The following is a 56,968-nucleotide window of genomic DNA, read 5'->3' as shown; positions in this document are numbered from 1 at the left end:
CCTGATCGAGTTGCCTACCTTCAAGCCATTCGAAATCTATGCCCTGCCCCGCCACTTGTTCGCGTTCCTTGCGCATCTGCTTGCGCTTGCGCGAACTGAGGACGTCGAGGAAGTCTTGAAAATCCCGATACCCGCGATTCTGCCAGTGGTACTGACAGCCGATTCGCTGCAACCAGCCCGGTTGCTCGGCCAATGCTGCGTCGGTGAAAAGATCGGTGAAGTTGATGTGGGCACTGGAAAGTTGTTCGATCTCAAGGTAGCCGGGCAGGCTTTTCAACAGTTCGAAACCGTCCTCGAGAGTAGCCGCCAGCAAACGCGGGCCACTGACCGGACTGAACGGCACAGCCGTCAACAGCTTGGGGTAGTAATCGATACCGGCACGCTCACACGCATCGGCCCAGGCGTGATCGAACACGTACTCGCCGTAGGAATGCCATTTGCGGTAACTGGGCAGCGCGGCGATCAGGCGATCACCTTCGATATGCAGCAAATGCTCGGGTTGCCAGCCGGAATGGGGGCCGAGGCTGCCGCTGTCTTCCAGCGCGCTCAGAAAAGCGTGACGCAGAAATGGCTGAGTCTCGGGGACCAACGCATCCCACGTGTGCGGGGCGATTTCCGACAGACTTTGCAGACGTTGCAACGGCATCACCATCCTCACTCTTCATGGCGTGAAAGCACCGCGAGTATCGCTTATCGCTCTGCATTGCACACGAGCAAATCGACGACAGCGCTCTAGCTCAATAGTTCGCGACGACTTTGTATCGTCATCGAGATGCCACCACATTGCCACTGCTCTGTCATAAACCATCGCGATACTGGCGCCTGTTTTTAGAGCGTCGGGTTCTAGCCCGGCCACTGTTTTCCGCCCGTAAACGGTCGGTTGTGTCCTGGATGGCTCAGTCATCCTCTCTCATCTTCGGAGATTGATATGCGTCTTGCTTCCACGAAAACTGCGGCAGCCCTGTGTGGCGGGCTGTTGCTGGCCATGAGTGTACCGGCCAGCGCCGCGGTCGACGCCAAACTGCTCGACATGCTTAAGGCAAACGGCTCGATTACCAACGCGCAGTACAGCGAACTGCAAGCCGAGCTGGCCAGGGATCAGAAGGACCAGCAGATTGCTCGTCAGGCTCAACAAGAGACCAACGAGCAGATCGCGGCGACCGCGAAGAAAACCAATGAACTGAGCACCTTCGACCAGAAACTGGCGTGGGCCGCCAAGACCCAGTTCAAGGGTGACGTGCGTTTCCGTCAGGAAACGGTGCACAACGATGGCGTTTCAAACAACAAAGACCAGGATCGTCAGCGCGTTCGTGCCCGCCTGGGTGCCTACAGCGAAATCAACCCGCAAGTCGACACCGGTATCCGTATCGCCACCGGTAACAACGACGACGCGCGTTCCACCAACCAGAGTCTGGACAACTACTTCGACAAAAAGTCGATCTGGCTGGACCAGGGTTACGTCGACTACCACCCCGACTTCGCCAAGAACCTGCACATCGTTGGCGGCAAGATGCCACAGCAGTGGGTGAGCATGGGCGACATCATCTGGGATAGCGACGTCAGCCCGGAAGGTCTGTCCCTGTCTTACAAATACCCGCTGGGCGCCAGCACCGAGCTGTTCGGTAGCGCCGGCCACTACACCCTCAAGGACAACGTCGACGGCGACGGCGTGCAGTTCAAACACGACTTGCGTCTGTACGCTGGCCAGTTGGGCGCGCGCTTCGCCATCACCGACAACCTGAAACTGACTCTGGGTGGCAGCGTCTACGGCTACGACAACGACGACGACATCACCGCAGGGGGCACCAGCATCCCATCCGTACTGGCCACCAACGGCAACACCCCGAACGAACAGTTCAAACTGTACGAAGGCTTCGGTCAGATCGACATCGGCGGTCTGCCAATGCCGCTCTCGCTGTACGGTCAGTACGTCAACAACAAAGATGCCAGCAACGATCAGGACACTGCCTGGTTGGCCGGTGTCAAGACCAAGGTCTTCGGCTTCGGCGTGGACTACAACTATCGCGACGTACAGCGTAACGCAGTGGTCGGCGCCTTCACCGACTCTGACTTCGCCAACGGTTTCACCGGTTCGCGCGGCAGCAAGTTGAAAGTGAGCTACGAGCTGGACAAGAACTTCGCCCTGGGTGCGACGTACTTCATGGCTAACTCCGACTACACCAACGCCAACCTCAAAGATTCGGACATCAACACCCTGCAACTGGACGCAGAAGCCAAGTTCTAAGCAGTGCCGCTCCACGCCTCAGGTCATGGATGCTTGAGGCGCTTTACAGTCTGGCGTGGATGGATCGATCCCCATCATCCGTTCGATGCATCCACGCCGGCCTGTTTCTCTTCACCGCGATCCACCCCGCTAGGGATCGCCCTTGAGGTGTTCAGCGGCGAGACGCTCGGCGAGTGTGTCGATATCCGGCACAGCGTCCTCCGGCATCGCGCGCAACGTCGCCTGCATCAAACGCATCTGCCGAATGAACCGCCGGCAATTAGGGCAGAACATCAGGTGATGACGCACCATCAGCCGCTCACGAAAACTCAACTGGCCATCGAGATAATCACTGGAGCGCGCCACTTGTTCCTTGCAGGTCAGCATTCGCCTGTTTCCTCAAAATGTTCTACGGTCGCAAAGACCTTCAACCGTGCTCGATGCAGCAGCACGCGAACATTGGAGAGCGAGATTTGCAGAAGATTACAGATCTCTTCCAGCTCCAGTCCCTGACGCTCGCGAAGTAACAAAACACTGCGTTGCAGTTCCGACAAGCTTAGCAGCGTGTGTTCCAGGCATTTGCGCAGCTCGTTTTCAGTCAACAGCGCCTCTGGCGTGTCTTGATGCCAGGCGAACGGAGCGATCAGCCAGTGGCCATCGCCAGGCGAAAAACGATCGTCATCGAGGGTGCCGTGAGGCGATGGGAGGTCATCGAGCAAGACTTCCCGACGATTTTGTTTGTAGCGACCTTTGGCCGAGTTTGCGGTGATGGTCAGCAACCAGGTCTTGAGGCTCGACCTGCCCTCAAACCCTTTGAGGCTACGCACCACCGACAGCCAGGCATCCTGCACCACTTCGTCGGCATGCCGGCTGCCAACGATAGCGTAGGCCACTGCACGCATGGCACTTTGATAGGTACTGACCAACTCCTTGAAAGCCTGTTGATCACCTGCCAGCAATCGCGCGAGCAGAAGCGTGTCGTCAGCCGCCATTTACAAATCCCCTTGTCCTGACTTCGAAAATGAATACAGCAGGACCTCGCCGTAGGCTTCGTCCTGCTGTCAGTTCCGAAAACTACAGCGTCATGACATTTTCGAATGTAGGAAAAGCCACCGCGAATCAGAGGAAAGAACGACAGCTGTTCACATCAACGTTTGCGCAGAATCACGCTGCCAATCGAGTAACCGGCGCCGAACGAGCTGAGCACTGCCAGCGAACCGGCGGCCAAATCATCCTGATATTTGTGAAACGCAATCACGGAACCGGCGGAGCTGGTGTTGGCGTAGGTGTCGAGAATCACCGGAGCTTCTTCTTCGGTGGCTTCGCGGCCCAGCAGTTTCTTGACGATCAGGTGGTTCATGCTGAGGTTGGCCTGATGCAGCCAGAAGCGTTTCACGTCGCTGATGTTGAGCGTGTTCTCTTCCAGGTGCGTACCGATCAGCTCGGCGACCATCGGGCAGACATCGCGGAACACCTTGCGGCCTTCCTGCACGAACAGTTTGTCCTTGGCACCGATGCCCTCTTCCGCCGCGCGGTTAAGGAAGCCGAAGTTATTGCGGATGTTGTTGGAGAACTTGGTCAGCAGCTTGGTGCTGACGACATCGAACTGGTGCTTGGACGTTGCCAGGTCGGCGCGTTCGATGATCACTGCAGTCGCGGCGTCGCCGAAGATGAAGTGGCTGTCGCGGTCGCGGAAGTTCAAGTGGCCGGTGCAGACTTCGGGGTTGACCATCAGGATCGCCCGGGCCTGACCCAGTTGCACGCTGTTGGCGGCGGCCTGAATGCCGAAGGTTGCTGAGGAGCAGGCGACGTTCATGTCGAAACCGAAACCCTGGATGCCCAGCGCTTCCTGAACTTCGATGGCGATGGCCGGATAGGCTCGCTGCAGGTTGGAGCAGGCGACGATCACGCCGTCGATGTCCGCGACGGTCTTGCCGGCGCGCTGCAAGGCTTGCTCGGCGGCACCGATGGCCATTTGGCAAAGCACCGACCACTCGTCATTCGAGCGCTCCGGCAGGCGTGGCGCCATGCGTTGCGGGTCGAGAATGCCGTCCTTGTCCATGACAAAGCGGCTTTTGATGCCAGATGCTTTTTCGATAAACGCCGCGCTGGACTCGGTCAACGCTTCGATGTCGCCGCGCGCGATGGCGTCGGCATTGTCGGCGTTGAATAGCGCGACGTAAGCATTGAAAGACTGCACCAGCTCTTCGTTGGAGATGCTGTTGGCCGGTGTGTACAGGCCGGTGCCGCTGATGACGACGTTATGCATGGTCGTTTCTCTAATCCGTTCAGGCAGAAAGTATTGGCACCGACGTACCAATACACAAAGAGTCTATTCCCCTCACGGGAAGTAAACCTGGCATCGCTTTATTCCGATCCGTTGGTGGCGGTGAAGGCTCAAAACTGCGGGCCGGCGTTATAGGCGCGAAGTTTGCCATAAACGCTGGGGTTTGGCCCCTTCTGCGAGAGCAACGCCCTCCCACTGGGTTAGGGCTCAACTTGGGTCCATTGCTTGTTCAAACGCTTATCGGAGATCGGCACCTTGGTCCCCAATTGCTGGGCGAACAGCGAAACCCGGTATTCCTCAAGCCACCAGCGATAGAGTTCCAGCTGCGGATCGCGTTTGCCTTCCTGGGCGTGTTTGTTGGCGCGGGTCTGGTATTGCGTCCACAGACCGGACAATTCGCCGCTCCAGACCCGATCCCGCTGCACCTGCGCGCCGATTTTCTCGAAGCGCTGCTCGACCGCTTTCAGATAGCGCGGCAGCTCCTTGAGCCACTGCATCGGGGTTTCCCGTACAAAGCCCGGATACACCAGATGACTGAGTTGCTGCTTGATGTCGTTCAAGGCCACGGCTTGCGCCAGGTCGATCTTGCCCTTGAAGCGTTTTTGCAGGCCGTGCCAGAGCTTGAGAATCTCCAGCGTCAGCTTCGCCAGACGTTCGGCGTGCTCGGTCCAGCCGCCGCGCTTGCGTTCGGCCAGTGACGCCAACCCGGCGCCATCACGCGGCAGCGGGTCTTCGCCGTCGAGAATGCAGCTGTCGAGGCTGGCCAGCAGGATGTCTTCCACCAAGGCATCGATGCGCCCCAATTCGCGGTACATCAAGCCCAGTTCGGTCAGCCCCGGCAACTTGCCGCGCAGGAACTTCGCCGGCTCGGCCAATTGCTGCATCAGCAAGCGCTGCAACGCGCGGCGATGCTGGAACTCGGCTTCGGCCGGGGTCGAGAAACGCCCTTCCTTGACCGTGCCGCTCTCTTCCACCAGCGCCGGATAGACCGTCATCGACAACCCGGCGATCTTTTGCTGGGTTTTCTCGGCGACAGCGGCGAAGACTTTTGGCTCGACCGGTTGCTGGTTTTTCGCGGTCTGTGGCACGGCCAACGCCGCTTGGCTGGCTTCGGCAAAGCGTGCAGTCAGTTCCGCCAGATCTCGCCCCTCGCCCAGAAACTTGCCCTGGCCGTCGACGATTTCCAGGTTCATCCGCAAATGACTGTCGACCTGTTGCGACGCTTCCGCCCAGGCTTCATCGCTGACCCGCGCACCGGTCATGCGCAACAGTTCACGGCCCAACGCCTGCGGCAACGAGCCCTCGGCGAAGGTCATTCGCTGCAACGCGGCTTTGACGAAGTCCGGCACCGGCACGAAGTTCTTGCGCAAGGCTTTGGGCAGGTTGCGGACCAAGGCAATGCACTTGGCCTCGATCACGCCCGGCACCAGCCATTCCAGACGCTCCGGCGGCAGCATCGGCAACAACGGCGCTGGCACTCGCAGGGTCACGCCGTCACGCGGGTGATTCGGTTCGAAGTGGTAACTCAACGCCAGCTCCAGATCACCGATGTGCAAGGTGTCCGGGTAATGCAGGGCGGTGACTTCACTGGCCTCGCGAGCCAGTACGTCTTCTTCGCGCATGATCAGCAGCTGCGGGTCTTTCTGGCTGTTGACCCGGTACCAGCTGTCGAACGTGGCGGTCTGGTGAATCTCCGCCGGCAGTCGCGCATCGTAGAAAGCAAACAGGGTTTCTTCGTCGGCCAGAATGTCGCGACGACGGGCCTTGGCTTCCAGTTCGTCGAGCTGTTCCAGCAACTGCGCATTGGCCGTCAGGCACTTGGCCTTGGACTGAATCTCGCCACGCACCAGGCCTTCGCGAATGAAAAACTCACGCGACACCACCGGATCGATAGGCCCGTAATGCACCGGTCGGCGACCGACCACGATCAGCCCGAACAGGGTGATTTGCTCGAAGGCCACGACCTGACCGCGCTTCTTCTCCCAATGGGGTTCGAAGTGATTTTTCTTGATCAGGTGCCCGGCCAGCGGCTCGATCCAGTCGGCGTCGATCTTGGCGACCATCCGCGCGTAAAGCTTGGTGGTTTCCACCAGCTCGGCAGCCATCAGCCATTGCGGGCGCTTCTTGCCGAGACCCGATGACGGGTGAATCCAGAAGCGCCGCTGACGGGCGCCGAGGTAGTCGCCCTCTTCGGTTTTCTGACCTATCTGGCTGAGCAGCCCCGAGAGCACGGCTTTGTGCAGTTTCGGGTAATCCGCCGGTTCCTTGTTGAGGCTCAACTGCATGTCGCGGCAGATCAGGCTCAACTGGCGATGAGAGTCGCGCCATTCGCGCAGACGCAGGTAATTCAGGAAATTCTTGCGGCACCAATTGCGCAGCGGACTGGCGGTCAGGGCCTGGCGCTGTTCTTCGAAACCACGCCACAGATTGACCAGCCCGGCGAAGTCCGAGTCCACGTCTTTCCACTGTGCGTGCGCCTGATCCGCCGCTTGCTGACGCTCCGGCGGACGTTCGCGCGGGTCTTGAATCGACATGGCGCTGGCGACGATCAGCACTTCCTGCAAGCTGCCGAGTTTCGCCGCTTCCAGCAGCATGCGGCCCATGCGCGGGTCCACCGGCAACCGCGCCAACTGCCGACCCAGCGGGGTCAGCTGGCTGTTGCGGTCGACCGCCGAGAGTTCTTGCAGCAGGTTGAAACCGTCGCTGATGGCCTTGCCATCCGGCGGCTCGATAAACGGGAAATCGGTGATCTCGCCGAGGCGCAGATGCAGCATCTGCAAAATCACCGCTGCGAGGTTGGTCCGCAGAATTTCCGGGTCGGTAAATTCCGGGCGACCGATGAAATCTTCCTCGCCATAGAGGCGGATGCAAATGCCCGGCTCGACCCGCCCGCAACGACCTTTACGCTGATTGGCGCTGGCCTGGGAAATCGCTTCGATGGGCAGGCGCTGGACCTTGGCGCGGTAGCTGTAACGGCTGATGCGCGCGGTGCCGCTGTCGATCACGTAACGAATGCCCGGCACCGTCAGCGAGGTTTCCGCGACGTTGGTCGCCAGGACCACGCGACGGCCTGGGTGCGACTGGAAAATCCGCTGCTGTTCGGCCGGCGACAATCGTGCGTAGAGCGGCAGAATCTCAGTGTGCTTGAGCTGGGCTTTGCGCAGCATGTCCGCGGCGTCGCGAATTTCGCGCTCGCCGGGCAGGAACACCAGCACATCGCCGGGGCTCTTGCGTTCGCTGCGTTCGAACGCAGCGATTTCGTCGAGGGTGGCGAGAATGGCCTGATCCACCGTCAAGTCATCCTCGACGCGGTTGCCCTCTTCGTCCTGCTCCAGGGTCAGCGGGCGATACCAGGTTTCCACGGGGAAGGTGCGGCCGGAGACTTCGACAATGGGCGCGTCATCGAAGTGCTTGGAAAAGCGCTCCAGGTCGATGGTGGCCGAGGTGATGATGACTTTAAGGTCCGGACGACGCGGCAGCAGGGTTTTCAGGTAACCGAGCAGGAAGTCGATGTTCAGGCTGCGCTCGTGGGCTTCGTCGACGATGATCGTGTCGTAGCGTTCGAGGTAACGGTCGTTCTGGGTTTCCGCCAGCAGGATGCCGTCGGTCATCAGTTTGATCAGGGTGTTGGAATCGCTCTGATCTTCGAACCGCACTTGATAGCCAACCAACGCGCCCAACGGCGTCGCCAGTTCTTCGGCGACCCGGCTCGCCACGCTGCGGGCGGCGATTCGACGGGGCTGGGTATGGCCGATCAGACCCTGCTGACCGCGACCGATTTCCAGGCAAATCTTCGGCAACTGGGTGGTTTTACCCGAACCGGTTTCACCGGCAATGATCAGCACCTGATGCTTGAGCAGCGCTTCTTTGATTTCGTCGCGTTTGGCGGCGATCGGCAGGCTGTCGTCGTAACGAATCACCGGCAGGCTGGCACGCCGCGCCGACACCTGATCACAGGACGCCTGCGTGCGCGTCACCCACTGGGCCAGCTTGGCCTCATCAGGTTTTTTGCGCAGCTCAAGCAACTGCCGTCGCAGCCGGTGGCGGTCAGCGAGCATGGCGTGATCGAGGTTTTTCAGCAGTTTGTCGATTGAAGGCGATTCGTCAGTCATCAGGTACGCAATAAGTTGTCTGGTGGCGCAGGAGGCGGATTGTCGCAGATTTGCGCCTTGCTGTGATCGTTCCCACGCTCTGCGTGGGAATGCCTCCCCGGACGCTCGGCGTCCGCTCTTGGGACGCGGAGCGTCCCTTGCTGCATTCCCACGCGGAGCGTGGGAACGATCAGTGCGGGCTATTCGTTATCCAGGCCTTTGCGCCGATAAGGAAACACATCAATCACTTTGCCGGCGCGAATGGCTTCCTGAAGACTCTTCCAGTAATCAGCGTTGTACAACTCACCATGCAGCTGATCAAACAACTTGCGCTGCCCCGAATCGGCAAACAGGAACGGCGGAAACTCCTCAGGAAACACATCCAGCGGCCCAATCGAATACCACGGCTCGGACGCCATCTCATCTTCCGGTGTACGCGGTTGCGGGATGTGACGGAAGTTGGCTTCAGTCAGGAAGCAGATCTCGTCATAGTCATAAAACACCACCCGCCCATGACGAGTGACGCCAAAGTTCTTCAGCAGCATGTCGCCGGGAAAGATGTTTGCCGCCGCCAGTTGCTTGATCGCCAGACCGTAATCTTCCAGCGCCTCGCGGACCTGAGCGTCGTTGGCGTTCTCCAGATAAAGGTTCAACGGCGTCATCCGCCGTTCGGTCCAGCAGTGGCGAATCAGCACGGTGTCGTCCTCCACCGACACCGTGGACGCGGCCACCTCAAGCAGCTCTTCCAGGCACGCCGGGTCGAACTTGCTCAACGGGAAACGGAAGTCGGCAAATTCCTGGGTGTCGGCCAGGCGCCCGACCCGGTCGACGCTCTTCACCAAACGGTACTTCTCGATCACCGTGGCGCGGTCGACGTTCTTTGACGGCGAGAAGCGGTCCTTGATGATTTTGAATACGGTGTTGAAACCCGGCAGGGTAAACACGCTCATCACCATGCCACGCACGCCCGGGGCCATGATGAACTGGTCGTCGGTGTTGGCCAGGTGGTTGATCAGCGCCCGGTAGAACTCGGACTTGCCGTGCTTGTAGAAACCGATCGAGGTGTACAGCTCGGCAATGTGCTTGCCCGGCAGAATACGTTTGAGGAAACCGATGAACTCCGCCGGTACCGGCACGTCGACCATGAAATACGACCGGGTGAACGAGAAGATGATCGACACGTCCGCTTCATCGGTGATCAGCGCATCGATCTGAATCCCGCGGCCTTCGCGGTGCAGCAGCGGAATCACCAGCGGCCATTGTTCGTCCTGTGTGTAGATGCGCCCCACCAGGTACGCGCCCTTGTTGCGGTAAAGCACCGAGGAAAACAGTTCGACGCTCAACTCCGGATCCTTGCAGACCCAGTCCGGCAGGTTCTCGCGCAATTGCCCTTCGAGTCGAGACAGGTCGCCCGCCAGGTTGGCGTAATCTTCGCTGAAGCGGTAGTCGGCAAAAATGCTCGCGAGCATCCCGGACAACTGCCCCTGAGGTTTGTACGTGCGGGTTTGTGCGGCACGGGCCCGACGCAGGCTCGGCCGGGTGGTGTGGATGAACATGCAGCCGTCGCTGATCAGGTCGTGGCTGAACAGCCCGCAGAAGATCGAGTTGTACCAGGTCTCGGACAGTTCATCGTCGAAGCGCAGGTCGATCAAGGTGATGTAAGCGCTTTTGACCAGCGGCCAGCAACTGACATCCAGCGTGTCGGTGTCGAAAGCGATGTGTAGCCGTGCCACCGTTTCGCCGACTTTTTCTTCGTAGAGATTGATCCGCGCCGCCGACGCCGATTGCGTCTCCTGCCACTTGGCCTGCTCGAACCGAGCTCGGGCGCCGTCGGTGATCTGGCGGAAATGCTCGCGATAATCGTCAAAGCCATCGAGGATCATTCGGGCGATGTCGGCGGCTGGCCATTGCTGCGGCATAGGTAAAACCTCGGCGGCTGAATCTTATCGTTGGGGCCTGAGCTTAGTGGCCCTATGTTACGCAACGCAACCATTGCCTTGGGTCCTGACTGGCGCGACACTTGCGCGCCAATCAAGGAAGGAATGTGCTGTGAACCCCGTCGATACTCTGCGTTTGCTGTCGCTTGCCGCCATTTGGGGCGCGAGTTTTCTGTTCATGCGCATCATCGCCCCGGTGATTGGCACAATCCCCACTGCCTTTTTCCGCGTGTCAATTGCCGCTGTCGGCCTGTTGGTGATCCTCGGGCTGATGCGCATCAGCTGGGATTTCAAAGGCAAGCTCAAAACCGTGATGCTGCTCGGGGTGATCAACTCAGGGATTCCGGCGACCCTGTATTCGGTCGCCGCGCAAGTGCTGCCGGCCGGTTACTCGGCCATCTTCAACGCCACCACGCCGCTGATGGGCGTGCTGATCGGCGGTCTGTTCTTCCATGAAAGGCTCACCACCGCCAAGCTTGGCGGGGTGTTTCTCGGGCTGTTCGGCGTCGGTGTCCTGACGCGTGCGGGCCCGGTGGCGTTCGACATGGAACTGCTGATGGGCGCCCTCGCCTGCCTGCTCGCCACGACCTGCTACGGTTTCGCCGGGTTCCTCGCGCGCCGCTGGCTTGATCAGGCCGGTGGTCTCGACAGCCGACTGTCGGCGTTGGGCAGCATGCTCGGTGCGACGTTGTTTCTGTTGCCACTGTTTGGTTACAGCGTGATCAGCCAGCCACCGGCGAGCTGGGGCGGCTGGAATGTCTGGTTGTCGTTGCTTGGGTTGGGGCTGGTGTGTACCGCGCTTGCGTACATTATTTACTTCCGTCTGCTCAGCTCGGTCGGGCCGGTGAAGTCGATGACCACGACCTTCCTGATCCCGCCGTTCGGGGTGTTGTGGGGGGCGTTGTTGCTGGATGAGCCGTTGTCGATGGCGCACATCTATGGCGGTGTGTTGATTGCGGCGGCGTTGTGGTTGGTGTTGAAGCCGGCGGTGGTGAAGAAGGGTGAAGTGGATGCCCGGTGATATGTGCCGTTATTGAAATTGCCATCGCGAGCAGGCTCGCTCCCACAGGGATCGCATATAACCTGTGGGAGCGAGCCTGCTCGCGAAGGCGTCGGCTCAGTTCAGGCTGATTTACGGAAAACGAACACCAGGCCGACGATGATCAGCAACATGCCGAGCATGCTCAATGCCGCCAGCCGGTTGCCAAAAATCAAGTAGTCCATGACCGCCGTCACCGCTGGCACCAGGTAAAACAGACTGGTGACATTGACCAGGTTGCCCCGGGCGATCAAGCGATACAGCAGCAAGGTCGCCAGCACCGACACGACCAATCCCATCCACAACACCGGCACGATGAAACCGGTGCCGTGTTCGAAATGAAAGGGTTGGAACGGCACGAAGATCCCACAGAGCAACAGTCCCGCCAGGTATTGCACGGGCAGTGTGCCCAGGGGATTGTCGGTGATGCGCTTCTGCATGATCGAGCCGAACGTCATGCTCGCCAGCGCCAGCAATCCGAAGAGCATGCCGGCCAACGACATGCCGGCCAGACCGATGCCCTGATAGACCACCATGATCAACCCCGCCAGCCCCAGTGCCAGGCCGAACATCCGGCTCCAGGAACGCTGCCGCTCCATCAACACCACAGTGAGGATCGGCTGCACGCCCATGATCGTCGCCATGACCCCCGGCGTGACTTTCAGGTCCAGGGCCAGCAGATAGAAAATCTGATAAGCCCCCAGCAACACCACGCCTGTCGCCATCGCATACACCATCGGCTTGCCGCCCTTCGGCAGTTTGAGCTTGAGCAACGGCACCAGCAGCACCAGACCGCACAGCGCGATGGCGAAACGAAACAGCAAAAAGGCAAAAGGTGACGCGTGGGCCAGGCCCCATTTGGAGAAGATCGCCCCGCTGCTCCACAACAGAACGAACAGGCTCGTGGACGCCGCCGCGAGCGCGGATTTTTTCGAAAGGACAAACATGAATACCACCTGTAGTCAGGCAAAAAGCCAACTCAGCCGAAGCTGAAATTCAGTAGTTTTTTCAAGCGGACGCTTTTTCAGACGGGCATGGGAACAGCAGAAAAAAGCTGATCAGCCCGAAAAGCCAACGCCCGGCGGTGATACGACTGCGCACACCGGCGTGCTACTGACAGGTGGGGGGTAATGACTGATCTGCACAGGCTGCTGATTCCCGCACGGCACGACGCCAGCGTTGACCGCTGAATCGACTACCGCGTTGATGAGGGAAGTTGGCATGGGCTGATCTTTTTTGATGGGTTGGAAGGTGGGTTGGAAAACCACCGAGCGCCGACTATAACCAGCGACTGACATGGATTGCAATGGCTTCTCAGGTAAACAAAACAACGGTGGTTTACACCGGTTCCCTCATCACAAGAGCGGGCTAACCTAAAAAAAAACCGCTCCCAAGGAGCGGTTTTTCACTTCGTGATCGACATCAACCAAATAACCAATACCCCAACAACGTCAGCACCACCACCGCCAACACCGGTCGCAGCACACGGTAGGCCTTGGGATGACGACGCTTCCACTGTTTGATCACACCGCTGAACTTGTCACTGGAGTTCTTGCTCCAGGCATAAGCCTGGTTAATTCCGCCAACACGTTCGTCATCCAGGTTCTGCGGCGCAGTGGCGCGGCCCAGGAATCCACTGATCCAGCGATTGATGCGGGTCATGAGGCGGTTGCTCAGTGGTCGTTCAATGTCGCAGAACAGGATGACCCGAGTCTTGTCGGTTTCGTTCTTGACCCAATGCACGTAGGTTTCATCGAACATCACGTCTTCGCCATCACGCCAGGCATAGACCTGACCGTCGACGAAGATCCGGCAATCGTCGGAGTTCGGTGTCGACAACCCCAGGTGATACCGCAGGGAACCGGCAAACGGATCGCGGTGCGGGTTGAGGTGGCTGCCGCCTGGCAGCAACGCGAACATGGCGCCTTTGACGTTGGGAATGCTGCTGACCAGTGCCACGGTTTTCGGGCACAGGGCTTCGGCCGATGGCAGCGGTTTGTCGTACCACTTGAGGTAGAAGCGCTTCCAGCCTTTCTTGAAAAACGAACCAAATCCGGCGTCGTTGTTCCTTTCGGCGGCGCGGATGTAACCCTCGTCGAACAGGTGCATCGCTTCGTCGCGAATGACTTCCCAGTTGTCCTTGAGCACGTCCAGCTCCGGGAACTTGCTACGGTCCAGATAGGGTTTGGATGGCACGCTGGAGAACAGGTACATCAAGGCGTTATAGGGCGCGAACAAAGCCGAATGGTTGACGAACTGACGCAGGACCGGCAAACGCGCCTTGCCGCGTAAATGCACATAGAGAGTGCTGCCGAGGAACAGCAGCAACAGCGACGCCTTCGCGGCAATGGAAAAGGTCATCAACAACTCCTTGATAGTAGACAACTCTGCACAACGCGATTTACCCAACGTGGCAGCCGGCCATGATAAACATTACCGGTCTCGGGAAACACCCGCCTATCTCAACATTCAGTGTTAAGGATCGCGCAATAAAGCACTTATTAACATAAAGTTCCTGAACAGGGGCTGACCTGAATCACCCCCCCTCACACAAGATCAAAAACAAGATCAAAAGATCGTCCGAACGCGGCCCGAACCTGCGGCAGCTCCTACTGCTGGTTCTCCTGCTCGGTAAACAGATCACTGAACAGCATGCTCGACAGGTAGCGTTCGCCGGAATCCGGCAGGATCACCACGATGGTCTTGCCCTGCATTTCCGGGGTTTCCGCCAGACGGACAGCCACAGCCATGGCGGCGCCACAGGAAATGCCGCTCAAAATCCCTTCTTCCTGCATCAAGCGCAGGGCCATGGCCTTGGATTCGTCATCGCTGACCAATTCCACCCGATCGACCATCGACAGATCAAGATTTTTCGGCACAAAACCGGCACCAATACCCTGGATCTTGTGAGGGCTGGGCTTGATCTCTTCACCGGCCATTGCCTGAGTGATGACCGGCGACACCGCTGGCTCCACCGCCACCGAGATGATCGGTTTGCCCTGGGTATTCTTGATATACCGAGAAACCCCGGTGATGGTTCCACCCGTTCCGACGCCTGCCACCAAGACGTCGACTGCACCGTCGGTGTCGTTCCAGATTTCCGGACCGGTCGTTTTTTCGTGGATAGCCGGGTTGGCCGGATTGTCGAACTGAGCGGGCATGAAGTACTTGGACGGATCACTGGCGAGGATTTCAGTCGCTTTCTCAATCGCTCCTTTCATACCCTTGGCCGGTTCGGTCAGTACCAGTTCGGCCCCCAGTGCCTTAAGCACTTTGCGTCGTTCGATACTCATGGAGGCCGGCATGGTCAGCATCAGTTTGTAACCGCGAGCCGCGGCAACGAACGCCAGGCCGATACCGGTATTGCCCGAGGTCGGTTCGACGATGGTCATGCCAGGCTTTAGTTTGCCGGTGCTTTCGGCGTCCCAGATCATGTTCGCACCGATCCGGCACTTGACCGAGTAACCGGGGTTACGCCCTTCGATCTTGGCCAGGATGGTCACGCCCCGCGGGGCGATACGGTTGATCTGCACCAGCGGCGTATTGCCGATGGAATGGGCGTTGTCAGCGAAAATACGGCTCATGGCTGGGTCCTTGTACAGCATTGAATAAGCCCTTCAAGGTATGCCTGTTACCCGTGGTCGTCCAGTCAGTCGAACGTCCTGTAATCGCAGCAGTCAATGGTTGTACATCGCCAGAGATTTGCCATCATGAAACGGAGATACAGTTGGCCGCTGTGGACCCTCGCCGGCCTTGTTGTGCTGCTGATTGCCCTGCATATCGCCCTGCCCTACATGGTGCGCGACTACCTGAACGATAAGCTGGCGGACATGGGCGATTACCGGGGCCAGATCACCGATGTGGACCTGGCCCTGTGGCGCGGCGCCTACAAAATCAACGGACTGAAAATCGTCAAGGTCGACGGTAAAGTCCCGGTGCCTTTCGTCAACGCGCCGCTGATCGACCTTTCCGTCAGTTGGCACTCGCTCTGGTACGACCACGCCGTCGTGGCCGAGGTGCAGTTCTTCAACCCCGAGGTGAACTTCGTCGACGGCGGTGCCAACAAGCAAAACTCCCAAACCGGTCAGGGCACCGACTGGCGTGCGCAGTTGAGCAAACTGGCGCCGATCACCTTGAACGAAGTGCGGATCAACGATGGCAAGATCAGTTTCCGCAACTTCAATTCCAAGCCCCCCGTGAACATGAACGCCACCCAGGTCAACGCCAGCATTTACAACCTGACCAACGTGGTCGACACCAAAGGCAAGCGCGACGCTCGCTTTGAAGGCAAGGCGCTGCTGCTAGGGCACGCGCCACTGGAAACCACCGCAACCTTCGACCCCTTGAGCAATTTCGAAGACTTCGACTTCCGTCTGCGAGCCAGGGGCATCGAACTCAAACGCATGAACGACTTCGCCTCGGCCTACGGCAAGTTCGACTTCAATGCAGGTCACGGTGATGTGGTGATTGAAGCGCAGGCTAAAAAAGCTCAATTAACGGGTTACATCAAACCGCTGCTGAAGGATGTCGACGTGTTCAATTGGCAGCAGGACGTAGAAAACAAGGACAAAGGGCTTTTCCGCTCGATCTGGGAGGCCATCGTGGGTGGCTCCGAAACCGTACTGAAAAATCAGGGCAAGAACCAATTTGCGACTCGCGTCGAACTGAGAGGCAATGTACATCGACAAGATATCGACGCGTTCCAGGCGTTTTTGCAGATTTTACGTAATGGTTTCATTCAGGCGTTCAATGCCCGGTATGAACGGTCGAAGCCGGAGGCCGGTTAAGGCTAGCGACCGAGATTGAGTCAAGATGTGACGCCCCATTCAGAGACTGAATAAGCCGTCTGCGTTCACAGTCGACCGGGCTCCGCGTTATAGTCGGGTACTACAATTATTGCGCCCCGCCCTGCCTCGTTCAGGTCGGCGTTACCGTTCGAGGATTAGCAGATGAAGTTCGAAGGCACCCCGGCCTACGTCGCCACCGATGACCTGAAGCTGGCGGTCAACGCCGCCATCACCCTGGAGCGTCCGCTGCTGGTCAAGGGCGAGCCGGGCACCGGCAAAACCATGCTCGCCGAGCAACTGGCCGAATCCTTCGGCGCCAAGCTGATCACCTGGCACATCAAGTCCACCACCAAGGCGCATCAGGGCCTGTACGAGTACGACGCGGTCAGCCGCCTGCGGGACTCGCAACTGGGTACGGAAAAGGTCCACGACGTTCGCAACTACCTGAAAAAGGGCAAGCTCTGGGAAGCCTTCGAATCCGAAGAGCGGGTGATCCTGCTGATCGACGAAATCGACAAGGCTGACATCGAGTTCCCGAACGACTTGCTGCAAGAACTCGACAAGATGGAGTTCTACGTTTACGAGATCGACGAGACCATCAAGGCCAAGAAACGCCCGATCATCATCATTACTTCCAACAACGAGAAAGAACTGCCGGACGCCTTCCTGCGCCGCTGCTTCTTCCACTACATCGCCTTCCCGGATCGCACCACAATGCAGAGGATCGTCGACGTGCACTACCCGAACATCAAGAAAGACCTGGTCAGCGAAGCGCTGGACGTGTTCTTCGACGTGCGCAAGGTGCCGGGCCTGAAGAAGAAGCCATCGACCTCCGAACTGGTGGACTGGCTGAAGCTGCTGATGGCCGACAACATCGGCGAAGCGGTACTGCGCGAGCGCGATCCGACCAAGGCTATTCCGCCGCTGGCAGGCGCTTTGGTGAAGAACGAACAGGACGTTCAGTTGCTTGAGCGTCTGGCGTTCATGAGCCGTCGCGGCACTCGCTGATCCCTCTTTTAACATGATAGAGGGCGATAGCCATGCTGCTTAACCTGTTCAATGAAATGCGTGCAGCCAAAGTGCCGGTCTCGGTACGGGAGCTGCTGGACTTGATCAACGCGCTGAAACAGCGCGTGACCTTCGCCGACATGGACGAGTTTTATTATTTGTCCCGGGCGATTCTGGTAAAGGACGAAAAGCATTTCGACAAGTTCGACCGGGCATTCGGTGCTTACTTCAATGGCTTGGAAAAACTCGACGATCACCTTCAGGCATTGATCCCGGAAGACTGGCTGCGCAAGGAATTCGAGCGATCCCTGACTGAGGAAGAGCGAGCAGCAATCCAGTCCCTTGGAGGCCTGGACAAGCTGATCGAAGAGTTCAAGAAGCGCCTCGAAGAACAGAAAGAACGCCATGCCGGCGGTAATAAGTGGATCGGCACTGGCGGCACCAGTCCGTTTGGCTCGGGTGGTTTCAACCCGGAAGGTATTCGGGTCGGCGATGCCGGCAAGCGCCAGGGCAAAGCGGTCAAGGTCTGGGATCAGCGCGAGTACAAGAACCTCGATGATTCGGTGGAGCTGGGCACGCGCAACATCAAGGTCGCCCTGCGGCGGTTGCGCAAATTCGCGCGTCAGGGCGCGGCGGAAGAACTGGACATCGATGGCACCATCGACCACACCGCGCGTGATGCCGGTCTGCTGAACATCCAGATGCGGCCGGAGCGGCGCAACACCGTCAAGTTGCTGCTGCTGTTCGACATCGGCGGCTCGATGGACGCCCACGTGAAGATCTGCGAAGAGCTGTTCTCGGCCTGCAAGACCGAGTTCAAGCACCTGGAGTACTTCTACTTCCACAACTTCGTTTATGAATCGGTGTGGAAGAACAACATGCGCCGAACGTCCGAGCGCACCTCGACCCAGGACCTGCTGCACAAGTACGGCGCTGACTACAAAGTGATCTTCATTGGCGACGCCGCCATGGCGCCGTATGAAATCACCCAGGCCGGCGGCAGCGTCGAGCACTGGAATGAAGAAGCGGGTTATGTGTGGATGCAGCGGTTCATGGAGAAGTACAAGAAGGTCATCTGGATCAACCCGTATCCGAAAGATACGTGGGGCTATACGTCTTCGACCAACATCGTGCGGGACTTGATTAACGACCAGATGTATCCGTTGACGTTGCGGGGGTTGGAGGAAGGGATGCGGTTTCTGTCCAAGTAGAGCGCTGACTTTTGATCGTTCCCACGCGCAGCAAAGGAATGCAGCCACGGACGCTCTGCGTCCCAAAAGCGGACGCGGAGCGTCCGGTGAGGCATTTCCACGCAGAGCGTGGGAACGATCAGCGTGAAGCAAACCGGCGTAGGTATTCGACCTGCTCCCGATGCGCCACCTCCTGCACCACCGGCCGCAACCGCACCGTTGCCCCCGGCAGACACTGCGCCAGCCGTGCCAATGCCAACGGCGTCAAGGCGCCCAATCGCGGATAACCACCAATGGTCTGTCGATCATTGAGCAACACAATCGGCTGCCCGTCCGGCGGCACCTGAACCGCACCCAGCGGGATGCCTTCGGAAATCATCGGCTTACCCTGATACTGCAACGCCGTTCCCAGCAAGCGGATGCCCATCCGGTCGGCACGGCTGTCGAGGGTCCAGACGCTGTTGAACGCATCAAACAAACTCTGCCCACTGAACTCGCCGATCTGTGCACCGAGCACCAGGTCCAGCGGCGCGTTGAGTTTGAAATCCGGCACCTGTTCGGACGCCAACTCCCGCAGCAGTAGCAGCGAGCTCCCCGAATAACTCAACTGCGCATCGTTGGCCAACGCCCGGCCCATGCCATCCAGCCCGCCGAGTTCCTCACGGACCACCGTTGCGCTACTGCCCAACACTTTTGGCGCATCAAATCCGCCCGGCGCCGCCAAATAAGCCCGAGCGCCAAGCAGCGGCTGAGTGAATTGCAATTGCTGACCTTTGTTCAGCCTGAAACTGCGCCACGGGGCCAACGACTCGCCATCCACCAGCGCCCCCAGATCCGCCCCGGCCAGGGCCAGCACGCAATCCTCTTCGGCAACGACGGTGAACCCGCCGAGGGTGATTTCAATCACCGGTGCATCCAGCTCATTACCCAGCAGCCAGTTCGCCCAAGACATCGATCGCCAATCCGCCGCCCCGCCCTGGGTCACGCCCAGATGCCGCACGCCGAATCGCCCGGCGTCCTGTAACAGGCACAGCGGCGTACTCGCTTCTATTGATAAACGACTCATGCCTGCGCCTCCAACGGCGTGTCGTCACCGCCCAGATTGATGAATTCGGTATGGCTGACGGCTTCGAAGCGCACCGTGTCGCCTGGTTGCATCAGGCTGTAGCCGTCGCGTTCGCGGTCGAACAATTTGGCCGGGGTGCGGCCGATCAGATTCCAGCCACCGGGAGACACTACCGGGTAAGCGGCAGTTTGGCGTTCGGCGATGCCGACACTGCCGGCGGCTACCTTTTTACGCGGAGTGTTCAGACGCGGTGCCGCCAGCGCTTCCTCCACCAATCCCATGAAGGCGAAACCCGGCGCGAAACCCAAGGCGAACACCTGATATTCGCGCTCGCTGTGGCGACGGATCACTTCATCCACCGCCAGCCCGCTGCGCTGGGACAACAGGCTCAATTCGGGGCCAACGCTCACGTCATACCAGACCGGCAGCACATGACATTTGCCGCGCGTGCAGGCGTTGGGCGACAGATCGATCAAGGCCTCAGCGATCAGCTCCCGCGCCTGAGCCGGACTCAACGCGGTCAGATCGTAATGCACCATCAACGTCGTATAGGACGGCACCAGATCGATCAGATGCCCGGCGAACGCAGCACGCAATCCTTCGCTGGCAGCGAGCATCCACGGCATGTTGGCCTCGCTGATCTCATCAAAAAGACGCACCATCAGGCAATCCAGCGCCACCACTTCCACCCGAAGTTTCATGGTGCGCTCTGCTGAACAAGTGCTTCTCGAATGCGTCGCACGGCGGCCACTGAACTGGCGTTGTCGCCGTGTACGCAGAGGGTGTTTGCCTGCAAGTGCAAGGCACTGCCATCGCTGGCCGTGAGGTTGCCACCACGGGCAATGATCAGCGCCTGTTCGATGATTGTCTCGGGATCGTGATGCACCGCGTCCGGCAATTGCCGCGAAACCAGCATGCCGGCGCTGTCGTAAGCGCGATCGGCAAAGGCTTCGAACCACAGGGTCACGCCGTATTCATCGCCCAATTGCTGTGCTGCGCGGTTGTCGCGAGTGGCCATCAACATTAGCGGTAACTGGCGATCATAGGACGCCACCGCCTGAAGAACGGCGCGCAATTGCGCCGGGTTGGCCATCATGTCGTTGTACATCGCGCCGTGGGGTTTGACGTAACTCACCCGCCCGCCTTGAGCCCGGCAGATACCGTCGAGGGCGCCGATCTGGTAATGCACAATGTCCTGAAGTTCCTGGGCGGTGTAAGCCATGGAACGGCGGCCGAAGCCGACCAGATCCTGATACGCCGGATGGGCGCCGATCTGCACGCCGTTGCTCAGGGCCAGGCTGACCGTCTTGCGCATGATGCTCGGGTCGCCGGCATGGAAGCCGCAGGCGATGTTGGCGCAATCGATGAAGGGCATGACCTCGGCGTCCAGACCCATGGTCCAGTTGCCGAAACTCTCGCCGATGTCGCAGTTCAATAGCAGGCGGCTCACGATGAACACTCCTGTAGGTTTTATTCTTTTAGCTGTAGGCATTTGCCCGCAGATTATCAGTTGCTGGGCATTAAGCTATTGGGCTTCGAGTTGCTTGCCACGGGTTTCCGGCAGGCTCAGGGCCGCAAGGATCACCACGCCGTAGGACACCGCCGCAAAGGCACCGATTCCCACGCTCAATGGCACCGTCTGGCTCAGCAATCCGATCAGCAGCGGGAACAATGCCGCCAGCGCCCGGCCAATGTTGTAGCAAAAGCCCTGGCCCGAACCACGAATCCGTGTCGGAAACAGCTCGGTCAGAAACGCGCCCATGCCACTGAAAATCCCCGAGGCGAAGAAGCCCAACGGAAAGCCCAGCCAGAGCATCACGCCATTGCTGACCGGCAATTGGGTGTAGAGCAAAACAATGGTGAACGAGCCAACCGCGAACAGAATGAAGTTCTTTTTACGCCCGAGGATGTCAGTCAAATACGCGCTGATGACGTAGCCGACGTAGGAACCGACGATCACCATCGCCAGGTATCCACCGGTGCCGAGTACGCTCAAACCGCGCTCATTCTTCAGGAAAGTCGGCAACCAGGAGGTGATCGCGTAGTAACCGCCCAGCGCGCCAGTGGTCAGCACCGAAGCGCGAATCGTAGTGAAGAGGATGCCAGGGGCGAAGATCTCGTAAAACTTCGCCGGGTTGCTCGGTTCCTGCAGGGCTTTGGCTTCGCGATAGATTTCCGGGTCCTTGACCAACCGACGGACGAAGATCACAAAAATCGCCGGCACGATGCCGAGGATGAACAGTGCGCGCCAGGCGTCTTCAGGCGGCAGCACCGAGAACAGCAGCGCATACAAAATCGCCGTCAGCCCCCAACCCAGCGCCCAGCCGGATTGCACCATGCCCACGGCCTTGCCGCGGTCCTTGGCACGAATCACTTCACCCATCAGCACGGCGCCGGCAGTCCATTCGCCACCGAAACCGAAGCCCATCAGGGTGCGGCTGATCAGCAGTTGCTCATAGTTCTGGGCGAAACCGCAGAGGAAGGTGAAGAAGGCAAACCACAGAACAGTCAGTTGCAGGGTACGTACGCGACCGATGCGGTCGGAGAGAATCCCCGCCACCCAACCGCCGATGGCCGAGGCGATCAGGGTGCTGGTGTGAATCAGCCCGGCCTCGCCGGTGGTGATGCCCCACATCGCAATCAGGGTCGGCACCACGAAGCTGAGCATCTGGGTGTCCATGCCGTCCAGGCCATAGCCAATCTTGCAGCTCCAGAAGGTGCGGCGTTCCTGCTTATTGATGTTGCGGTACCAGTCGAAAGGTCCCGGGCGAACCGTGGCTTTGGGGATGTCGAGCGTGTCGGGCGCACTCATGGCAAATCTCCGCGCTAATTTTATTGGTATTGTTCTGAGCCCCGACGACGCCTATCGTGGGAACCGGATGGCCTGATTTTTGGGCGCCCGGCCCTGCTACGTCCAACTAATAAAAACCCGCCCTAGGCATAAGAAAAACTTAATCCCATGAACCTGAAGTTTCTCGAGACCTTTGTCTGGGTCGCCCGACTCAAGAGTTTTCGCCTGACGGCAGACAAGCTCTTCACCACCCAGGCGTCGATTTCCAGCCGCATTGCCGTGCTCGAAGGCGAGCTCGGGGTGAAGCTGTTCCTGCGCGATTCACGTGGCGTGAGCCTGACGCCCGAAGGCTTGAAAGTGCTCGAGTACGCCGAGCAAATGATGGACACCATGCAAGCCCTCAAGCAGTCGATCGAAACCCGCTCGAGCAAGGTCGGACGAGTTCGCATCGGCGTGATGGACACGGTCATCCATACCTGGTTGAGCCCGTTGGTGGCACAAATGATGGATCACTATCCGCTAGTGGAAATCGAGCTGGTGGCCGATACCGCACTCAACCTCTGCGATCAGCTGCAAAAAGGCTTTCTCGATCTGATCCTGCAAACCGACCTGCTGCGCCAGGAAAGCGTGCGCAGTCTGGAGCTGGCCAGCCACCCGATGGGCTGGATTGTTGCCAGCAATTCGATCTACAACCGCGAGTACTCAGGCATTGCCGATCTGGCGCGGGAACGCATCATTACCTACTCGAAAAACTCACATCCGCATCAGGACATCTTGAGTTTGATGCAGGCCAACGGCGTCATGGCGCCACGGCTCAACTGCGTGAATTCGGTATCGGCGATTACCCGTTTGCTGCGCGATGGCTTCGGCATTGGCGCGTTGCCGCCGGTGCTGGTGGCCGAAGAACTGGCGCGGGGTGAACTGACCTTGCTGGCCATTGAGCAACGGCCGCCGAATTTGCAGGTGGTGGTGTCGTGGCGGGTTGGCGTGGAGTGGGTCGAGGAGATTGTTGCGTTGTGTCAGCAGGTGCTGGACGGGTATGCGAAGAAGGTGGGTGAGAACTACATCGTCCTCGCGCGCTGATGATCGTTCCCACGCTCTGCGTGGGAATGCCTCAACGGACGCTCCGCGTTCGGCTTTGGATGGGACGCAGAGCGTCCCGGGCTGCATTCCCACGCAGAGCGTGGGAACGATCATCAAATCAAAGACCGCGCACATCCCGATCTTCGATCGGCCGGCTCTGGCGCAGGCGTTTGCCGCCCAACACCACCCAGTCGATCAGCCGGAACAGGCATTCAATGCCGAACGACAACAGCAACGCCCCGCTCATGCCCCAGATCATCGCTTCCGGCGTCAGCAGAATCTGGTAGCTGTAGCCGTTCCAGGTTTCCTTGCGAATATCCGGGTCGGCCGCCAGCGCCACTTGCAGGAAGCGGATGTACCACGGGCCCTGCATGGCCTGGAACTGTTTATCGAGGGCCAGTTGACGGGTCAGCAAAGTGCTCAGGCTGTCGGCGTCGCTGCGAAAAATCGGGTCTTCGCTCGCGCGGTAATGGGCCACCAGCGCCTGCATGTCACCCTTGAAGAACTGATTGGCAGTGCCCTGAAAACCGCTCAGACCGGTCTGCGCCTCAATCAGATGCGCTTCGACCCGCTTGGCATAATCGCTGATGAATCCCGGCACCTGGACACCGATCAACAGGCCCGCCGCAAACAACACCAGCCGTAGATAACTGAGCAACATGAGGGGCAATCCTTATTCGGTCTTGCCCTGGCTGACGCATTCACCGCGTCGCCAGAGGCTCCATTGGCCCGGTTCGTAGCGGGTCCAGGTTTCGTTTTCGGTCAAGGGTTCGGTGGCGATCACCGTGACCACGTCGTTGGGCGTGGTTTCGGCCTGGAAGTCGACGATCACATCGACGTCCTTCAAGCGCGCCGGGCCGAATGGCGCGCGGCGGGTGATTTGCGCCAGCTTGGTCGAGCAATAGCAGAACAACCAATCGCCGTCGCTGAGCAGGCAGTTGAACACGCCTTTGCTGCGGTATTCGGCGCAGGCTGCTACCAGGTCTGGCAGCAGTTCTTCGACCTCTACCGGTTCCGGGAACGCTGCGCGCACACGGTTGAGCAAATCGCAGAACGCCGCTTCGCTGTCGGTATCGCCGACCGGGCGGTAAAAACTCTTGATCGGTTGAAACTCGGCGAGCTGGCCGTTATGGGCGAAACACCAGTTGCGCCCCCACAGTTCACGCACGAACGGATGGGTGTTGGACAGGCAGACCTTGCCGACATTGGCCTGACGGATGTGCCCGATCACTACTTCGCTCTTGATCGGATAGCGCTGCACCAGGTTGGCGACTTCGGACTCACAGCTCGCCGCCGGATCCTGAAACAGTCGCAGGCCACGGCCCTCGTAAAAGGCGATGCCCCAACCGTCACGGTGTGGACCGGTGCGGCCGCCGCGCTGCATCAGCCCGGTGAAGCTGAACACGATATCGGTCGGCACATTGGCGCTCATGCCCAATAACTCACACATGCTCGGATTCTCGCTGAAAGGCAGGGGCAAGGTTACAGACGGGGTTCAACCCGCAAACGCTGAGGATTGCTCGGCACCGGTGGACGACCGTAACGATCATCGCCCGCACCGCCGAAGGGATGATCTTCTTCCGGTTCGTCGGCTAGCGCCGCAGCCTTGGCGGCGGCAGCCTGTTCCTTGCGAGCGTTGGACGCACGTTCGATAGGGAACCGAATCGCCACGAACACCAGGTAAATGCCGAAGACGATCATGCCGTACATGAACAGGTCGGAAACCGCCCGCCAGGCGTTGTTGCCGACCTTGAACAATAGATCAAGGGCAGTGATGGCGATGGCCGGAGCGACCTTTTCCTTCACCTGGTCGATGATGGTGGGGCTGAACAGCAACACGGCAACCAGCAGCCGCAGCGGTTCACGCAGCCAGCGCCACATCCAGCGGGTCAAGCGCATCCACACCAACAGGCAGCCCAAAGCGGCAAAGGCGTAGAGGCCCCAAGCGATCAGATAGTCGTTCTCGGTCATGGTGTCCATGGCAAGGCAGGCAAAGAGGCGCTTATAGTAACGACTTTTCGCACGTCAGGCTTGCCCGCCGTCTGCGAACCCCATTTCGTAAAACGCTCGAGAGTCCTTCATGCCCCTATCCGTCAACGTTTCCGACGCTCCCATTGCCCACAAGGCCGAAGGCGACGACCCGTATGCCTGGCTGCAGGAGCGCGACACCGACGCGGTGCTCGACTACCTGAAAGCGGAAAACATCTATCAAGAGGCGCAAACCGCCGATCAGGCCGGGCTGCGCGAAACCCTGTTCGAAGAGATCAAGGCCCGGATTCTCGAAACCGACCTGTCCTTGCCCTCCCCTTGGGGTCCGTACCTGTATTACACGCGCACCACGGCGGGTGATGAATACGCCCGTCACTACCGCTGCCCGCGCCCGGCCGATGACAGCCTGCAGCTCGACGAAAGCCAGGAACAGCTGCTGCTGGACCCGAATGCACTGGCCAAAGGCGGCTTCTTTTCCCTGGGCGCATTCAGTATCAGCCCGGACCACCAGCGTCTGGCCTACAGCATCGACGCCACGGGCGATGAGATTTACACGCTGTTCGTGAAGGAATTGTCCAACGGCCGTGTCAGCGAACTGGAATTCCAGGACTGCGACGGCAGCATGACCTGGGCCAACGACAGCCTGACCTTGTTCTTCGGCGAGCTGGACGAGACGCATCGCCCGCACAAACTGTTCCGCTATCGGCTGGACGGTACAGCGGCTGAAGAAGTGTTCCATGAGCAGGACGGTCGATTCTTCATGCATTGCTACCGCTCGAGCTCCGAGCAGCAATTGCTGCTGTCCCTGGGCAGCAAGACCACCAGTGAAGTCTGGGTGCTCGACGCGTTCCAGCCGCAACAAGCTTTTACCTGTATCGCACCAAGAGTTGAAGACCATGAGTACGACGTCGACCACGGCGCACTCGATGGCGAGTGGGCCTGGTTCATTCGCACCAACCGCGACGGCATCAACTTTGCCCTGTACCACGCCGTAGACACCGGCGTGGCGCCGACCGAGGCCGACTGGCAGAACCTGATCCCGCACAGCGACACGGTGATGATCGACGGCATGAGCCTCAACGCCGGGGCCATGACCCTGAGCCTGCGGGTCGGCGGCTTGCCGGTGATTGAAGTTCATCCGCAAGACCTGCCGAGCTACCGTGTGCAATTACCGGATGCGGCCTACAGCCTTCACGTGCAAAACAGTCTTGAATTCGTCAGCGACAGGATCCGTCTGCGCTATGAAGCGTTGAACCGTCCGGCGCAAATCCGCCAGCTTGTGCTGGGCAGCGGCGAGCAGAAAGTCCTCAAGGAAACCCCGGTGCTCGGCCCGTTCGACGCCGATGCCTACGTCAGTCAGCGTCTATGGGCGACGGCACCGGACGGTACGCAAGTGCCGATCAGCCTCGTCGTCAAACGCGAAGCACTCGGCAAGCCGACGCCGCTTTATCTGTACGGCTATGGCGCCTACGGTGAAAGCCTCGACCCGTGGTTCTCCCACGCCCGTTTGAGTCTGCTGGATCGTGGCGTGGCGTTCGCCATCGCTCACGTGCGTGGCGGCGGTGAACTGGGCGAAGCCTGGTATCGCGCTGGCAAGCAGGAACACAAGCACAACACCTTCAGCGACTTCATCGCCTGCGCCGAACACCTGATCGCCAATGGCTTCACTGCTTCACAGCAACTGGCGATCAGCGGCGGCAGCGCCGGTGGGCTGCTGATCGGCGCGGTGCTCAATCAGCGGCCGGAGCTGTTCGGCGCAGCGATTGCCGAAGTACCGTTCGTCGACGTACTGAACACCATGCTCGACCCGGACCTGCCGTTGACCGTCACCGAATACGACGAGTGGGGCAATCCTGAAGAACCGGACGTCTATGAGCGGATCAAGGCCTACGCCCCGTACGAAAACGTCACCGCGCAAGCCTATCCGGCGACTCTGGTGATCGCCGGCTACAACGACAGTCGCGTGCAGTACTGGGAAGCGGCCAAGTGGGTGGCGAAATTACGCGCGACCAAAACCGACACCAATCCTCTGCTGCTCAAGACCGAATTGGGTGCCGGGCATGGCGGAATGAGCGGTCGTTATCAGGGATTGCGTGACGTAGCACTCGAATACGCATTTGTTTTCAAGGTTTTGGGCATCGTCTGAGGAACTTGGCCCGGCGTGCTGGTCTTAACACCAGACACCGGGGCCAATCCAACACACCCCCTGTGGGAGCGAGCTTGCTCGCGATAGCGGTGGCACATTCAACATCAGTTTCGAATGTGCTGGCCTCATCGCGAGCAAGCTCGCTCCCACATGGGTTTGCGTGAATCCAAATCCGGATAGTACAGACACAAAAAAAGACCGTGACGACATGTCAGAACCGACCTTACTGAACAACGAAATTCGCGACTGGCTGATGGACTGTGGCCTGTTCGATCAACTGCTGCCGGCAGACTTTGCCGCGGCATCGGGTTACTTCAGCATCAGCACCATTGCTTCGGGCGAAGAGATTTTCCATGAGGGCGATGCAGGCAGCTTCATGTGCATCATCCACACCGGCCAGGTGGCGGTGCAGAAAACCAACAGCGACGGGCAACGGGTGACCATGGCAACGTTGCGCAGCGGTCGGGCGTTCGGCGAAATGGCCGTACTTGACGGCGAACGACGATCGGCCAGTTGCGTGACCGCAAGCAATTGCCAGTTGCTCAATCTGGGCAAGGATTCGCTGGAAAAGATGCTCAACGATGCGCCGAAAATCGCCGCCAAAGTCATCCGTGCCCTTGCCGTTTCCCTCTCCAAACGCCTGCGCATGGCCGACGGACAACTGCTTTCGCAGCAGGTTTAACCGCCGGGTGATTTGGCTTTCGACGGGTTTTGCTCCAGCCCCGGCAGTGGCTGGTCCTTGCTGGGCGGGCTAGGCATTTCAATGGGCACCAACGGCGGACCGCCACTGCCAGGGCCAACCTTGGGCACGCTGGTCGGGGTGATTTGCGGGTACGGTGTCGGGGTCGCAGTGCCGGGCGAACCGGGCAGCGGCGCGGGGCTGGTGGGGATGGTTTGCAGCTCCAGGGCCTGCACTGCAGTTATCGAGAGCGCGGCCAAGGCAATGACCGTTAGAATGGTGCGCTTCATCAATGGCTCCGTTGGCCTTGTTGTCTTTTTGCAGGCTACTCCCTACTGCGCGTGTTTGCCTTCCTCCTCTTATGCCAATTTCTCCTCAAGTGAGTCCCATGAAACGTTTCGTTCTGCTCGACACCACTCCGATTCCTGAAAATGGCGGTGCCTTGTGCCTGTTCGAATACGGCGAGGATTTTGTCATCAAGATCCAGGGCGGCGACGGCGGGCAACTGATGAACACCCGCATGCACGGCTCCGAAGATGCGCTGGCCGAGATCCCGTGCCGTAAAGTTGCCGGCCGGCCGAATTCGCGCGTGCTGATCGGCGGCCTGGGCATGGGCTTCACCCTCGCCTCGGCCCTCAAGAACCTGGGCAAGACTGCTGAAGTGGTCGTCGCCGAACTGGTGCCGGGGGTGGTTGAGTGGAACCGTGGACCGCTGGGCGAGAAAGCCGGGAACCCGCTGCTCGACCCGCGTACGGTCATTCGCATGGAAGACGTGGCCAAAGTGCTGCAAGCCGAGCCGCAAGGTTTCGACGCGATCATGCTCGACGTCGACAACGGCCCCGAAGGCCTGACCCAGAAGGCCAACAGCTGGCTCTACTCCGCTGGCGGCCTGAGCGCCTGCGCCAAGGCCTTGCGGCCCAAAGGTGTGCTGGCCGTATGGTCCGCGAGCGCTGACCGACAGTTTTCCGACAAACTGAAGAAGGCCGGCTTCAAGGCCGAGGAAGTCCAGGTCTTCGCCCACGGCAACAAAGGCACCCGTCACACCATCTGGATTGCCGAGAAGTTCAAGGGCTGAGCTAAACTCACGTCATAACCGTCATTAGTCTTTTTACAAAGGTGAACCCATGAGTTCGTCAACACCTCCGTCCAACACGTCGAAGCTGGACCGCATCCTTGCTGACAACCAGCGCGACAAGGAAATGGGTTACCGCGACAAGGCCCTGAAAATGTACCCGCACGTGTGCGGCCGCTGCGCCCGTGAGTTTTCTGGCAAGCGCCTGAGCGAACTCACCGTGCACCACCGCGACCACAACCACGACAACAACCCTCAGGACGGCTCGAACTGGGAGCTGTTGTGCCTGTATTGCCACGACAACGAACACTCGCGGTACACCGACCAGCAGTATTTTGGTGAAGGCTCGCTGAGCTCGCCGAAAATCGCCAAGGCGACGCATAACCCGTTTGCGGCGTTGGCGGGCCTGATGAAGAAAGACGACTGAGCCCCGCATGATCGTTCCCACGTCGAGGCGTCGAACCGTCTGCGTGGGAATGCATTCCGTGACGCTCTGCGTCACATCTAGAGGCGGAACGCGGAGCGTCCCTAGCGGCATTCCCACGCAGAGCGTGGGAACGATCACCGAACACCCCTCCCCCAATCCCCGTATAATCGCCGTTTTTTCCCCGAAGGCACCCGCTCGTGGCAGACAAACGGTACAGCTGCATTGGTTTGTATAACCCCAAATCACCGGAGAACGTCGGTTCGGTGATGCGCGCCGCTGGCTGTTATGGCGTGGCGTCCGTGTTCTACACCGGCAAGCGCTATGAACGCGCCGCCGACTTCGTCACCGACACCAAGCGAGTCCACTACGACATCCCGCTGATCGGCATCGACGACCTGAAAAAAATCCTGCCGCTGGGCTGCGTTCCGGTCGCTGTGGAATTGGTAGACGGCGCCCGTTCGCTGCCGGAATACACCCACCCGGACCGTGCGCTGTACATTTTTGGCCCGGAAGACGGCTCGCTGGATAAAGAGATTCGCGACTGGTGCGAAGACGTGGTCTACATCCCGACCACCGGCTGCATGAACCTGGCGGCCACCGTCAACGTCGTGCTCTATGACCGCCTGTCCAAGGGACTCAATACCCGCTCCGGGGCGAAATTTCGCTGATTCACCGCACATCCGATGGAACAAGCCGCCCGCCTCGGCAGTCAGCTTAGTTATCTATTCTTGAAGCCAGGAGACAGATCATGAGCGAGCTCAAACGCGTAGAACGCATCGAATCCACCCCGTTCCAGACTCACACTGAGCAGAACGTGCAGGGTTGGGAACGTATCGGTTCACTGGCCGGCGGCGTGGTGATGCTCAGCAAGGGCCTGCGTCGCGGAGGCGTGTTCGGGTTGATTCAAGTGGCGATCGGCGGTGTGGCCCTGGCGCGTGGGATTACCGGGCACAGTTCGGCGAAAAGCCTGCTGGAGAAAAGCCGTCAGGACATGAACAACGTGCGGGCGAAGATTCAGCGAGCGGGGGAAGAGTTAAATCGATTGAAGGCGAATGCCGAGGCGGCGACCAATACCGCCACGGTAACGGGCAATGATTCGTTGAAATCGCCTAAAGCCGGGGTTTGATCCCGGATTTTCGCTGAGGCTGATGGCCCCATCGCGGGCAAGCCACGCTCCCACAGGTATTGTGTCGTCCACCAATGTTGCGATCGACACAATACCTGTGGGAGCGTGGCTTGCCCGCGAAGGCGGTTTCACTGAAGCAACTCGGTATCCAGTACCTTGGAAGACTCGCCAAGAACGCTTTCCGCAAGCTGAACAAATTCCTTGGTATCCACGCTTTCGAGATGCATCGCCCCTTGCAATACATCATCCAGCGAACGCTTGTTGCGGGTCTTCAGGCGAATTTCGCGGTCCAGTTCCTGCAATAACACGACCGCTTTCGAGACCTGCGCCGGACTGACCTGTTCACCGCGCAATGTGCTGACCTTCTGGCTGTCCTTGGCCAACTTCTTCTGCAAGCTCTCATACCGTTCGTCACTCATGCCACCGGCGCGGCGCACCAGTTCGATGGCGTAATACTCGGCAAATCCTTCGCTGATCCAGTCACTGCGCTGCTTGTCGTTGATCCGCCCGAACACCTGAGCCAATTCCCGCACCAACGCACTGGTGCCGCTTTCGCTGACCAGCGGCAGACGAGTGTTCAGGTAGATCGATTCGCGCGCCCCCAGACTGCCACGCCACATCGGGTCGTTGGCACCGACGATCAACAGTTTGGTGGGATGACGGGGATACACCGCCTGCACTTGCGGCCAGACAAAGGTCAGCAGCGTCAGCACATCCATGCGGCGCATGCCCTGGCCTTGAGGCGAGGCGACGGTGACTTCGGTTTCCCCCAACCGTGTGCGACGGCTGCCGAGGTGGCCCGCGAGCATCCAGCCCGTGGGCCGGTCAAACAAGCGAGAAACGTTATCGACCCGGAACTTGTTCTTGCCGATACGCGGCCAGGCGGTTTCAACGCTTTTCCAGCCGGTGGGCAATTCGAACTCAAGCCGCGAAACCAACTCGATGCCATCCTGCTGATCGAGTTTGGCTGCCGGCACCAGGTCATCGCCGCGCATCAGCGCCCAGGTCGGGGTCATACGGGTGTCGAAGCTGCCGCTCTTGCGCCCGTGGCTGATGCGTACGCGGTAAGTCAGGCTGGCCTTGTCGGCGGCCGGACGCCAGACACCACGGGCCGGTTTGCCTGGCGTGAGCTGCCATTGGCCATCGGCCTTGAAGTCGCTGTAGTGGCTGCCGTCGCCCAAGTCGAAATCCAGACTGCGCACTGCCGAACCCTGGGCCAGGGTCAGTCGCACTTCAGCCTGATCACTTTGCGGCAACAGGCGAACGTGGTAATCCAGATCGACCTTTTTCGCCGCCCACACAGGCGAACTCAGGGCCAATAGCCCAAAAGCCCACGCCAGCCGCAATCCCACAGCCATACACACTCCTTCGTGAAACGTTAATACGCCTGGCGCTTAACCCGCCCGAAAAATCAGATGGTCTTCCCAATCGTCTTCGGCCACGCTGCCTTCGGCGAGCATGCGCCCGGACTGGGAAATACGTTCGTGGTGCACCGCATCGCGATCACCGCACACCAGATGATGCCAAAGCGGCAGATCCTTGCCTTCGCTGACCAGTCGATAGCCGCAGGTCGGTGGCAACCATTTGAACTCATCGGCCTTGCCCGGTGTGAGCTGGATGCAGTCCGGGACAAAATCGCGACGGTTGGGGTAATCAGTGCACTGACAGGTTTTCAGGTCCAGCAGTTTGCAGGCGATGCGCGTGTAGTAGACGCTGTTGTCGTCTTCATCTTCGAGCTTTTGCAGGCAGCACAGGCCACAGCCGTCGCACAGCGATTCCCATTCCTCTTGATCGAGTTGATCGAGGGTTTTGCGTATCCAGAACGGTTCGACTTTGGCGGCCATGGCTCAAGCATCAACATCAGGTGGTGAAAAGGCCGCCAGTCTAGTGCCAAGCCCCTTGAGGGCCAAGCATTGGCGACTGCCGGTATAACGGGACTTGTCAGTTGTTGCGCCGCCCAGTAGGGTTTTGCGTCGCCCCTCACTTTCAAACGTAGCCAGGAATCTCTTGATGAGTGCTAATCCACGCGTTGCCGATTATGCCATCCACCCTCAGTTCACCGATCGCTGGTCGCCCCGCGCCTTCACCGGTGAAGCGATCCCCATCGAGACCCTGTTGAGCTTCTTTGAAGCCGCACGCTGGGCACCATCGGCTTACAACTCGCAGCCTTGGCGGTTTCTGTACGCGCGTCGCGACACGCCAAACTGGGAGCGCTATCTGGGGCTGCTGAACGAATTCAACCGCAGCTGGGCGCAACACGCCTCGGCGCTGGTGATCGTGATCTCGAAAACCACGTTCGCTGTGCCTGGCGCTACCGAAGAAACCCCGGCGCTGTGGCACACCTTTGACACCGGTTCTGCCTGGGGCCATCTGGCGCTGCAAGCGAGCATCAGCGGCTGGCACACCCACGGCATGGCCGGTTTCGACCAGGAACTGACCCGCAAAGAGCTGAACATTCCTGAGGGTTATGCGCTGCACGCGGCGGTGGCCGTGGGCAAACTGGGCGATAAGGCGACGCTGGCGGATTACCTGCAAGCGCGTGAAGAACCGAGCCCACGTCGTCCGCTGAGCGAGCTGGCCGCCGAAGGCGACTTTACCCTCTAACCGGCCTCCATCCGATCGTTCCCACGCTCCGCGTGGGAATGCATCCCGTGACGCTCTGCGTCACACACGAAGCGGAACGCGGAGCGTCCCCGGCGGCATTCCCACGCAGAGCGTGGGAACGATCATTGCGACGTACTCAGTACCCGCGATTGAAATCCACTTCCCCGCGCAACGCCTCACCCGCCTGATACGCCCGCAGGTTCTCGACAAACAGATTCACCATCATCGATGGCGAGGTCGGTGCCGAGCTGTGGCCAGTCAGCAGCAAGCCCCACGCCGTCCAGAACGGATGACGCTGCGGCAACGGTTCCTGACGGCAGACGTCGATCACGGCACCGGCCAGATGCCCTTCTTTCAAGGCTTCCACCAGGTCCGCATCGACCACTGCCACGCCGCGTCCGACGTTGATGAACAACCCGCTCGGCTTGAATTGCTTGAACAGCGCCGCGTCGTACAGGTCATGGGTGTTTGGCGTATTGGGCAGCAGATTGATCACGTAATCCACTTCACCGACCAGACGCGGCAAATCAGCCAGCGCCCCGACTTCGACAAACGGCGTCTGCTCACGGACTTCGCTGGCGATGCCGTACAACTCGACCCCAAACGGCACGAGGAACTGCGCCACGGCCTGCCCGATGTCACCGGTGCCGACGATCAACACTTTGCGGCCGGCCAGGCTTTGGCCCTGGCGACTGTCCCACTTGCGCTCGACCTGGCTGACCAGCCGCGGCAGCACTTCGCGCTCGTGGCCAAGCATGTAGGTCAGCACGTATTCGGCCATGACCTGACCGAAAATCCCCACCGCCCGGGTCAGGCGATAGTGCCGAGGCAAACCGTCGGCCAGCAGCGGCGTGATACCCGCCCAGGTCGATTGCAGCCATTGCGGCTCGTGGCCCTGACGCAGCAGGGTCGCCAGCAGGTCCGGCTGACCGAGCCAGATCGGACAATCAGCGGCCTGGCTGGCCAGTTCGGCGGAGTCGCCGCTGGTCAGCACTTCCAGGTCAGGCGCTGCTTGACGCAACAGCTGGGCGTACACAGGGTGGTCGTGTTCAGCAATCAGAACGCGCATGGTTCAAACCTTTCGAAAACAGTGCAGACGGCCGCCGACGGAGTATCGCTCCATCGCCCTGGCCATCGCCAAAATCATTCCAGTGTTTCATAAAGGCTCTGAACAGAGCCTGTCTGCCGATTACATCGGGTCGTTGCGGCGCAGCAATTCTTCCGGCAAGTGTTCGATGTACTCGTCTTCGGCCGGCGGCATTTGCAGGTGGTAACCCTGTTTCTCAAGGTTTTCCAACACCACGGTGATGTCCTCGCGCGACAGTTTGCGCTCGGGGGTCAGCACCAGGTCGAAGGCGTGATGCGGTTTGCCGAAGGCGGCCATCAGGCTTTCCGGGACGCGCTCCAGTGCATCACTTTTGAGCACATAGAGGTACATCTCGTTTTTCTTCAGGCTTCGATAGATGGAGCAAATACGTTTCAAGGCTGTTCTCCGGCGGTGGCCAGGCTGTCGAGCAGCGCCTGGCCCATCAATTCGCGGCGCCAGCCACGCAGCGAATCAGGCAATTGGTAAGGACCGTTGGGGTAGCCGCTTTTGAGCAGCGCTTCCAGGGTTTTCTTGCGCAGCATCAGCTCTGGCGCAATGTTCAGTCGCTCGGCTTCGGTCTGGCCGATCGCACGCAGCTGTTTGATCAGGGCGGCGGCATCCACCGGTAATGGTTCCGGCACCGCTGGCGGCCATTGATCTGGCGACACACTGCCAGAGCGCTTGATCAGATCAAGCAGAAATTCGCCATCCTGACGCACGGTACGCGGGTGCATGTCTTCGATTTTCGCCAACGCGCCGAGGTTGTCCGGCTGAGTCCGCGCCAGCGGCCACAGGGAATGCTCACGCACGATGCGGTTGCGCGGCAGATCACGAGCACGGGCTTCGCGCTCGCGCCAGGCGCACAGTTCACGCAACACCACGAGTTGGGCGCGGGAGAGTTTCCAGGCAAGCTTGGCTTCGCGATAGACCTCATACGGATCAACTTCGCGACGCAGGTTGGCCACCAGTTCGGCGCCATCTTCCAGGACCCAGGCGTACTTGTCGTCAGACAGCTTCGGACGAAGCTGTACGAAAACTTCCGCCAGGTGCAAGGCATCTTCGGCGGCGTAGCTGATTTGGGTGTCCGAAAGTGGGCGTTGCAGCCAGTCGGAACGGGTCTCGCCCTTGGGCAGGTCGATGCCGAGCACTTCCTGCACCAGCCGCGAATAGCCCATGGAGAAACCCAGGTTCAGGTAAGCGGCGGCCAATTGGGTGTCGAACAGTGGCGCCGGCAGGCTGCCGGTCAGGCGCAGCAGGACTTCGAGGTCTTCGCTGCACGCATGGACGACTTTGACCACGGCCGGGTTTTCCAGCAACGCGGCCAGAGGTCGCCAGTTGTCGATGGTCAGGGGGTCAATCAGGTAAGCGCGTACGCCATCGCCGATCTGCAGCAGGCCTGCGATCGGATAAAAGGTGTCGACCCGCATGAATTCGGTGTCGAGGGCAACGAATGGCAGCTGCTGCCACTCGGCGCAAAACTGACCGAGGCTATCGTTGTCGCGAATCCAGTGAATATCGATGGCCACACGGCTCTCCCTTGAAGAATGGCGCGCAGTATATATCGCCCCCGGCGATTTCCGCGCATCCACTGAACAAGAGCTTTAGCGAAAATGCCTGCCAGACAGCAAGAAATGTCTGACAAACGGAGCCTAGCTCGCCTTACGCAGTACGTAGACGCGCATCCGCGCACAACCCGGCAGGAAGTCTTGATGACTGAGCAAGCGCAAACCTGCGCGCTTGAACTCGGCTTCCACGTCGGCCTTGCTGGCCAACTGTCTGACCGGAGCGCCCTGTGCATCCGTGCGCCGGCCTTTGAAATGAGCATCGACCCGTACCGCCACAATCACCGTATCGCGACTGACCCGATGGAACTCCTTAAGCATGGCCAAGCGATGCTCGGGGCTGGCGAGGTGTTGAAACAGCTGCATGCAAAAAATGCAGTCAACCGCATTCGCCGACAAGCCGATGGTGAACGCTGAACTCTGAAAGGTCTTGACCCGCTTCAGCAGGTGCTGCGGATGGTGGGTGCGGGCATGGTCGAGTATGTCCTGCGACGGGTCGGCCGCGAGGATCACCCGGTTGGCATGCTCGGCCAGTACCGGCCAGAAGCGCCCGACACCACAGGTCAAATCGAGAACCAGGCCCGGCTCGCCAGCAGCTTTGAGCGCGTTACGCACCAGTTGCTCGTCACGCCAGAACGTCAATCGCCCGGCCAGGCCACGCGGACTCGGCTGAAGACAGACGCGGGCGTGCTCCTGATCGTAGCGCCGGGCGATCTCAAGCTCGATGGCTGATGGGGGTTGAGCGGACATGTGCAATGGCTCTTGGGGGAAACTCTACCGGCCGCAGGTTAGCGGCCGGGGCGTGAAAAAAAGGTTGAAGCACTCACTTTTTGGCCAACACGCCGTCAATTACCGCACCGCGACATCCGGCAAACATATCCAGATCCTGGTTGTACACCTTGCTGTTGACCTCCAGCAAACCGAGCATCGAATGGAACAGATTGTCCTGGTTCAAGGGCTTTTCACGACTCAATTGCAGGCAATGGGCGTCCACCGAGAACGACTTTTGATAGCTGTCGGAAAACCATGCCAACATCGCGACATGCTTTTGTTGTTCCGGCGCCAGCATGTAAGGCGTGCCGTGGAGGAACAAGTTGTACTCGCCCAGGGATTCGCCGTGGTCCGACAAATAGAGCATCGCGGTATCGACTTTGTCCTGATTGTTACGCAACAGGTCGATCAGGGTGGACAGCACGTGATCGGTATACACCAGGGTGTTGTCGTAACCATTGACGATACTTTCGCGACTGCAATTGTTCAGGGCATTACTTTCACAAACCGGGGTGAAGCGTTCGTATTCTTTCGGGTAGCGCTTGAAGTATTCCGGGCCGTGACTGCCCATCTGGTGCAACACCAGTACCGTGTCTTTATCCAGGGTATCAATGAAGTGCTGCAAACCCTGCAGCAGGATTTCATCGCGGCATTCGCTATTGGCGCACAGCACCGGGTCTTTCAGGTTACTGACGTCGTCGAGGGTGACCCGATCGCACGTGCCTTTGCAGCCCGATTGGTTATCGCGCCAGATTACGTCGAGACCCGCGCGTTTGAGCACGTCCAGCAGGCCCTCCTGGTTCTTTGCCTTGCTGGCGTTGTAATCTTTTCGGCCCATGTTGGAGAACATGCACGGCACCGACACCGCTGTTTCCGTCCCGCAGGAATGCACGTCGGTATAAGCGATCAAGCCAGCTTCTTTACTCAGTTTGGGTGTGGTGTCGCGGTCATACCCTAGAATGCCGAAGTTCTCGGCCCGGGCACTTTCGCCCACCACCAGTACAGTCAGGGATTTGCGGCCATGGGTTTGCCAGGCTGGATTTCGCTGGGCATCTTCACCGAGAGTGACAAAGGGTTGTTGCGCCGACGCGACCTGCTCCCGCAAAAAGCCAACCGAGGCACCGATGTAGTTGCTGGGCACCACCATCAGGCGCAACTCATGGTGATTGCGAAACAACGAAGACAGGCCCTGATAGTTAACCAGTGCAACGCCTCCGATCACGGCAACCGACGCGACACTTACCAGAGCCTTACTTAATAGCTCTCGGTGCCAGCGGCGGTAATTAACCGGGGTCCTCCACAACAACAACGACGGCAAAACACCCAGCAAAAGTAAATAAACAAGCAACTTCAATGACAGCAAATCACGCACTTCCGTCGCATTTGTTTGCACAAAGTTACGCAACATGCCGGTGTCAATCAAAACACCATACTGGCTCATGAAGTACGCCACGCCAGCACTGACCATGAAGATCAGCGTCAGGACCGGTTTCATCACGGGCCGGAAAGCCAGCAGGGTCAGCACAATGTTGAAGGCGGCCAGGATCATCAACCCGAAAGCCACGCGCATGACGATACCCTTACCGTCAGAGGCCGTGATTTCAAACAGGTGTTGCCAGAGAACAAAATTAAAGCCCGTTAATAAAAAGGCGCTGGCAATCAGTGTCACCCACTCGGGGCGCACGGCTTTAAACTTCAACATGGTGATCGGCTGTTCCTGAAAAGAAGTGCCTTCGGCAAATGTGAAAATTTCATTTACCGCGACGGCAATAATTTTAGGCAGCCAACCATCAATTTTTTGTGAAAAAGAAGCCAACGATCAGTTGGCTTGTGGCACTAGGCCAAAACTTTCAACTTATTTGAGAATGGTTCAGGTTCTGTTCAGGCTTGATTCAAATACCAGCGCCAGTCCTGCTCGCCCACCTCGCCCATGAACTGTCGGTATTCGGCTCGTTTTACCGCCAGGTAAACGCCGAGAAACTCTTCACCGAACGCCTCCCGTGCCCAGCTCGAACCTTCCAGCGCCCGCAACGTGGTCAGCCAGTCAGTCGGCAACAATTCCGTGGCCTGGGCGTATCCATTGCCCTCCACCGGCGCGCCAGGATCGAGTTGCTCGCGAATACCGCGATGGATCCCGGCCAGAATCGCCGCAGCCGCCAGATACGGGTTGGCATCGGCACCACAGATGCGGTGTTCGATATGCCGGGAAAACGCCGGCCCGCCGGGCACGCGCAAACTCACGGTGCGGTTGTCCACGCCCCAGGTGGCCGCCAGCGGCGCATAGCTGTTGGTCTGGAAGCGACGGTAAGAGTTGGCGTTCGGACAGAACAGCAGCAACGAATCGAGCAAGGTGCTGAGCATCCCGCCGACCGCCTGTTTGAGCAGCGGCGTGCCGTCCGGGGCTTCGCTGGCGAACAGGTTATTGCCCTCCTTGTCCGCCAGGCTGACGTGCATGTGCATGCCAGTGCCCGCCAAGTCATCGAACGGTTTGGCCATGAAGCACGCCGTCATCCCGTGCTTGTGGGCCACGCCCTTGACCAGCCGTTTGTAGCGCACCGCTTCGTCCATCGCCTGCAAGGCGTCGGTGCGGTGTTCGAGGGTGATTTCCACTTGCCCCGGCGCGTATTCGGAAATCGCCGTGCGCGCCGGAATGCCCTGGAGTTTGCAGGCACTGTAGAGATCGGCCAGAAACGGTTCAATCTGTTCCAGTTCACGCAAACCGTAGACCTGAGTCCCTCGCGGCCGCCCGCCATCGACATCCCGCGCCGGTTGCGGCCGACCGTTGCTGTCGCGCTGCTGATCCAGCAGGTAGAACTCCAGCTCTGCCGCCATCACCGGGTAATAACCGTCGGCCTGCAAACCTTCGATGACTTTCGCCAGCAGATGCCGTGGATCGGCAATCGTCGCGGGCATGCCCTCCTTCGGGTGCATGCTGACCTGCACCGCCGCCGTAGGCATCAGCCGCCAGGGCATGCGCGTCAAACTGCCACTGATCGGGTAAGCCCGGCAGTCGATATCGCCAACGTCCCAGACCAGGCCGGAGTTCTCCACGTCATCACCGTTGATGGTCAGGCCGAGAATGGTGCTCGGCAATGGCCGTCCGCTTTCGTACACCGCCAGCAATTCATCGCGATGCAGCAACTTACCCCGAGGCACACCGTTGTTGTCGAGGATGAACAACTCGAACATCTCGATATCCGGGTTCTGTTCAAGAAAGGTCAGGGCTTCTTGCTTGGAGGCGAAGGATGTCGTGGCAAAACTCATGGGAATTCTCTTATTTCCGCGTCAGGCAAACGCACAGGCGCCGCCACTTTGATCCCGGCGCGCAGCGCGGGACCTGTAAGAACAATCAACGGGAAAGGCAGGAATCCGGTGGGCGCGCGTGACGGCAGTGCCACAGCGCCCAGAAGGCTAATTCGGAGGGAAGTGCGACGGGGCAACCATCCATAGAGAAAACCGCAGAGAACAGATGAGCAGCAGCGTTACACGGGAGGTTAAGTCGTTAAATCGGGATTTGAAGAACCTTGGTTATGGGCTGGCTAAACAATTGAGTTGCACCACGGTACTTGTAGCAGCTGCCGAAGGCTGCTACAGGGAGTGTTATTTAATTTCTAAATACTGCTCCGGACTTTCTGATTTGCGGCCTGCAGACCTCGCCGCGCCTAATCGGCGCCTTGTCATTCCAGGTCCGATAGATGGAAAACGTTCGCGCAACCTCCCGCCCTGCCCTCTGGCTGATGGTCAGCATCATCCTGGTCGCCCTGAACCTGCGACCTTCCATGGCCGCCGTCGGTCCTTTGCTGTCGGCGATTCGTGGCGACATTGCGCTGAGTTTCAGCCTGGCCTCGCTGCTGACCATGCTGCCAGTGATGGCGATGGGGCTGGCGATGTTCGTTGGGCTGAGCGTCAGCCAACGAATCGGCGAACAACGCACCGTGGTGCTCTCCCTGCTGATCATCGGCGTGGCGACGGTGTCGCGATTGTTCCTCGATTCGGCGGCCGAACTGATCCTCAGCGCCGTGCTGGCGGGCATCGGTATCGCGCTGATCCAGGCGTTGATGCCGGCGCTGATCAAATCCCGCTTCAGCGATAACGTTTCCGTGTGCATGGGGCTCTACGTCACATCGATCATGGGCGGCGCAGCGATTGCGGCGTCGTTTGCACCGCTGGTGATGATCCGCACCGGCAGCTGGCGCATGGGCCTGGCGATCTGGGCGGCGCTGGCGCTGGTAGCGTTGCTGTTTTGGTGCATGCAACGCGAAAGGATGCCGGCGCAGCCTGCTCAGGCGCAACGCAATGGGTCCTTCTTCGGCAATTCCCGCGCCTGGTTACTCGCCATCTTCTTCGGGCTGGGCACGGCGTCCTACACCTGTGTGCTGGCCTGGCTGGCGCCGTACTACGTCGAAAAGGGTTGGAGCGAACAAAACGCCGGGTTGCTGCTGGGTTTCTTGACCGCCATGGAAGTGTTGTCCGGCCTGCTGACACCGGCTATCGCCAACCGCAGCCGAGACCGACGCGTGGTGCTGGTGGCGTTGCTGGCGCTGATCATGGCCGGTTTCTGCGGGCTTATTCTCAGCCCGCAACACCTGAGCCTGTTGTGGCCATGTCTGTTGGGGCTCGGCATCGGCGGACTGTTCCCGATGAGCCTCATCGTGTCCCTGGATCATCTGGACAATCCCCAGCGCGCCGGCGGCCTGACCGCGTTCGTGCAGGGCATCGGCTACCTGATTGCCGGTCTCTCGCCGCTGATTGCCGGGTTGATCCGCGATCAGCTCGGCAGCTTCGAATGGGCCTGGTGGTCACTGACCGGCGTCATGGCACTGATGATCCTGATGGTCTTGCGCTTCGACCCGCGACATTACGCCCAACACATTCACTGACCCGGAACCCCCATCATGAAACACACCGGTTTCGCCGCCGCTCACGGGGCTGAAGGCCTATAGAACTGCCCCACAACTTTCCATGAAAGTTCCTACAGGGCATTCTCCTGGCACCATCGTTCCGTTAGGATCACTCGCACAAGTTTGCGCACAGTCAGCGCAAGGAGCACAGCGAGACCGAACGGATGCTGAACAGTAACTTGCTTAGAAAGCTCGATATGCAGGACCTCATGGTGTTTATCGCTGTGTATGAGCAAAGCTGCGTCACCGGTGTATCCGAGGCGCTCTGCGTCAGCCAGTCCACTGTGAGCTACTGCCTGAAAAAACTGCGCACCAGCTTCGAAGACGAACTGTTCATCAATACCCGCGCGGGGATGCGCCCCACCTACAAAGCCAGCACCATGTACACCCACGTGCTGAAGATCCTCGAAAGCATCAACCTGTGTCACGCCGGTGCGCAGGCGTTCGACCCAACCCTGCAACCGGTCACTTTCAATATCTGCGCACCTGAATACTTCGAGCAGTTGATCCTGCCGCGGCTGTTGAAAAGCTTCGATTTCGCCGACCTTCCGGTGATGGTCAACATGCACAAGTTCGAAACCGACATCCCGGCCGAAGAACTGCGCGACGGCAGCCTCGACCTGGTGATTTGCTTCGGCCCGAACTTTCATCGCAGTCACGGCGATTTCAAATCCCGGAGGCTGCTGGAGGATGACCTGGTCTGTGTCTTCGACAAACGTGCCACACCGCCGGAGCCGCGTTTAAGCCTGCAAGCCTTTGTCGAACGCCGGCACGTGTTCCCGACACCCTGGACATCCACCACCAACATGGTCGACGGCTGGCTGGCGCAGCAGGCGCAAAAACGGCAGATCGTCGCGCGCTCCAACAGCTACAGCGCAGCACTGAAGATGATCACCGGCACCGACTTCATCGTGACCCTGCCTCGGCGCATCCAGCAATTGCTGGCCAACGAGGCAATCTTCAATCATTGCGAAGTGCCGAACGGCTTGCCGGGTTTCAGCCTCGACATGCAGTGGAACCAGAATGTCGATCAGGACAGCGCCAACACCTGGCTGCGCGAACAAGTGGTCAAGGCCTGCACCGAGCAGGAAATGGCCTGAAACTCAGTGGCTGATGGCTATTTTGGTGTAAGACTCTCGATCGATGTCGAGGATTTCCACGGCCAACTGGACTTCAACGCCGGTCGGCCATTCACACAGGTCCTGCACCACCGCCAGCAGACTTTCGGACAACTGCTTCTTGATCTGCGCCGAGCGACCGCTCAACAGTGCCAGTTTCACATGCACGAAGGCCCGTTCACCTAACGCCGTGCCGACCTTGAACGTCTCGACTTTCACTGCTCGGCTCTTGATGTCGTATTCGGCAGCAAACTGACCGGACGCCACCAACGTATTGTTGAGCCGGATCAACGCCACGTCGGCATTGAGCACGGGCAGGTTGGCGGTGTATTCCATGTGCAGGTGAGGCATGACTGAGCTCCTTAAGGTTGGCAGAAAGGTCGTACATATAACACAGCGTTGCCCTACTCACTCGGGCAGCGGCAACACCGCACGTTCACTCATGAACGCCTCCAGTCTCGACCTCAACCAGCGCTCGGCGGGGTCGGTATCGACATGGCTGAGCCAGACCATCGACAGATCCAGGGTCGGTGTCTTGAACGGGAACGGCTCTTGGAACAGCTGGCCGGACGCCGCCATGGCCTCAGCCGTATAGTCCGGCAGGCTGGCGATCAGATCGGTGCCGGCGAGCAAAGCCGGCAGCGAGCTGTATTGCGGCACGGAAAGGACGACCTGACGCGTACGACCAATCTCCGCCAGCCACTCATCGGCGTAGCCGCTGACATTGGCGGTGTGGGAAACCAGCACGTGCGGTCGCGCGCAATATTCATCGAGCGTCAGCGGTGTGTCCGATGCATCCGCGCGCAAAATGCTGGGCTGGATGTGCCGCAACAACTTGCGCTTGGCGTTGGCCGGCAGGCCGCGGGTCTGGCTGATACCAACCGTGATATCGCCCGACGCCAGCAAGTCCGGGATCCGCCAGTAATCGACATGCTGCACCACGAACACCACCTTCGGTGCTTCTTGACGCAAGGCACGCAGCAACGGTGGCAACAGGCCAAACTCGACATCGTCCGACAGCCCGATACGAAAGGTCATGGTGCTGCTGGCGGGGTCGAAATCATGGGTCAGGCTCAACGCCACCGACAACGAATCCAGGGCCGGCGACAGGTGCAGAATGATCTCCTCGGCCCGCGCCGTCGGCTCCATGCGATGGCCGACTCGAATGAACAGCGGATCGTTGAACATCGTGCGCAAGCGATTGAGCGCCGAACTGATGGTCGGCTGACCGAGAAACAACTTCTCCGCCACCCGGGTGACGTTGCGCTCGAGCATCAGCGTTTCAAACACCACCATCAGGTTGATGTCGGCCTTGCGTAGTTCATTACGATTCATGCGTTCCCCCATGCCCAAGACTCGCGTCAGTTTAGGAAGGCAGGGAGAAGACGTCTACTGCGCTATCGGGCCAGTGTTCAAACTATTTGAAACAAATGCCCGATGGCCAAATAACCCGGCTCCGCTAGGCTTCTCCGACGCGCCACACAGGCCGCGCATAGATCAATCGCATGGAGCGAGCAGTATGTATTTTGAGATTTACAGGCAATCCAAAGGCACCCCGAGCACTGGAAAAGGGCAATGGCGTTGGCGCTTGAGAGCGGGAAATCACGAGACGATCGCCAGTGGTGAGTCGTACGTGAACAAGGGGGATTGCCTGCACGCCATCGGGCTGATCAAAGGTGTGGAAACTGAAACGCCCGTGAAGGAAATCTAGGCCTCAAGAGATCCGGCTTTTTGGATTGAACCCACTGGCCTCTTCGTCGGAACGCCGCCCGGAGCCGGCTCGCTCCCACATAGGATCTTCAGTGAACTTACTTTTTGCGAACAACCGAGATCAACTGTGGGAGCGAGCCGGCTCCGGGCGGCGTTCCGACGATAGGGCCGGAAAAAACGCCATCAACTTTCAGGGCAAAGAAACGCTTCAGACAGGCAATGGATACAGCGCATCGTCGAACTGCGACAAACGCGGGAACACTATCGGCAGGTCATCGCTCAAGTGTTCCAGGCGTTGCTGGTAACCACGCAGGAACTCCTTGCGGGCTTCGTCGCTGATGTACGGCACATGCCAGGCCACGAAGGGTTCCAGAACGTCGAAACCGACATAGCCCAGTGTGCCGCGCAGGATCGGTCGCAGCATGTCTTCCAGCGGGCCGTGAATCGCGCCGTCACCGAACATGTGCTCGCGCCCGCCCAACGTCACGCAAACCAGCGCCTTCTTGCCGCTCAATCCACCCTGGTCGTAGAAGCGCTTGCCGCCGTAGCAGACACCAGACACCAGCACCCGATCAATCCAGCCTTTGAGGATCGCCGGCGTCGAGAACCAGAAAATCGGGAAATTCAGAATCAACAGGTCGGCCCACAGCAATTTGTCGAGCTCCTGCTGGATGTCCGGCGCGAGCGACTGGCTCTTCACACCCAAGCGTTGCTCCAGGGCATACACGAGGTACTCCGGGTTTTCCCGCGACGAAAAGTCATCGGCGCTGGCCACCGGATTCCAGTTCATCGCGTAAAGGTCGCTGACCTGGACCTCATGCCCTTGGGCTTCGAGGGTCGTAACAGCCTGGTCACGCAACGCCGCGGTGAAGGATCTCGGTTCTGGATGGGCGTGGACGATCAGTACTTTCATGGCAATTCCTTAGACGTTTACAAGCTTTGTGTTTGAAGACGGTAACGTGCGCGCGGCCAACAACCGGTCGAGCCAGTCGGGGTCCATTTGCGGTTCGGATGAAAACAGCAGTCCGGTGTAATCCTGATGCGGCGGCGTGAAAATGGCGCTGCGCGAGCCGTGGTCGACCACCCTGCCCCGCTGCATCACCAATACTTCATCAGCAATCGCCCGCACTGTGGCGACATCGTGGGTGATGAACAGGTAAGCGACGCCCAGTTGTTGCTGAATCCGATTGAGCAATTTCAGCACGCCTTCGGCGACCAACTGATCCAGCGCCGAGGTCACTTCATCGCAAATAATCAGCTGCGGATCGGCCGCCAGTGCCCGAGCAATGCACACGCGTTGCTTCTGCCCACCGGACAGCTCGCGGGGCTGACGCTCCATGAAGGTCGCCGGATCGAGCTCGATCATTTCCAGCAACTCGGCCACCCGCGCCCGCATCGCTTTGCCTTTGAGCCCCAGGTAAAAGGTCAGTGGCCGACCGATGATATCGACGATGCGCTGACGCGGGTTCAACGCGGTGTCGGGGATCTGGTAGATCATCTGGATGCGCCGCAACTGCTCCTTGCTGCGCTGCCGAAAGTTCGCCGGCAGCGCCTCACCGTCATACAGCACCTGACCCGACGTCGGCGACAGCAATCCGGTGATCAATCGCGCGGTCGAGCTCTTGCCACTGCCGGACTCGCCGATGACGGCCAGGGTCTGGCCTCGATACAGGCTCAACGAGACGTCGTGCAGCACAGGCTGATGGCCGTAACTGGCGCAGCTCTTGCGCAATTCCAGCAACGGTTTTTCCTGTTGCGGGCACGGCTTGGGTTCGGTGCGGAAACTGCGCACCGCCCACAGCGACTTGGTGTAGTCCTCTTGCGGGTCGTCAAGCATTTTTCGGGTCTCGGCCTCCTCCACGAGTTTGCCGTGACGCAGCACCATGATCCGGTCGGCCATTTGCGCCACCACCGCCAGGTCGTGGCTGATGTAGATCGCCGCACTGCCGTAAGTCGCCACCGCATCACGAATCGCCGCCAGCACTTCAATCTGCGTGGTGACGTCGAGGGCGGTGGTCGGTTCGTCGAAGATGATCAGGTCCGGGTGGCAGGCCATGGCCATGGCGGTCATGACCCGCTGCAATTGCCCGCCAGACACCTGATGCGGGTAGCGCTGACCAATCTGTTCCGGATTCGGCAGGCGCAGCACCCGATACAACTCCACCGCTTCTGCCATGGCCTGGGCACGGCTCATCCCACCGTTCTTGACCGCCGTTTCCACGTGCTGATCAATCAGCCGATGGGCCGGGTTAAACGACGCCGCGGCGCTTTGTGCGACGTAGGCTATCCGCAGACCACGCAGTGTGCGCAGCGCTTCAGGTTTGGCGCGCAGCAGGTCGATGCCGTCGAACTGCATCGAGCCGCCGGTGATCCGGCAACCGTCACGGGTATACCCCATGGCAGCCAGGCCGAGGGTCGATTTGCCGGCACCCGACTCACCGATCAGCCCCAATACTTCGCCGCGTTGCAGGGTCAGGTCGATGCCCTTGATCAGCGGGTGCCAAGCGTCCTCGTAATGGCCTTCGATGTGCAGATCGCGGATTTCCAGCAGCGGCTTTTCGTTGTCGATCGCGTTCATGTTCAGCACTCCTTGAGGCCGCTGGATTTATGCAGCATCCAATCGACAACGAAGTTGACGCTGACCGTAATCAACGCCACGGCCAGCGCTGGCAACAGTGGACTGACGTCGCCGAAAGTAATCAGCACCGCGTTGTCGCGGACCATGCTGCCCCAATCGGCGGTGGGCGGCTGAATGCCCAGACCGAGGAACGACAGCGCGCTGATGAACAAAAACACGAAGCAGAAACGCAGGCCGAACTCGGCAATCAATGGCGCGGCGGCGTTGGGCAACACTTCGCGGGTCACCAGCCACCATAAGCCTTCACCGCGCAGACGTGCGGCTTCGACGAAGTCCTGCACCACCACGTTCATCGCCACCGCCCGCGACAGGCGAAACACTCGAGTCGCGTCCAGCAGCGCGATCACCAACACCAGCGACGTCGCTGTGGTGCCGACCACGCTGAGAATCAGCAAGGCAAAGATCAGTTGCGGGATCGCCATCAGAATATCCACCACCCGCGACAGGCCCTGATCGACCCAACCGCCCTTGATCGCTGCGATTAATCCGCTCAAGCCGCCGAGCAAGAACGCCAGAACCGTGGTCAGGAAGGCAATGCCCAGGGTGTTGCGCGCGCCGTAGACCAGGCGGCTGAACATGTCCCGGCCGAGGTTATCGGTGCCCAGCAGAAACTCGCCGCTCCACGGCGCGAAGCCTTCGCCCACCACTTGCGTTTCGCCGTACGGCGCCAACACCGGAGCGAACAGCGCCACCAGGACGTACAGGATGATGACCAGTATTGCGAACTTGGCACTCAGCGGTGCCCGGAGCAATTGTTTGAGCAGGCTCATGTTCTACCCCTTCGGATGCATCAGGCGTGGGTTGCTGGCGATGGACAGCACATCGGCCGTGGTGTTGAGCAGAATGTAGGTCGCCGCGAAAATCAGGCTGCAGGCCTGAACCACCGGGATGTCGCGTTTGGCCACCGAGTCCACCAGCAATTGGCCAAGGCCCGGATAGACAAACACCACCTCGACCACCACAACGCCGACCACCAGGTAAGCGAGGTTCAGCGCCACCACATTGACGATGGGTGCCAGTGCGTTGGGCAAGGCGTGACGGAAGATGATGCGCGACTGGCTGATACCCTTGAGCCGGGCCATTTCGATGTAGGGGCTGGCCAGCAGATTAATCAAGGAAGCGCGGGTCATGCGCATCATCTGCGCAATGACCACCAGGCTCAATGTCGCGACCGGCAGCACCGAGCGTTCCAGCACGGTGCCGAAGGATGCGTCTGGTGTGAGGTTGGAAATGCTCGGGAACCAATTGAGTTTCACCGCGAACACCAGGATCAGAATGTAGGCGACAAAGAACTCCGGAAACGACACCGCGCTCAGCGCCGTCGTGTTGAGCAAACGGTCGAACCAGCTGTTGCGATACAGCGCCGCAAGCATGCCCAGCAACAAGGCGAGCGGAACGGAAACCAGCGCCGCCAACGCCGCCAGGCTGAAGGTGTTACCCAGACGCGAGGCGACCAGTTCGGCGATGGGCCGCAGATTGGCCAGCGAGACACCGAGATCACCTTGTAGCAAGTGCCATATCCAGTGGCCGAAGCGGGTTAGCGGTGACAGGTCCAGGCCCAGTTGAGCACGGAATGCCGCGACAGTTTCCGGGGTGGCGGACTGACCGAGCATGGCCTGGGCAATGTCACCCGGGAGCATGCCGACCGCGAGAAAAATAATCACTGACACCGCAAACAGCGACAATAGGCCCAACGCCAAACGCTGCGCCAACAGCTTGAAAATACTATTCATCGTGCGGTTCCTTGAATCGGGCACGCTTGCAAAGACTGCAAATTTCTACTGTGGGAGCGGGCTTGCTCGCGAAGGCGGTGTGCCAGTCAATGAATGTGTTGAATGTGAAACCGCTTTCGCGAGCAAGCCCGCTCCCACAGTTGATCTTCATTGTTTTAAAGTCCCTTACGCCTGCCACCAGCGCTCGATGACGCGCAACCCATCCAGTTCGCCATAAGGCGCAGTCTGGCCGCCGTGCGCGACCCGGTTCGACCGCGCCGCCACCGAACTGGCAAACAACGGCACAATCGCCCCACCATCGTCCCGGCACAGCGACTGCATTTCGTTGTACATCTCACGGCGCAGCGGGTCGTTCATCTCGCCTCGGGCGGCGTTGAGCAACTGGTTGAAACGCGGATTGTCCCAATGGGTTTCGTTCCACGCCGCGCCTTTGGCGTAACCGATACTGAACATCCGGTCGGCTGTCAGGCTGCTGTACCAGAAGGAAGTGGTGAACGGTTGCTTCATCCAGACATTGGAGAAAAAGCCGTCGGCCGGCTCGCGGACCACGTCGATATCGATCCCGGCCTGACGGGCCTGCTCCTTGAACAACACCGACGCATCCACCGCGCCGGCGTAGGCCGCGTCGGAGGCTTGCAGACGGACCTTGAGCGAATCGACACCGGCCTGGCGCAGGTAAAAACGCGCTTTGTCCGGATCGTAAGTGCGCTGTTCCAGCGCCGTGTTGATGAAGCGGCTGCCCGGCTGGATCGGATGGTCGTTGCCCACCAAGCCATAGCCATGCAGCACCGAGGCCAGCAGCGTTTCGCGATTGATCGCGTACTTCATCGCCAGGCGGATATTGCTGTTCTGGAACTGCTGGCTGTCGCACAACATCGGGAAGGTGTAGTGCTGGGCGCCTTTGGTTTCTTCGATCACCAGGTGCGGGTTGCGCTTGAGTAAGGCCACGGTTTTCAGGTCGACCTTGTTGATGACATCGACTTGCCCGGTGACCAGCGCATTGATCCGCGCAGCGCCATCGGAAATGGCAATCAGCTCGGCACTGGCGAAATGCGCCCGGTCCGATTTCCAGTAATCGGGACTGCGCTCCAGGGCCATGCGCACACCTGGATCGAACGCCTGGAGGCGATAGCCGCCGGTGCCGACACCGGCTTGCCAGTCCGGGACGCCGTCCTTGCCGGGCATGATCACCAAATGGTAATCGGCGACCACATAAGAGAAGTCGGCGTTGCCCGAATGCAGTTCGAACACCACGCTGTCAGTGCCCTGGGTGCTGACCTTGGCGACATCGCCCAAAACGGTCTTGGCCGCTGAAGTGGATTTTTCACCGAGGTGATGCTGGATTGACGCAACCACGTCGTCGGCGGTCAGGGTTTTGCCATTGTGAAAGGTCACGCCCTGACGCAGTTTGAAGGTCCAGATGCGCGCGTCGGGGGTCGACGTCCAGCTCTCGGCCAGTTCTGGAATCGCGGTGCCGTCCACGGCAATTTCGGTCAGGGTGTTATAGATCGCCGAGAAGCCGACGAAGGTGAAAGTGTCGCTCCAGGAGCCGGGGTCTTTTGAATCGGTGGTGCTGCCGCCCGCCAGGCCCAGGCGTAACACGCCGCCAGGTTTCGGTGTGGCTTCCTCGGCGAAAGCCCCCATCGGTAATCCCATGGAAAACGTGCCCGCTACGGCAGCCGCCGCTGCGCTGTATTTGAGGAAGTCCCGACGAGGAAAACTGAATTCATGGTTCGCTTGAGTAATCTTGTTTTTGTTATCGCTCATTGCATTGCCCCTGATCAAAAGCAGCGTAAGTAATGAATTACCGGATTAAAACCACGCAAGGCACCGGGCCAAGGCCCGGTGCGCAGATCAATTGAATCGTCAACGGTCACACCTGAATCGCCTTCACTTCAACGAACTCGTTGAGCCCTTCTTCACCCCATTCACGGCCATTGCCCGATTGTTTGTAGCCACCGAACGGCGCTTGATAGTTGAATGCAGCGCCATTGAGGAAACATTGCCCCGCCCGCAGCTGACGGCCCAGTAGCAAGGCGCGTTCAGTGCTGCCGGCCCAGACACCGCTGGACAGCCCGAACGGCGAATCGTTGGCGATCTGAATGGCCTGCGCTTCGTCGGCGTAAGGAATCAGGCACAGCACCGGACCAAAGATTTCTTCCTGAGCGATGCGCATCCGGTTGTCGACATCCGCGAACAAGGTTGGACGGACGTAGAAACCATGCTCGAACTCCCGCGTTGTCTCACCGCCACACACCCATCGCGCACCTTCCTGCTGGCCGACCTGAATGTAGTCAAGCACGGTGCGACGTTGCGCCGCCGAACACATGGGCCCGAGGAAGCTTTGCGGGTCCAGCGGGTCGCCCATGCGCAGACTTTGGGTTTCGGCGATGGCCAGTTCCACGGCTTCGGCGTAACGGCTGGCGGGTAGCAACATGCGGGTCAACGCGGTGCAGGTCTGCCCGGAGTTGATCATCACGTCCTGCACGCCGTAACGCACGGCAGCTGCCAGATCCGCATCTTCGGCAATCAGCAGCGGCGACTTGCCGCCCAGTTCCAGGCACACCCGTTTCACCGAAGGCGCCGCCGCGTGCGCCACGCGCACACCGGCGCCGGTGGAACCGGTGAACGACACCATGTCCACGTCCGGGTGTTTGGCCAACGCTTCGCCAACCTTCGAACCTGGCCCGCTGACCAGGTTGAACACCCCGGCCGGCAAGCCGATGGCCTCGATCATCCGCGCCAGCCAAAAGGCGTGCAACGGGGTTTCCTGACTCGGCTTGACCACCACGGTGCAACCGGCGGCCAGCGCCGGAGCGAGCTTGCCGATTAATTGATGCAGCGGGTAATTCCACGGATTGATAAAGGCGCAAACGCCCACCGCCTCACGAATCACTAACGAATTTCCAACCTCGCGCACTTCGTCCATCAGGCCGGCCAGTTCGACGTATTGTTCAAGCCCCACAATTGGCCCGTCCACCTGAACCGAACGGCACCATTGCACCGGCATTCCCAGCTCAGCGGTGATCACCGCGGCCATCTCATCGGCTCCCTTGCGCAACTGCTCGGCGAGGGCACGGATGTAGCCGGCGCGCACGCTCGAGGGCGTGCGCGCCCAGGGACCAAACGCCCGGCGTGCGGCTGCCACCGCCCTGTCTACATCGCGTTCATCACCCAGCGGCACCGAGCCGGCGACGCCTTCAGTGGCCGGGTTAATCACCTGCGCGATGCCCTGTCCGGACGGGGTTTGCCAGTGACCATCAATAAACAGCGTTTTGTAGTTATGCATACTGGCGAGCCTCCATCAGCTCACGGGCACACCGGGCGATGCGCTGGCAGGCGTCACGCAGCGGTTCTGCCCCCACCACCAACCCCAGACGAATATGCCCGGCGGCGCTCGGACCGAACGCTTCGCCGGCCAGCACCGACACGCCATGGCGGTCGAGCAAGCGGTCGGCGAACGCGTGGGCGCTGAGTCCGGTTTCGCGGATATCGACCATCACGAACATCCCGCCGTCGGGTTTCAAGGCACGTACGCCGGGGCAGTCGGCCAGGCTTTCACAGACCAGATCGCGGCGCTGACGGTAGGCGTCACGCATGGCTTGCAGTTCCGGCAAATAGCTTTCAAGCGCGACGACAGCGGCGTCTTGAATGAAATCCGGCGAGCCGTACAGCATGCACAGCGCGAGGTTTTCCAAGTGCGTCGACAGGGACGTCGGCGCCACCACCCAGCCGACTCGCCAGCCGGTCATGGCGTGGGATTTCGACAGGCTGTTGAGCGTGGCGGTGCGCTCAGCCATGCCCGGCAAACTGGCCGGGCTGACGTGTTCTCCTTCGAACAACAACTCGCTGTAGACCTCATCGGAAATCAGCCACAGGTCGTGGGCGATGCACAGTTCGGCCAGCGCCTCCCAGGTGCTTCGCGGCAGACTGGCGCCCGACGGGTTGTGTGGACTGTTCAGCGCCAGCGCACGCGTGCGTGGCGTGATGCGGGCCGCGACGTCTTCGGGCAGGACCCGAAAACCGTTTTCAGAGCGCACCGGCACCGCAATCACCACCGCGCCACACGCACCGAACACCGCTTCGTAAGTGACGTACATCGGCTCGGCGACCAGCACTTCATCGCCGGGGTTAAGCACACACTGGGCGACGCTGAACAACGCGCACTGCGCACCGGCGAGCACGGTGACCTGATCGGCCGAGACCTGCTGGCCGCTGCGTTGCTGGTGACGCTTGGCGATACTTTCACGCAAGGCGCGCTTGCCGCGCACTTCGGCGTAGTGAGTGTTGCCGGTCAACAGACTGTCGATGGCGGCCTGCACGATGGGCACCGGGGTGTCGAAGTCCGGGTCGCCCACCGACAACAGTAGAATGTCTTCGCCCTGTTCTTGCAGCGCCAGCGCACGGTAATGAATACCCCAGGCGGCGGCGCCGTCACCGGCGATACGTTGAGTCAGATCGGAAAAGCGCATGGCGATACCCCTGTAAAAAAATGTAAGTCAGTGCGCACACGCGTGCTTGAGTTCGATCAGGGTCACGCCGTTGCGTTTGAAGCCGTGGCGCAAATCGGTTTGCAGTTGCGCCAGACTCTGCGGCTGGCTCACGGTGCAACCGAACGCTCGGCCAAGCGCGGCGAAGTCCGGGTTGCGCGGCAACACGCCGATCGGCTCGATATCCAGCCCGAGCATGTCGTCGCGAATCTGCCCCAACGCATCGTTGTTCCAGAGCAACACCACCAGCGGGCTGTCCAGCTCTTCAACGGCTGTCGCCAGTTCCTGCGCGGTGTAGAGAAAACCCCCGTCGCCCACCAACACCAACCCTGGCCGTTGCGGCGCACCAAACTTGGCACCGATACCGGCTGGCAAGCCATAACCCAAGGTGCCGTAGCCAGTCGGGTGCAACCAACTGCGCGGTGCCAGGCTGTTGAAGGCGTAGTTGCCGGTGTAGGCCAGTTGGGTCATGTCGGTGCTGATGAACGCGTTGTCCGGCAGCTCGGCGCCAATGCATTCAAGAATCGCTTGATGGATCGACTGCAACGGACCGTGGCCGGCCTTCACCGCTTCACGCAAAGTGGCGACGGCAGCGATGGCCGCGCTGGCATCGCGTGGGGTGGGCGACAAACGCTCCAGCAGCGCGGCGAGGGTTTGCTGCGCATCGCCGTGCAACGCCACCGCGCACGGGTAAAAGTCATTGAACTTGCGCGGATCAATGTCGACGCGCAGCAACTTGGCATTCAGCGGCAGGCGCTCCCGCCAGAAATCGGTGTCGGCCATTTCGGTGCCGACTGCCAGCACTACGTCGGCCTCGGTGATCAGGTTCCAGCCCGGTTCCACGCACAAAGTCGAGCCGGCATTTAGCGGTGCATCCGGCGCCAACAAGCCTTTTCCGGCGACGCTGGTGAACAGCGGCGCGGCCAGTCGGGTGCTGAGTTCGTGCAATGCCTGCTGTGCATTCAATGCACCGCCGCCGGCAATAATCATCGGCCGCTTGGCGCTTTTCAGCTTGGCCACGGCCTCCTCAAGTGCCTGGCTCGATGCCGGACCGCGCCCTGGACGACGCACCACCTCGTTGCTCCAGTCACGGGTGACTTGCGCTGCCAGCACATCCAACGGCACTGAAATATGCACTGGGCGCGGACGTTCGCTGTCGAACACCGCGTAAGCGCGGGCGATCAGTCCGGGCAGATCCTCGGCGCTCAACGCCACCGCCGAAAACGCGGTGATCGGTGCGGTCATGGCGCGCTGATCCTGGGTTTCGTGCAGGCAGCCCCAGCCTTTGCCAAGGCTGGCGGTGTGGTTGACGCTGGAAATCACCAGCATCGGAATCGAGTCGGCATAGGCCTGACCGATGCCGGTCGCGGCGTTGGTCACGCCAGGCCCGGTGATGATGAAGCACACGCCTGGTTTGCCACTGACGCGCGCATAGCCATCGGCCATGAAACTGGCGCCTTGCTCGTGGCGCGTCAGGACATGGCGAATGCCGCTGCCGGGCAGGCCGCGATACAACTCCAGCGTGTGCACGCCGGGAATCCCGAACACGGTGTCGACGCCGTAGTTGGCCAGTAGACGCACCAGGGCCTGGCCGCCGGTCAATGTCGTGGTTTGCATGTTCACATCCTCACTCGTGGCCGAGACGAATCAACGCATCGACCGCAGTCGTGCCATGGGCACCGACCAACAATGGGTTCACATCGAGTTCCAACAATTGCCCGGCGTTCTCGCAGGCGTAATCGGCCACAGCACGAATCGCCGCCACGAGCGCGTCGAGGTCCGCCGCTTCGCGACCGCGAAAGCCTTGCAGCAAGGTCGCACTGCGCAGGCTCAGCAACGCCGCGCGAATGGCGCCGTCGGTGCTGGGCAGCAACAGGCTGCGGCTGTCCTTGAGCAGCTCCACCAGAATCCCGCCGGCACCGATGACCAAGGCCAGGCCGAAGTCGTTTTCTCGCTTGATGCCGACGATCAATTCAGCCAACGGCGCAGTGGCCATGGGCTCCAGCAGCACCTGATCGAACGGTACTTGCGGCGCATAACCGGCAATGCTCGCGCGCATTTTTTCCAGTGCAGCGCTCAGGGCGGCGGCATCCTTGAGGTTCAGCGCCACGGCGCCGGCTTCGGTTTTGTGCGGCAGTTGCGTGCTGACCGCTTTCAGCACGAGCGGGTAACCCAGCTTGTTTGCGTCACTCAATGCGTTGTCCGGAGTGCTCAGCACGCCATTGGGTGTCGGCAGGCCAAAGGCACGCAAGGCCAGTTTGGATGCCCACTCATTGAGCAAGCGACCGTCACCTTCCAGTGCCTGCGGACACAACGGCACCAGCGCCGACTCGCCCAGCGCCAGCAACGCCTGACGATTGCGCTGATAGCCGGCGATTCGGCCCCACGCGGCCAGTCCATCCTCAACACCTTGCAGCGCCGCCACGCCTTGCGCGTGCAGACGTTCACGAGCGTGAGCCGGCAACAATTCAGGGAAGGCCGAGGTGACGAAACCGGTCTTGCCGTGCCGCACCAGCGCGGCGCAGAACAACTCCAGCAGCAGGTCGCATTCCTTGCGTTCGCCGGTGAACTCCGACGGGTAATCGAGCACCAGCATCGCCGCATCGGCTTCGGTGCGCAGGGCGCTGTCGAGCATGCGGGTCAAGGCTTCGCTATCGCCCCAGATCGCTGTGGTGAAATCCAGTGGATTGACCAGGTTGGCGTAGCTCGGCAGCACTTGGGCAAGCTCGCTGCGTTGACTTTCATCGAGTTTCGGCAAGCCCAGGTCGTTGCATTCGGCATAGTCGGCAATCAATCCGGCATCACCGCCGGAACAGGCCAGCGCGATCAGGCTGTTGCCCGACGGCAGCTTGCCGCACGCCGCAGCCTTGAGGGTTTCGACAAAGCTCACCGGACCACTGACGCGGATCACCCCAAGGCGCGCAAAAAGACTGTCGTACAGCGCATCGGAACCGGACAGCGAACTGGTGTGACTGATGGCCAGTTCGGCGCCGATCTGCGACACGCCGGTTTTCAAGGCGATGATCGGAATGCCCTTCTCCAGCGCCTTGTGCGCGGCCCGGGCAAAGCCCGGCACGTTTTTCAGGCCTTCGAGGTGCAATCCGATGGCGGTGACGCGCGGCTCGTCGAGCAGCACGTCCATCAATTCGGCGATGCCCAATTGCGCCTGATTGCCGACCGATGCCATGTAAGCCACGGGCAATGAGCGGTCGCTCATGGACACGTTGTAGGCGAAGTTACCGCTCTGGGTCAGGATGGCGACGCCCTTCTCCACCGATTTGCCGCCGTGAGCCACCGGCCACAGCGCCGAGCTGTGCAGATAGTCCAGAACGCCGTAGCAATTCGGGCCGAGCAACGCCATGTGGCCGGCCGCCTTGAGCAACTGTTGCTGCAAGGCCTGACCTTCGTCGCC

52 protein-coding genes (2 of these 52 running past the window's edge) are annotated in these 56,968 nt (G+C 59.9%); 16 read left to right on the top strand and 36 right to left on the bottom strand.

Features of this window, described 5'->3' with window-relative positions; genetic code table 11:
- Positions 1-646, bottom strand: partial view of a GNAT family N-acetyltransferase gene (locus ACYZT5_RS32315; protein ID WP_462048908.1) — the 5' portion only. Its footprint begins 479 nt before the window's first position; 646 of the gene's 1,125 nt are visible here — the first part of the coding sequence; its start codon is at positions 644-646; its stop codon lies off the left edge, out of view.
- Between the two features lie 282 nt (positions 647-928).
- On the opposite strand from ACYZT5_RS32315, the gene ACYZT5_RS32310 reads away from it, so the two are divergent.
- Positions 929-2,245, top strand: coding sequence for a putative porin (locus ACYZT5_RS32310; RefSeq protein ID WP_462048907.1), 1,317 nt, complete (start codon positions 929-931; stop codon positions 2,243-2,245).
- Positions 2,246-2,374: 129 nt separating this feature from the next.
- On the opposite strand, the gene ACYZT5_RS32305 is transcribed toward ACYZT5_RS32310, so the two are convergent.
- From ACYZT5_RS32305 to aceK, 5 genes are all read right to left on the bottom strand, one after another.
- The gene (locus ACYZT5_RS32305) at positions 2,375-2,611 is read right to left on the bottom strand and encodes an anti-sigma factor family protein (protein WP_462048906.1); all 237 of its coding nucleotides are present in this window, start codon (positions 2,609-2,611) and stop codon (positions 2,375-2,377) included.
- On the bottom strand, positions 2,605-3,216 hold the full coding sequence (locus tag ACYZT5_RS32300; RefSeq protein ID WP_462048905.1) for an RNA polymerase sigma factor: 612 nt from the start codon (positions 3,214-3,216) through the stop codon (positions 2,605-2,607). Before ACYZT5_RS32300 ends, ACYZT5_RS32305 begins: the two co-directional genes overlap by 7 nt.
- 155 nt (positions 3,217-3,371) lie before the next feature.
- Positions 3,372-4,493: a beta-ketoacyl-ACP synthase III gene (locus tag ACYZT5_RS32295; protein WP_462048904.1), complete on the bottom strand. Its 1,122-nt coding sequence runs from the start codon at positions 4,491-4,493 to the stop codon at positions 3,372-3,374.
- Positions 4,494-4,711: 218 nt separating this feature from the next.
- Complete coding sequence (gene hrpA / locus ACYZT5_RS32290) at positions 4,712-8,623, bottom strand: ATP-dependent RNA helicase HrpA (protein ID WP_462048903.1); 3,912 nt, start codon at positions 8,621-8,623, stop codon at positions 4,712-4,714.
- Between the two features lie 179 nt (positions 8,624-8,802).
- Positions 8,803-10,521 (bottom strand): bifunctional isocitrate dehydrogenase kinase/phosphatase, encoded by a 1,719-nt coding sequence (aceK, locus tag ACYZT5_RS32285; protein ID WP_462048902.1) that lies wholly within the window; start codon positions 10,519-10,521, stop codon positions 8,803-8,805.
- A gap of 130 nt (positions 10,522-10,651) precedes the next feature.
- Here aceK and ACYZT5_RS32280 point away from each other — a divergent pair, with 130 nt between their 5' ends.
- Positions 10,652-11,560, top strand: a complete 909-nt coding sequence (locus ACYZT5_RS32280; RefSeq protein ID WP_462048901.1) for a DMT family transporter — start codon at positions 10,652-10,654, stop codon at positions 11,558-11,560.
- A 101-nt stretch (positions 11,561-11,661) separates the two neighbouring features.
- On the opposite strand, the gene ACYZT5_RS32275 is transcribed toward ACYZT5_RS32280, so the two are convergent.
- The 3 genes from ACYZT5_RS32275 to cysK form a co-directional block, all read right to left on the bottom strand.
- The gene (locus ACYZT5_RS32275) at positions 11,662-12,525 is read right to left on the bottom strand and encodes a DMT family transporter (protein WP_462048900.1); all 864 of its coding nucleotides are present in this window, start codon (positions 12,523-12,525) and stop codon (positions 11,662-11,664) included.
- Between the two features lie 475 nt (positions 12,526-13,000).
- Positions 13,001-13,939 carry an aspartyl/asparaginyl beta-hydroxylase domain-containing protein gene (locus ACYZT5_RS32270; RefSeq protein ID WP_462048899.1) on the bottom strand — a complete coding sequence of 313 codons (939 nt, stop codon included), beginning with the start codon at positions 13,937-13,939 and terminating at the stop codon, positions 13,001-13,003.
- Between the two features lie 248 nt (positions 13,940-14,187).
- Positions 14,188-15,162 carry a cysteine synthase A gene (gene cysK / locus ACYZT5_RS32265; RefSeq protein WP_462048898.1) on the bottom strand — a complete coding sequence of 325 codons (975 nt, stop codon included), beginning with the start codon at positions 15,160-15,162 and terminating at the stop codon, positions 14,188-14,190.
- 126 nt (positions 15,163-15,288) lie between these two features.
- On the opposite strand from cysK, the gene ACYZT5_RS32260 reads away from it, so the two are divergent.
- The 3 genes from ACYZT5_RS32260 to ACYZT5_RS32250 all read left to right on the top strand — a co-directional run bounded on the left by ACYZT5_RS32260 (position 15,289) and on the right by ACYZT5_RS32250 (position 18,584).
- Positions 15,289-16,365: a DUF748 domain-containing protein gene (locus ACYZT5_RS32260; RefSeq protein WP_462048897.1), complete on the top strand. Its 1,077-nt coding sequence runs from the start codon at positions 15,289-15,291 to the stop codon at positions 16,363-16,365.
- A 162-nt stretch (positions 16,366-16,527) separates the two neighbouring features.
- Entirely contained in the window at positions 16,528-17,373 is an 846-nt protein-coding gene (locus ACYZT5_RS32255; protein WP_123366756.1) for an AAA family ATPase, read from the top strand.
- A 32-nt stretch (positions 17,374-17,405) separates the two neighbouring features.
- A complete protein-coding gene (locus ACYZT5_RS32250) occupies positions 17,406-18,584 on the top strand; it encodes a vWA domain-containing protein (RefSeq protein ID WP_462033862.1) in 1,179 nt (392 codons plus the stop codon).
- A gap of 118 nt (positions 18,585-18,702) precedes the next feature.
- Here ACYZT5_RS32250 and ACYZT5_RS32245 read toward each other — a convergent pair whose 3' ends face one another.
- The 4 genes from ACYZT5_RS32245 to ACYZT5_RS32230 all read right to left on the bottom strand — a co-directional run bounded on the left by ACYZT5_RS32245 (position 18,703) and on the right by ACYZT5_RS32230 (position 22,441).
- Positions 18,703-19,629: a 5-oxoprolinase subunit C family protein gene (locus tag ACYZT5_RS32245; protein ID WP_462048896.1), complete on the bottom strand. Its 927-nt coding sequence runs from the start codon at positions 19,627-19,629 to the stop codon at positions 18,703-18,705.
- Positions 19,626-20,330, bottom strand: coding sequence for a 5-oxoprolinase subunit B family protein (locus ACYZT5_RS32240; RefSeq protein ID WP_462048895.1), 705 nt, complete (start codon positions 20,328-20,330; stop codon positions 19,626-19,628). Before ACYZT5_RS32240 ends, ACYZT5_RS32245 begins: the two co-directional genes overlap by 4 nt.
- Positions 20,327-21,079, bottom strand: coding sequence for a 5-oxoprolinase subunit PxpA (locus ACYZT5_RS32235; protein ID WP_462048894.1), 753 nt, complete (start codon positions 21,077-21,079; stop codon positions 20,327-20,329). Before ACYZT5_RS32235 ends, ACYZT5_RS32240 begins: the two co-directional genes overlap by 4 nt.
- Before the next feature lie 75 nt (positions 21,080-21,154).
- Positions 21,155-22,441, bottom strand: a complete 1,287-nt coding sequence (locus tag ACYZT5_RS32230) for an MFS transporter (protein WP_462048893.1) — start codon at positions 22,439-22,441, stop codon at positions 21,155-21,157.
- Positions 22,442-22,588: 147 nt separating this feature from the next.
- Between ACYZT5_RS32230 and ACYZT5_RS32225 the strand changes: the two genes are divergently transcribed.
- Positions 22,589-23,503 carry a LysR family transcriptional regulator gene (locus ACYZT5_RS32225; protein ID WP_462048892.1) on the top strand — a complete coding sequence of 305 codons (915 nt, stop codon included), beginning with the start codon at positions 22,589-22,591 and terminating at the stop codon, positions 23,501-23,503.
- 118 nt (positions 23,504-23,621) lie between these two features.
- On the opposite strand, the gene ACYZT5_RS32220 is transcribed toward ACYZT5_RS32225, so the two are convergent.
- The 3 genes from ACYZT5_RS32220 to ACYZT5_RS32210 are packed head-to-tail and all read right to left on the bottom strand — an operon-like array spanning position 23,622 to position 25,483.
- Positions 23,622-24,164, bottom strand: coding sequence for a DUF2937 family protein (locus ACYZT5_RS32220; RefSeq protein ID WP_123366761.1), 543 nt, complete (start codon positions 24,162-24,164; stop codon positions 23,622-23,624).
- A gap of 12 nt (positions 24,165-24,176) precedes the next feature.
- The gene (locus tag ACYZT5_RS32215) at positions 24,177-24,953 is read right to left on the bottom strand and encodes a class II glutamine amidotransferase (RefSeq protein WP_046046095.1); all 777 of its coding nucleotides are present in this window, start codon (positions 24,951-24,953) and stop codon (positions 24,177-24,179) included.
- A gap of 32 nt (positions 24,954-24,985) precedes the next feature.
- Positions 24,986-25,483 carry an MFS transporter gene (locus tag ACYZT5_RS32210; RefSeq protein ID WP_462048891.1) on the bottom strand — a complete coding sequence of 166 codons (498 nt, stop codon included), beginning with the start codon at positions 25,481-25,483 and terminating at the stop codon, positions 24,986-24,988.
- A 100-nt stretch (positions 25,484-25,583) separates the two neighbouring features.
- On the opposite strand from ACYZT5_RS32210, the gene ACYZT5_RS32205 reads away from it, so the two are divergent.
- The gene (locus ACYZT5_RS32205; protein WP_462048890.1) at positions 25,584-27,638 is read left to right on the top strand and encodes a S9 family peptidase; all 2,055 of its coding nucleotides are present in this window, start codon (positions 25,584-25,586) and stop codon (positions 27,636-27,638) included.
- Positions 27,639-27,846: 208 nt separating this feature from the next.
- Entirely contained in the window at positions 27,847-28,320 is a 474-nt protein-coding gene (locus ACYZT5_RS32200) for a cyclic nucleotide-binding domain-containing protein (protein ID WP_462048889.1), read from the top strand.
- On the opposite strand, the gene ACYZT5_RS32195 is transcribed toward ACYZT5_RS32200, so the two are convergent.
- The gene (locus ACYZT5_RS32195; protein ID WP_462048888.1) at positions 28,317-28,607 is read right to left on the bottom strand and encodes a hypothetical protein; all 291 of its coding nucleotides are present in this window, start codon (positions 28,605-28,607) and stop codon (positions 28,317-28,319) included. The two genes, ACYZT5_RS32200 and ACYZT5_RS32195, sit on opposite strands and share 4 nt — an antisense overlap.
- A 98-nt stretch (positions 28,608-28,705) precedes the next feature.
- Here ACYZT5_RS32195 and ACYZT5_RS32190 point away from each other — a divergent pair, with 98 nt between their 5' ends.
- The 4 genes from ACYZT5_RS32190 to ACYZT5_RS32175 all read left to right on the top strand — a co-directional run bounded on the left by ACYZT5_RS32190 (position 28,706) and on the right by ACYZT5_RS32175 (position 30,942).
- A complete protein-coding gene (locus tag ACYZT5_RS32190) occupies positions 28,706-29,392 on the top strand; it encodes a spermidine synthase (RefSeq protein ID WP_462048887.1) in 687 nt (228 codons plus the stop codon).
- A gap of 49 nt (positions 29,393-29,441) precedes the next feature.
- A complete protein-coding gene (locus ACYZT5_RS32185) occupies positions 29,442-29,816 on the top strand; it encodes a YajD family HNH nuclease (RefSeq protein ID WP_462048886.1) in 375 nt (124 codons plus the stop codon).
- Positions 29,817-30,013: 197 nt separating this feature from the next.
- The gene (locus ACYZT5_RS32180) at positions 30,014-30,484 is read left to right on the top strand and encodes an RNA methyltransferase (protein WP_129441984.1); all 471 of its coding nucleotides are present in this window, start codon (positions 30,014-30,016) and stop codon (positions 30,482-30,484) included.
- A gap of 80 nt (positions 30,485-30,564) precedes the next feature.
- The gene (locus tag ACYZT5_RS32175; RefSeq protein ID WP_462048885.1) at positions 30,565-30,942 is read left to right on the top strand and encodes a YgaP family membrane protein; all 378 of its coding nucleotides are present in this window, start codon (positions 30,565-30,567) and stop codon (positions 30,940-30,942) included.
- Positions 30,943-31,070: 128 nt separating this feature from the next.
- Here the strand turns inward: ACYZT5_RS32175 and ACYZT5_RS32170 are convergent, their stop codons facing one another.
- Positions 31,071-32,300: a hypothetical protein gene (locus ACYZT5_RS32170; RefSeq protein ID WP_462048884.1), complete on the bottom strand. Its 1,230-nt coding sequence runs from the start codon at positions 32,298-32,300 to the stop codon at positions 31,071-31,073.
- Between the two features lie 36 nt (positions 32,301-32,336).
- Complete coding sequence (locus tag ACYZT5_RS32165; RefSeq protein ID WP_007898698.1) at positions 32,337-32,786, bottom strand: YcgN family cysteine cluster protein; 450 nt, start codon at positions 32,784-32,786, stop codon at positions 32,337-32,339.
- A gap of 166 nt (positions 32,787-32,952) precedes the next feature.
- Between ACYZT5_RS32165 and ACYZT5_RS32160 the strand changes: the two genes are divergently transcribed.
- Positions 32,953-33,546 carry a nitroreductase family protein gene (locus ACYZT5_RS32160; protein WP_462048883.1) on the top strand — a complete coding sequence of 198 codons (594 nt, stop codon included), beginning with the start codon at positions 32,953-32,955 and terminating at the stop codon, positions 33,544-33,546.
- A 136-nt stretch (positions 33,547-33,682) separates the two neighbouring features.
- Here the strand turns inward: ACYZT5_RS32160 and ACYZT5_RS32155 are convergent, their stop codons facing one another.
- The 6 genes from ACYZT5_RS32155 to ACYZT5_RS32130 form a co-directional block, all read right to left on the bottom strand.
- On the bottom strand, positions 33,683-34,615 hold the full coding sequence (locus tag ACYZT5_RS32155) for a D-2-hydroxyacid dehydrogenase (protein WP_462048882.1): 933 nt from the start codon (positions 34,613-34,615) through the stop codon (positions 33,683-33,685).
- 120 nt (positions 34,616-34,735) lie between these two features.
- Positions 34,736-35,029, bottom strand: coding sequence for a YcgL domain-containing protein (locus tag ACYZT5_RS32150; protein WP_007898694.1), 294 nt, complete (start codon positions 35,027-35,029; stop codon positions 34,736-34,738).
- Positions 35,026-36,159, bottom strand: coding sequence for a ribonuclease D (rnd, locus tag ACYZT5_RS32145; RefSeq protein ID WP_462048881.1), 1,134 nt, complete (start codon positions 36,157-36,159; stop codon positions 35,026-35,028). The genes ACYZT5_RS32150 and rnd overlap by 4 nt, the downstream gene beginning before the upstream one ends.
- Before the next feature lie 123 nt (positions 36,160-36,282).
- Entirely contained in the window at positions 36,283-36,945 is a 663-nt protein-coding gene (locus tag ACYZT5_RS32140) for a class I SAM-dependent methyltransferase (RefSeq protein WP_462048880.1), read from the bottom strand.
- A 73-nt stretch (positions 36,946-37,018) separates the two neighbouring features.
- Positions 37,019-38,668, bottom strand: a complete 1,650-nt coding sequence (locus ACYZT5_RS32135; RefSeq protein ID WP_462048879.1) for a phosphoethanolamine transferase — start codon at positions 38,666-38,668, stop codon at positions 37,019-37,021.
- A 179-nt stretch (positions 38,669-38,847) separates the two neighbouring features.
- On the bottom strand, positions 38,848-40,230 hold the full coding sequence (locus ACYZT5_RS32130; RefSeq protein ID WP_462048878.1) for a glutamine synthetase family protein: 1,383 nt from the start codon (positions 40,228-40,230) through the stop codon (positions 38,848-38,850).
- A 431-nt stretch (positions 40,231-40,661) separates the two neighbouring features.
- On the opposite strand from ACYZT5_RS32130, the gene ACYZT5_RS32125 reads away from it, so the two are divergent.
- The gene (locus ACYZT5_RS32125; RefSeq protein WP_462048877.1) at positions 40,662-41,846 is read left to right on the top strand and encodes a cyanate transporter; all 1,185 of its coding nucleotides are present in this window, start codon (positions 40,662-40,664) and stop codon (positions 41,844-41,846) included.
- 185 nt (positions 41,847-42,031) lie between these two features.
- Positions 42,032-42,967 carry a LysR family transcriptional regulator gene (locus ACYZT5_RS32120; protein WP_462048876.1) on the top strand — a complete coding sequence of 312 codons (936 nt, stop codon included), beginning with the start codon at positions 42,032-42,034 and terminating at the stop codon, positions 42,965-42,967.
- 3 nt (positions 42,968-42,970) lie between these two features.
- Here ACYZT5_RS32120 and ACYZT5_RS32115 read toward each other — a convergent pair whose 3' ends face one another.
- Complete coding sequence (locus tag ACYZT5_RS32115) at positions 42,971-43,336, bottom strand: 5-carboxymethyl-2-hydroxymuconate Delta-isomerase (protein ID WP_462048875.1); 366 nt, start codon at positions 43,334-43,336, stop codon at positions 42,971-42,973.
- Between the two features lie 57 nt (positions 43,337-43,393).
- Positions 43,394-44,320 (bottom strand): LysR family transcriptional regulator, encoded by a 927-nt coding sequence (locus ACYZT5_RS32110; protein ID WP_462048874.1) that lies wholly within the window; start codon positions 44,318-44,320, stop codon positions 43,394-43,396.
- 184 nt (positions 44,321-44,504) lie between these two features.
- Between ACYZT5_RS32110 and ACYZT5_RS32105 the strand changes: the two genes are divergently transcribed.
- Positions 44,505-44,696 carry a YegP family protein gene (locus ACYZT5_RS32105; RefSeq protein WP_462048873.1) on the top strand — a complete coding sequence of 64 codons (192 nt, stop codon included), beginning with the start codon at positions 44,505-44,507 and terminating at the stop codon, positions 44,694-44,696.
- A 207-nt stretch (positions 44,697-44,903) separates the two neighbouring features.
- Here the strand turns inward: ACYZT5_RS32105 and ACYZT5_RS32100 are convergent, their stop codons facing one another.
- The 9 genes from ACYZT5_RS32100 to ACYZT5_RS32060 all read right to left on the bottom strand — a co-directional run.
- Positions 44,904-45,608 carry an NAD(P)H-dependent oxidoreductase gene (locus tag ACYZT5_RS32100; RefSeq protein ID WP_462048872.1) on the bottom strand — a complete coding sequence of 235 codons (705 nt, stop codon included), beginning with the start codon at positions 45,606-45,608 and terminating at the stop codon, positions 44,904-44,906.
- Positions 45,609-45,617: 9 nt separating this feature from the next.
- Positions 45,618-47,273: an ABC transporter ATP-binding protein gene (locus ACYZT5_RS32095; protein ID WP_462048871.1), complete on the bottom strand. Its 1,656-nt coding sequence runs from the start codon at positions 47,271-47,273 to the stop codon at positions 45,618-45,620.
- Positions 47,274-47,275: 2 nt separating this feature from the next.
- Entirely contained in the window at positions 47,276-48,103 is an 828-nt protein-coding gene (locus ACYZT5_RS32090; protein ID WP_462048870.1) for an ABC transporter permease, read from the bottom strand.
- A 3-nt stretch (positions 48,104-48,106) separates the two neighbouring features.
- Positions 48,107-49,066 carry an ABC transporter permease gene (locus ACYZT5_RS32085; protein ID WP_462048869.1) on the bottom strand — a complete coding sequence of 320 codons (960 nt, stop codon included), beginning with the start codon at positions 49,064-49,066 and terminating at the stop codon, positions 48,107-48,109.
- A 165-nt stretch (positions 49,067-49,231) separates the two neighbouring features.
- The gene (locus ACYZT5_RS32080; RefSeq protein WP_462048868.1) at positions 49,232-50,833 is read right to left on the bottom strand and encodes an ABC transporter substrate-binding protein; all 1,602 of its coding nucleotides are present in this window, start codon (positions 50,831-50,833) and stop codon (positions 49,232-49,234) included.
- Between the two features lie 106 nt (positions 50,834-50,939).
- The gene (locus ACYZT5_RS32075; protein WP_462048867.1) at positions 50,940-52,355 is read right to left on the bottom strand and encodes an aldehyde dehydrogenase family protein; all 1,416 of its coding nucleotides are present in this window, start codon (positions 52,353-52,355) and stop codon (positions 50,940-50,942) included.
- Complete coding sequence (locus ACYZT5_RS32070; protein ID WP_462048866.1) at positions 52,348-53,538, bottom strand: pyridoxal phosphate-dependent aminotransferase; 1,191 nt, start codon at positions 53,536-53,538, stop codon at positions 52,348-52,350. The genes ACYZT5_RS32075 and ACYZT5_RS32070 overlap by 8 nt, the downstream gene beginning before the upstream one ends.
- 27 nt (positions 53,539-53,565) lie before the next feature.
- The gene (locus tag ACYZT5_RS32065; protein ID WP_462048865.1) at positions 53,566-55,173 is read right to left on the bottom strand and encodes a 5-guanidino-2-oxopentanoate decarboxylase; all 1,608 of its coding nucleotides are present in this window, start codon (positions 55,171-55,173) and stop codon (positions 53,566-53,568) included.
- Between the two features lie 10 nt (positions 55,174-55,183).
- Positions 55,184-56,968: the 3' portion of an acetate--CoA ligase family protein gene (locus tag ACYZT5_RS32060; protein ID WP_462048864.1), read on the bottom strand. The gene runs 315 nt beyond the window's last position; 1,785 of the gene's 2,100 nt are visible here — the last part of the coding sequence; its start codon lies beyond the right edge, outside the window; it ends in the stop codon at positions 55,184-55,186.

It is taken from the genome of Pseudomonas sp. LB3P14 (genome assembly GCF_054898045.1).
The sequence above is the reverse complement of the archived record's forward strand: the minus strand, read 5'-3'. Positions and strand labels throughout refer to the sequence as shown.

Coding starts and splice junctions, on each gene's coding strand:
- ACYZT5_RS32310 (WP_462048907.1), top strand. CDS start 929: ATGCGTCTTGCTTCCACGAAAACTGCGGCAGCCCTGTGTGGCGGGCTG.
- ACYZT5_RS32305 (WP_462048906.1), bottom strand. CDS start 2,611: ATGCTGACCTGCAAGGAACAAGTGGCGCGCTCCAGTGATTATCTCGAT.
- ACYZT5_RS32300 (WP_462048905.1), bottom strand. CDS start 3,216: ATGGCGGCTGACGACACGCTTCTGCTCGCGCGATTGCTGGCAGGTGAT.
- ACYZT5_RS32295 (WP_462048904.1), bottom strand. CDS start 4,493: ATGCATAACGTCGTCATCAGCGGCACCGGCCTGTACACACCGGCCAAC.
- hrpA (WP_462048903.1), bottom strand. CDS start 8,623: ATGACTGACGAATCGCCTTCAATCGACAAACTGCTGAAAAACCTCGAT.
- aceK (WP_462048902.1), bottom strand. CDS start 10,521: ATGCCGCAGCAATGGCCAGCCGCCGACATCGCCCGAATGATCCTCGAT.
- ACYZT5_RS32275 (WP_462048900.1), bottom strand. CDS start 12,525: ATGTTTGTCCTTTCGAAAAAATCCGCGCTCGCGGCGGCGTCCACGAGC.
- ACYZT5_RS32270 (WP_462048899.1), bottom strand. CDS start 13,939: ATGACCTTTTCCATTGCCGCGAAGGCGTCGCTGTTGCTGCTGTTCCTC.
- cysK (WP_462048898.1), bottom strand. CDS start 15,162: ATGAGCCGTATTTTCGCTGACAACGCCCATTCCATCGGCAATACGCCG.
- ACYZT5_RS32260 (WP_462048897.1), top strand. CDS start 15,289: ATGAAACGGAGATACAGTTGGCCGCTGTGGACCCTCGCCGGCCTTGTT.
- ACYZT5_RS32255 (WP_123366756.1), top strand. CDS start 16,528: ATGAAGTTCGAAGGCACCCCGGCCTACGTCGCCACCGATGACCTGAAG.
- ACYZT5_RS32250 (WP_462033862.1), top strand. CDS start 17,406: ATGCTGCTTAACCTGTTCAATGAAATGCGTGCAGCCAAAGTGCCGGTC.
- ACYZT5_RS32245 (WP_462048896.1), bottom strand. CDS start 19,629: ATGAGTCGTTTATCAATAGAAGCGAGTACGCCGCTGTGCCTGTTACAG.
- ACYZT5_RS32240 (WP_462048895.1), bottom strand. CDS start 20,330: ATGAAACTTCGGGTGGAAGTGGTGGCGCTGGATTGCCTGATGGTGCGT.
- ACYZT5_RS32230 (WP_462048893.1), bottom strand. CDS start 22,441: ATGAGTGCGCCCGACACGCTCGACATCCCCAAAGCCACGGTTCGCCCG.
- ACYZT5_RS32225 (WP_462048892.1), top strand. CDS start 22,589: ATGAACCTGAAGTTTCTCGAGACCTTTGTCTGGGTCGCCCGACTCAAG.
- ACYZT5_RS32220 (WP_123366761.1), bottom strand. CDS start 24,164: ATGTTGCTCAGTTATCTACGGCTGGTGTTGTTTGCGGCGGGCCTGTTG.
- ACYZT5_RS32215 (WP_046046095.1), bottom strand. CDS start 24,953: ATGTGTGAGTTATTGGGCATGAGCGCCAATGTGCCGACCGATATCGTG.
- ACYZT5_RS32210 (WP_462048891.1), bottom strand. CDS start 25,483: ATGGACACCATGACCGAGAACGACTATCTGATCGCTTGGGGCCTCTAC.
- ACYZT5_RS32205 (WP_462048890.1), top strand. CDS start 25,584: ATGCCCCTATCCGTCAACGTTTCCGACGCTCCCATTGCCCACAAGGCC.
- ACYZT5_RS32200 (WP_462048889.1), top strand. CDS start 27,847: ATGTCAGAACCGACCTTACTGAACAACGAAATTCGCGACTGGCTGATG.
- ACYZT5_RS32195 (WP_462048888.1), bottom strand. CDS start 28,607: ATGAAGCGCACCATTCTAACGGTCATTGCCTTGGCCGCGCTCTCGATA.
- ACYZT5_RS32190 (WP_462048887.1), top strand. CDS start 28,706: ATGAAACGTTTCGTTCTGCTCGACACCACTCCGATTCCTGAAAATGGC.
- ACYZT5_RS32185 (WP_462048886.1), top strand. CDS start 29,442: ATGAGTTCGTCAACACCTCCGTCCAACACGTCGAAGCTGGACCGCATC.
- ACYZT5_RS32175 (WP_462048885.1), top strand. CDS start 30,565: ATGAGCGAGCTCAAACGCGTAGAACGCATCGAATCCACCCCGTTCCAG.
- ACYZT5_RS32170 (WP_462048884.1), bottom strand. CDS start 32,300: ATGGCTGTGGGATTGCGGCTGGCGTGGGCTTTTGGGCTATTGGCCCTG.
- ACYZT5_RS32165 (WP_007898698.1), bottom strand. CDS start 32,786: ATGGCCGCCAAAGTCGAACCGTTCTGGATACGCAAAACCCTCGATCAA.
- ACYZT5_RS32160 (WP_462048883.1), top strand. CDS start 32,953: ATGAGTGCTAATCCACGCGTTGCCGATTATGCCATCCACCCTCAGTTC.
- ACYZT5_RS32155 (WP_462048882.1), bottom strand. CDS start 34,615: ATGCGCGTTCTGATTGCTGAACACGACCACCCTGTGTACGCCCAGCTG.
- ACYZT5_RS32140 (WP_462048880.1), bottom strand. CDS start 36,945: ATGTCCGCTCAACCCCCATCAGCCATCGAGCTTGAGATCGCCCGGCGC.
- ACYZT5_RS32135 (WP_462048879.1), bottom strand. CDS start 38,668: ATGTTGAAGTTTAAAGCCGTGCGCCCCGAGTGGGTGACACTGATTGCC.
- ACYZT5_RS32130 (WP_462048878.1), bottom strand. CDS start 40,230: ATGAGTTTTGCCACGACATCCTTCGCCTCCAAGCAAGAAGCCCTGACC.
- ACYZT5_RS32125 (WP_462048877.1), top strand. CDS start 40,662: ATGGAAAACGTTCGCGCAACCTCCCGCCCTGCCCTCTGGCTGATGGTC.
- ACYZT5_RS32120 (WP_462048876.1), top strand. CDS start 42,032: ATGCTGAACAGTAACTTGCTTAGAAAGCTCGATATGCAGGACCTCATG.
- ACYZT5_RS32115 (WP_462048875.1), bottom strand. CDS start 43,336: ATGCCTCACCTGCACATGGAATACACCGCCAACCTGCCCGTGCTCAAT.
- ACYZT5_RS32110 (WP_462048874.1), bottom strand. CDS start 44,320: ATGAATCGTAATGAACTACGCAAGGCCGACATCAACCTGATGGTGGTG.
- ACYZT5_RS32105 (WP_462048873.1), top strand. CDS start 44,505: ATGTATTTTGAGATTTACAGGCAATCCAAAGGCACCCCGAGCACTGGA.
- ACYZT5_RS32100 (WP_462048872.1), bottom strand. CDS start 45,608: ATGAAAGTACTGATCGTCCACGCCCATCCAGAACCGAGATCCTTCACC.
- ACYZT5_RS32095 (WP_462048871.1), bottom strand. CDS start 47,273: ATGAACGCGATCGACAACGAAAAGCCGCTGCTGGAAATCCGCGATCTG.
- ACYZT5_RS32090 (WP_462048870.1), bottom strand. CDS start 48,103: ATGAGCCTGCTCAAACAATTGCTCCGGGCACCGCTGAGTGCCAAGTTC.
- ACYZT5_RS32085 (WP_462048869.1), bottom strand. CDS start 49,066: ATGAATAGTATTTTCAAGCTGTTGGCGCAGCGTTTGGCGTTGGGCCTA.
- ACYZT5_RS32080 (WP_462048868.1), bottom strand. CDS start 50,833: ATGAGCGATAACAAAAACAAGATTACTCAAGCGAACCATGAATTCAGT.
- ACYZT5_RS32075 (WP_462048867.1), bottom strand. CDS start 52,355: ATGCATAACTACAAAACGCTGTTTATTGATGGTCACTGGCAAACCCCG.
- ACYZT5_RS32070 (WP_462048866.1), bottom strand. CDS start 53,538: ATGCGCTTTTCCGATCTGACTCAACGTATCGCCGGTGACGGCGCCGCC.
- ACYZT5_RS32065 (WP_462048865.1), bottom strand. CDS start 55,173: ATGCAAACCACGACATTGACCGGCGGCCAGGCCCTGGTGCGTCTACTG.